The sequence below is a fragment of the Urechidicola vernalis genome, from assembly GCF_031846385.1.
GTDB classification, from domain to species: domain Bacteria; phylum Bacteroidota; class Bacteroidia; order Flavobacteriales; family Flavobacteriaceae; genus Urechidicola; species Urechidicola vernalis.
This window is the reverse complement of the sequence record NZ_JAVRHV010000001.1, coordinates 576,715-634,385: the sequence shown is the minus strand read 5'-3', so window position 1 is coordinate 634,385 and position 57,671 is coordinate 576,715. Positions and strand designations below refer to the sequence as shown.

Annotated in this window: 43 protein-coding genes (2 of these 43 only partly in view); 27 read left to right on the top strand and 16 right to left on the bottom strand. The window is 32.3% G+C overall.

What is annotated here, in order from left to right:
* From RM519_RS02745 to tpx, 4 genes are all read right to left on the bottom strand, one after another.
* Positions 1–1,295, bottom strand: partial view of an LptF/LptG family permease gene (locus tag RM519_RS02745; protein ID WP_311591991.1) — the 5' portion only. The gene continues 145 nt to the left of window position 1, outside the view; the window shows 1,295 of its 1,440 coding nt (coding positions 1–1,295); its start codon is at positions 1,293–1,295; the stop codon falls past the left edge of the window.
* Positions 1,296–1,301: 6 nt separating this feature from the next.
* Complete coding sequence (gene lolA1, locus RM519_RS02740) at positions 1,302–1,940, bottom strand: outer membrane lipoprotein periplasmic chaperone LolA1 (protein ID WP_311591989.1); 639 nt, start codon at positions 1,938–1,940, stop codon at positions 1,302–1,304.
* Position 1,941: 1 nt separating this feature from the next.
* Entirely contained in the window at positions 1,942–4,389 is a 2,448-nt protein-coding gene (locus RM519_RS02735; protein WP_311591988.1) for an FtsK/SpoIIIE family DNA translocase, read from the bottom strand.
* A 155-nt stretch (positions 4,390–4,544) separates the two neighbouring features.
* Entirely contained in the window at positions 4,545–5,045 is a 501-nt protein-coding gene (gene tpx, locus RM519_RS02730; protein WP_311591987.1) for a thiol peroxidase, read from the bottom strand.
* A 234-nt stretch (positions 5,046–5,279) separates the two neighbouring features.
* Between tpx and RM519_RS02725 the strand changes: the two genes are divergently transcribed.
* From RM519_RS02725 to RM519_RS02700, 6 genes are all read left to right on the top strand, one after another.
* The gene (locus RM519_RS02725) at positions 5,280–5,834 is read left to right on the top strand and encodes a hypothetical protein (protein ID WP_311591986.1); all 555 of its coding nucleotides are present in this window, start codon (positions 5,280–5,282) and stop codon (positions 5,832–5,834) included.
* Between the two features lie 622 nt (positions 5,835–6,456).
* Positions 6,457–6,594, top strand: a complete 138-nt coding sequence (locus tag RM519_RS02720) for a hypothetical protein (protein ID WP_311591985.1) — start codon at positions 6,457–6,459, stop codon at positions 6,592–6,594.
* A 206-nt stretch (positions 6,595–6,800) separates the two neighbouring features.
* Positions 6,801–6,962 carry a hypothetical protein gene (locus RM519_RS02715; RefSeq protein ID WP_311591983.1) on the top strand — a complete coding sequence of 54 codons (162 nt, stop codon included), beginning with the start codon at positions 6,801–6,803 and terminating at the stop codon, positions 6,960–6,962.
* Between the two features lie 5 nt (positions 6,963–6,967).
* Complete coding sequence (locus RM519_RS02710; protein WP_311592553.1) at positions 6,968–7,252, top strand: Hsp20/alpha crystallin family protein; 285 nt, start codon at positions 6,968–6,970, stop codon at positions 7,250–7,252.
* A 126-nt stretch (positions 7,253–7,378) separates the two neighbouring features.
* Complete coding sequence (locus RM519_RS02705) at positions 7,379–7,750, top strand: hypothetical protein (protein WP_311591981.1); 372 nt, start codon at positions 7,379–7,381, stop codon at positions 7,748–7,750.
* Positions 7,751–7,825: 75 nt separating this feature from the next.
* Positions 7,826–8,422 carry a WG repeat-containing protein gene (locus RM519_RS02700; RefSeq protein WP_311591980.1) on the top strand — a complete coding sequence of 199 codons (597 nt, stop codon included), beginning with the start codon at positions 7,826–7,828 and terminating at the stop codon, positions 8,420–8,422.
* Positions 8,423–8,857: 435 nt separating this feature from the next.
* Here RM519_RS02700 and aqpZ read toward each other — a convergent pair whose 3' ends face one another.
* Positions 8,858–9,559 carry an aquaporin Z gene (aqpZ, locus tag RM519_RS02695; RefSeq protein ID WP_311591979.1) on the bottom strand — a complete coding sequence of 234 codons (702 nt, stop codon included), beginning with the start codon at positions 9,557–9,559 and terminating at the stop codon, positions 8,858–8,860.
* A 165-nt stretch (positions 9,560–9,724) separates the two neighbouring features.
* Between aqpZ and glmM the strand changes: the two genes are divergently transcribed.
* A complete protein-coding gene (gene glmM / locus RM519_RS02690; protein WP_311591978.1) occupies positions 9,725–11,113 on the top strand; it encodes a phosphoglucosamine mutase in 1,389 nt (462 codons plus the stop codon).
* Positions 11,113–11,964 (top strand): hypothetical protein, encoded by an 852-nt coding sequence (locus tag RM519_RS02685; RefSeq protein WP_311591977.1) that lies wholly within the window; start codon positions 11,113–11,115, stop codon positions 11,962–11,964. The genes glmM and RM519_RS02685 overlap by 1 nt, the downstream gene beginning before the upstream one ends.
* Before the next feature lie 380 nt (positions 11,965–12,344).
* Here RM519_RS02685 and RM519_RS02680 read toward each other — a convergent pair whose 3' ends face one another.
* The 10 genes from RM519_RS02680 to gcvT form a co-directional block, all read right to left on the bottom strand.
* Positions 12,345–12,767 (bottom strand): hypothetical protein, encoded by a 423-nt coding sequence (locus RM519_RS02680; RefSeq protein WP_311591976.1) that lies wholly within the window; start codon positions 12,765–12,767, stop codon positions 12,345–12,347.
* A 12-nt stretch (positions 12,768–12,779) separates the two neighbouring features.
* Entirely contained in the window at positions 12,780–13,421 is a 642-nt protein-coding gene (locus RM519_RS02675) for a DinB family protein (RefSeq protein WP_311591975.1), read from the bottom strand.
* Positions 13,422–13,540: 119 nt separating this feature from the next.
* Positions 13,541–14,452 carry a class I SAM-dependent methyltransferase gene (locus tag RM519_RS02670; protein ID WP_311591974.1) on the bottom strand — a complete coding sequence of 304 codons (912 nt, stop codon included), beginning with the start codon at positions 14,450–14,452 and terminating at the stop codon, positions 13,541–13,543.
* Between the two features lie 531 nt (positions 14,453–14,983).
* Positions 14,984–15,559 (bottom strand): hypothetical protein, encoded by a 576-nt coding sequence (locus RM519_RS02665; protein ID WP_311591973.1) that lies wholly within the window; start codon positions 15,557–15,559, stop codon positions 14,984–14,986.
* Between the two features lie 165 nt (positions 15,560–15,724).
* A complete protein-coding gene (locus RM519_RS02660; RefSeq protein WP_311591972.1) occupies positions 15,725–17,020 on the bottom strand; it encodes an amidohydrolase family protein in 1,296 nt (431 codons plus the stop codon).
* A gap of 161 nt (positions 17,021–17,181) precedes the next feature.
* On the bottom strand, positions 17,182–18,102 hold the full coding sequence (locus tag RM519_RS02655; RefSeq protein ID WP_311591971.1) for an alpha/beta hydrolase family protein: 921 nt from the start codon (positions 18,100–18,102) through the stop codon (positions 17,182–17,184).
* An 8-nt stretch (positions 18,103–18,110) separates the two neighbouring features.
* The gene (locus tag RM519_RS02650; RefSeq protein ID WP_311591969.1) at positions 18,111–18,596 is read right to left on the bottom strand and encodes a GyrI-like domain-containing protein; all 486 of its coding nucleotides are present in this window, start codon (positions 18,594–18,596) and stop codon (positions 18,111–18,113) included.
* Complete coding sequence (locus tag RM519_RS02645) at positions 18,593–20,134, bottom strand: hypothetical protein (protein WP_311591968.1); 1,542 nt, start codon at positions 20,132–20,134, stop codon at positions 18,593–18,595. The genes RM519_RS02650 and RM519_RS02645 overlap by 4 nt, the downstream gene beginning before the upstream one ends.
* 11 nt (positions 20,135–20,145) lie before the next feature.
* Positions 20,146–20,580 (bottom strand): SRPBCC family protein, encoded by a 435-nt coding sequence (locus RM519_RS02640; RefSeq protein WP_311591967.1) that lies wholly within the window; start codon positions 20,578–20,580, stop codon positions 20,146–20,148.
* A 7-nt stretch (positions 20,581–20,587) separates the two neighbouring features.
* Positions 20,588–21,673, bottom strand: a complete 1,086-nt coding sequence (gene gcvT / locus RM519_RS02635) for a glycine cleavage system aminomethyltransferase GcvT (RefSeq protein ID WP_311591966.1) — start codon at positions 21,671–21,673, stop codon at positions 20,588–20,590.
* A 187-nt stretch (positions 21,674–21,860) separates the two neighbouring features.
* Here gcvT and RM519_RS02630 point away from each other — a divergent pair, with 187 nt between their 5' ends.
* From RM519_RS02630 to RM519_RS02590, 9 genes are all read left to right on the top strand, one after another.
* Positions 21,861–23,318: an aminopeptidase P family protein gene (locus RM519_RS02630; protein WP_311591965.1), complete on the top strand. Its 1,458-nt coding sequence runs from the start codon at positions 21,861–21,863 to the stop codon at positions 23,316–23,318.
* 110 nt (positions 23,319–23,428) lie between these two features.
* On the top strand, positions 23,429–24,874 hold the full coding sequence (locus tag RM519_RS02625) for a Xaa-Pro peptidase family protein (RefSeq protein ID WP_311591964.1): 1,446 nt from the start codon (positions 23,429–23,431) through the stop codon (positions 24,872–24,874).
* Positions 24,875–25,089: 215 nt separating this feature from the next.
* Complete coding sequence (locus RM519_RS02620) at positions 25,090–25,491, top strand: hypothetical protein (protein WP_311591962.1); 402 nt, start codon at positions 25,090–25,092, stop codon at positions 25,489–25,491.
* 17 nt (positions 25,492–25,508) lie between these two features.
* Complete coding sequence (locus RM519_RS02615; RefSeq protein ID WP_311591961.1) at positions 25,509–26,351, top strand: ATP cone domain-containing protein; 843 nt, start codon at positions 25,509–25,511, stop codon at positions 26,349–26,351.
* 9 nt (positions 26,352–26,360) lie between these two features.
* A complete protein-coding gene (locus RM519_RS02610) occupies positions 26,361–27,734 on the top strand; it encodes an MBL fold metallo-hydrolase RNA specificity domain-containing protein (protein ID WP_311591959.1) in 1,374 nt (457 codons plus the stop codon).
* A 231-nt stretch (positions 27,735–27,965) separates the two neighbouring features.
* Positions 27,966–28,616: a hypothetical protein gene (locus tag RM519_RS02605; protein WP_311591957.1), complete on the top strand. Its 651-nt coding sequence runs from the start codon at positions 27,966–27,968 to the stop codon at positions 28,614–28,616.
* A gap of 616 nt (positions 28,617–29,232) precedes the next feature.
* Entirely contained in the window at positions 29,233–32,487 is a 3,255-nt protein-coding gene (locus tag RM519_RS02600; RefSeq protein WP_311591956.1) for a S41 family peptidase, read from the top strand.
* A gap of 229 nt (positions 32,488–32,716) precedes the next feature.
* A complete protein-coding gene (locus RM519_RS02595) occupies positions 32,717–34,951 on the top strand; it encodes a S9 family peptidase (RefSeq protein ID WP_311591955.1) in 2,235 nt (744 codons plus the stop codon).
* A 21-nt stretch (positions 34,952–34,972) separates the two neighbouring features.
* On the top strand, positions 34,973–36,526 hold the full coding sequence (locus RM519_RS02590; RefSeq protein WP_311591953.1) for an L-serine ammonia-lyase, iron-sulfur-dependent, subunit alpha: 1,554 nt from the start codon (positions 34,973–34,975) through the stop codon (positions 36,524–36,526).
* Positions 36,527–36,554: 28 nt separating this feature from the next.
* On the opposite strand, the gene RM519_RS02585 is transcribed toward RM519_RS02590, so the two are convergent.
* A complete protein-coding gene (locus tag RM519_RS02585; protein WP_311591952.1) occupies positions 36,555–36,818 on the bottom strand; it encodes a hypothetical protein in 264 nt (87 codons plus the stop codon).
* Positions 36,819–38,015: 1,197 nt separating this feature from the next.
* Between RM519_RS02585 and RM519_RS02580 the strand changes: the two genes are divergently transcribed.
* From RM519_RS02580 to RM519_RS02535, 10 genes are all read left to right on the top strand, one after another.
* Positions 38,016–38,927 carry a metallophosphoesterase gene (locus RM519_RS02580; RefSeq protein ID WP_311591951.1) on the top strand — a complete coding sequence of 304 codons (912 nt, stop codon included), beginning with the start codon at positions 38,016–38,018 and terminating at the stop codon, positions 38,925–38,927.
* Between the two features lie 82 nt (positions 38,928–39,009).
* Positions 39,010–43,641: a protein NO VEIN domain-containing protein gene (locus RM519_RS02575; protein ID WP_311591950.1), complete on the top strand. Its 4,632-nt coding sequence runs from the start codon at positions 39,010–39,012 to the stop codon at positions 43,639–43,641.
* A gap of 79 nt (positions 43,642–43,720) precedes the next feature.
* Positions 43,721–45,202, top strand: a complete 1,482-nt coding sequence (locus tag RM519_RS02570) for a type I restriction-modification system subunit M (protein ID WP_311591949.1) — start codon at positions 43,721–43,723, stop codon at positions 45,200–45,202.
* Positions 45,202–47,283 carry a GmrSD restriction endonuclease domain-containing protein gene (locus RM519_RS02565; protein WP_311591948.1) on the top strand — a complete coding sequence of 694 codons (2,082 nt, stop codon included), beginning with the start codon at positions 45,202–45,204 and terminating at the stop codon, positions 47,281–47,283. The genes RM519_RS02570 and RM519_RS02565 overlap by 1 nt, the downstream gene beginning before the upstream one ends.
* 1 nt (position 47,284) lies before the next feature.
* On the top strand, positions 47,285–48,739 hold the full coding sequence (locus tag RM519_RS02560) for a type I restriction-modification system subunit M (RefSeq protein WP_311591947.1): 1,455 nt from the start codon (positions 47,285–47,287) through the stop codon (positions 48,737–48,739).
* Positions 48,736–49,884, top strand: coding sequence for a restriction endonuclease subunit S (locus RM519_RS02555; RefSeq protein ID WP_311591945.1), 1,149 nt, complete (start codon positions 48,736–48,738; stop codon positions 49,882–49,884). Before RM519_RS02560 ends, RM519_RS02555 begins: the two co-directional genes overlap by 4 nt.
* Positions 49,885–49,904: 20 nt before the next feature.
* Positions 49,905–50,240 carry a hypothetical protein gene (locus RM519_RS02550; protein WP_311591944.1) on the top strand — a complete coding sequence of 112 codons (336 nt, stop codon included), beginning with the start codon at positions 49,905–49,907 and terminating at the stop codon, positions 50,238–50,240.
* A gap of 9 nt (positions 50,241–50,249) precedes the next feature.
* Positions 50,250–51,062, top strand: coding sequence for a GIY-YIG nuclease family protein (locus RM519_RS02545; protein ID WP_311591943.1), 813 nt, complete (start codon positions 50,250–50,252; stop codon positions 51,060–51,062).
* Between the two features lie 21 nt (positions 51,063–51,083).
* Entirely contained in the window at positions 51,084–55,316 is a 4,233-nt protein-coding gene (locus RM519_RS02540) for a DEAD/DEAH box helicase (protein WP_311591942.1), read from the top strand.
* Positions 55,313–57,671 carry the 5' portion of a UvrD-helicase domain-containing protein gene (locus RM519_RS02535; RefSeq protein WP_311591941.1) on the top strand. It continues 1,493 nt past the right edge of the window, so only the first 2,359 of its 3,852 coding nucleotides appear in the window; its start codon is at positions 55,313–55,315; its stop codon lies off the right edge, out of view. The genes RM519_RS02540 and RM519_RS02535 overlap by 4 nt, the downstream gene beginning before the upstream one ends.

The following is a 57,671-nucleotide window of genomic DNA, read 5'->3' as shown; positions in this document are numbered from 1 at the left end:
CCAATTCTAGATGTTATTGCACTTTCTTCGGCTAAATTTTTACCCAAGGAAGAGATAAAGAAATAGACGACAAAAATAATGATTGCCATAACCATGGGCAAACCAAAACCTCCTTTTCTAATAATTGAACCTAAAGGTGCTCCGATAAAAAATAATACCAAACAAGCAAATGAAAATGCAATTCTGTTGTGGTATTCGTGATCGTATAGATTTAATATTTTTCTTTTAATTTTAAAGCGTTGATTGTCATTTTCAAAATTCTTAATATTATTTTGAACATTCTCATTTGCATTTCTAACAATAATAGCCTGATTTCTTAAATCAAAATTATCCAATAATTCATCTTTATAATTTGAGCGATTTATTGAATCTGCAAAAGGTTTTAATGAACTTGCTCTAATTAGAATAAAAAAGTTTTTTGCACGGTCATCAATATATTCATCGTAAGCAGTTTTAGAAGAATCAGCAAAAATAACCAATTGCTTTAGGCTCAACATTTGGTGCTGTGTCTGAGAAATTGTATCGTTTAGATTTTCGTTACTAAAAGCGGATACATCGACATTAATAGAATACGTACTTGACGTAGATTTTGAAAAGGGCATTTTTTGTCGTTTCTCTCTCTTGTCTCGTCTTGTGGCATGATCTTCCCACCGGTTTACATCAAACAGTTTAAAGGTCATGTATTTACTACCTTCTTCGGTCACAATTTCACCATATGCGGCCGTTGTCGTAATGGACTTACCTAATTTACCATTTAAATCGGCAATCTGAACATTCCGCAATAAATTTTGTTCTTCTCCGTATTTTTCGTCAAACTTAATGACATAACCAGGGATTTCAGTATTGAATACTCCAGGAATCAGAGCCAATGCAGGTTGCTTCTTTTTCATGTTTAAAAACATGTTTTTTTGCTTTAACACAGCATGTGGATATACATTGTTTAAAAACAAAAAATTAATTCCACTTAACAAAATAGCAACAACCATTACAGGTGTAATAAATCTTCTCAGAGAAATCCCTGCACTTTTTATGGCTGCAAATTCATAGTTCTCAGCAAAATCGCCTAAAGACATGATGGAAGAAAGAAGAATTCCTATTGGCATAGCCATCGGAACTACAGTAAGTGATAAATAGCCAATGAATTTTAAAATAAAACCAACACTAATACCTTTTCCCGAGATTTCATCGAACCCTACCCAAATTGCCTGCATTACAAGTACAAACAAAATGACAAAGAAAGTAGCAAAGAAGGGCTTTAAAAAGCTCTTAATGATATAGATATCAAGTTTTTTCAAAAATGCTTATTTAGTTTCAGTTATATAATAACCTTCCTTTTCAAATTTAGCGCGGTCAAAGGTAAAGATTTGTTCTGAAACAGTTTGATTAGTTAACAGTTTTGTAACAGTAATAGTGGTTACGGTATCATCTAATCCGGTTTGAATTACTTTGTATAAGTGATTTGTTTTTTTATCAACACCAACATGTACATATTTCAATTCAACTTCACTATTCATAGGAGTTAGTTTTACGAATTGAATCGTACCTCCGTTAACCTTTTGTACGATATCCATTTCATAGGTAAAACCATCTTCGTAAAACGATAAAATATTTGAAGGTGTTATAATTTCGTCATTGTTTGTTCTAGGTTTGGAAATCGCTATTTCTTGATCTTCATGAATAATATCATACATTAATGCTCCATCAAATAAACGTTCTAAACCCATATAATTAAATCGGTATAAGTCACCTTGCATCGTAACATCTCCTGTGGTTTCTTGATGTAAATTTGCTGCTTGGTTGTCTAGTTTATGTGTAAATTCAATATAAATATTGTCGTACGCCTGGGTGGTTTCTGCTACTTTGTTTAATAGTGCTTTTGCCTCTTGACTATAGGTATTTGCAACACAACTTAAAAAAAGGATAAGTAGTATGTTTTTCATTTTAACTGTTTTTTTCGTGTTCTAATAATTGATTCAACGCCAGTTCATCAGGAATTAATACTTGTCTCGCTTTACTTCCTTCAAAAGGTCCAACAATTCCCGCAGCTTCTAATTGATCTATAATTCTTCCGGCTCTATTGTATCCCAATTTTAATTTCCGTTGTAATAAAGACGCCGATCCTTGTTGTGCAGTGATAATAACCAATGCCGCATCTTTAAATAAAGTATCTCTGTCTGAAATATCTATATCAAGACTTGTGCCACCCTCTTCACCAACATATTCTGGTAATAAATGAGCATCAGGATAGGCTCTTTGTGAACCGATAAAATCCGTAATTTTTTCAACTTCAGGAGTGTCTACAAAGGCACATTGTATACGTACCAATTCATTTCCGCCCGAATATAACATATCTCCCTTACCAATTAATTGATCTGCCCCAGAGCCATCTAAAATGGTTCTAGAATCTATTTTAGAAGTTACTCTAAATGCAATACGTGCAGGAAAATTGGCTTTAATAATACCTGTAATAACATTTACCGAAGGTCGTTGAGTAGCCACAATTAGGTGAATACCAATAGCCCTTGCTAACTGTGCCAGTCGGGCAATAGGCGTTTCTACTTCTTTACCGGCGGTCATAATTAAATCTGCAAACTCATCAATAACCAAAACTATATACGGCAAAAATTGATGTCCGTTTTCAGGATTTAGTTTACGTGCTTTAAACTTGGTGTTGTATTCTTTAATATTACGAACCATGGCCGATTTTAATAAATCATACCTTGCATCCATTTCTATACATAAAGAATTTAGGGTGTTTACAACCTTTGTAGTATCAGTAATAATAGCTTCTTCGGAATCTGGCAACTTAGCCAAATAATGACGTTCTATCTTGTTGAATAGTGTTAATTCAACCTTTTTAGGATCTACCAATACAAATTTAACTTCAGCAGGATGTTTTTTATACAACAGTGAAGTTAACACCACGTTTAATCCAACTGATTTACCTTGTCCAGTTGCACCGGCCATTAGTAAATGCGGCATCTTTGCCAAATCCACGATAAAACTTTCGTTAGAAATAGTCTTTCCTAGGGCTATTGGCAACTCCATTTGCGCTTTTTGGAACTTGCTAGATGCAATCATAGATTTCATAGAAACCATGGTTGCGTTTTTATTTGGTACTTCAATACCAATGGTTCCTTTACCCGGAATTGGTGCTATAATACGAATTCCTAATGCCGATAATGACAAAGCGATATCATCTTCTAAATTTTTAATTTTAGAAATACGTACACCAGCATCTGGCACAATTTCGTACAATGTTACTGTAGGCCCTACGGTAGCTTTAATTTTTGCAATACCAATTTTGTAATTGCTAAGCGTTTCTACAATCCTATTTTTATTGGCTTCTAATTCTTCTTGGTCAACAGCAATACTCTCGTTGAATTCTCTTAAAAGATTTAATGTTGGGAATTTGAAGTTCCCCAACTCAAGTGTAGGATCAAACTCTCCAAAATCTTCAACTATTTTATCAGCTAAATTTTCCGTTTCACTTTTCTCCTCTACAATTTTTTCGACATCAATGCTAACTTCATCAACCACAGGTTCTTCTTCCTTAATTTCAATGGCAAGCGTTAAATCTTCTTCCTCTTTTTGCTCCTTTTCACTGTCTTTTCCTAAATAATTGCTAATGGTAGGTTGTAAATTTTCGACTGATAATTCAAAATCAGATTTCTTTTCCTGCTCATTCTTATCAATTTTCTCGCTTGGAGTTGGTTCTGACAAGTCTTTTACAATAGGAACTTCATCATCAACTTTAGCAGGCTCTTCATCTTTAGTTTCTTCAGTTGCTCTTTCTTTTGTTTTAAACAATTGTGCAAAATGATTTGCATTCAATTTAAATCGAATGGCTAAGTATGCTAGGAATGTAAATATTAATAAAAGTAAAATTCCAGTTTTGCCTAAAAATTGTTCTAAGTATATGTTCAATTCATATCCAACAACTCCTGATAGTAGAGAGGCATCTGAAGTGAAAAAACCAAATAGAATGGCAAACCAAATCATGCCTAAAATACCCCACCCCCAAGGCTTTCTTAATTTTGCAAAACTTACTTGTATTAAAAGATAAAACCCAGTTAAAAATAAAAGAATTGGCAAGATGAATGCCGCAATTCCGAAACCTTTATACATAAAAAACTCGCTAAGAGAATTACCAACTTTGCCCAATAGGTTTTCAACTTTTGCTGTTCTATTAGAAAACTCGGTGATTTCACTTTGGTCAATTTGCCAACTGAATAAAAAAGAAGCAAACGCAACAAACAAGAAAATAGCAAAAACGACAAAAAACAACCCTAAGATTGTTTGTGTTTGACGGTTGGCGAAAAATGCTTTCAGTTTCTGAAAACGAGGTTTTTTTTCTTTGGTTTTAGTTGGTTTTTTTTTCTTTGCCATTCAATTAGATATTACTACAAAAGTATTGAAATATAAAAAGGTTTTTACTTTTTAGAAAATTATTTTTAAAGTCTAAAAATTTAACAAACATTGATTGAAAATATTGTTGTAACCTTCAATTTAAGTCAAATTATAAACGCATTAATTTCTCAGGGTTATGACAATAACTTTAAAACGGCTTCGTAGTCTGGTTCATCAGGAATATTAGGTACTTGCTCGTTATAAAGTACGGTTCCATTTTCGTCTATAACAACAATACACCTAGAAAGTAATTCAGCAATAGGGCCATCTATAACCTTTAATCCATAATCTTTACCAAATTTACCAGAAACAAAATCTGATAACATTACTACATTTTCTATGCCTTCAGCACCACAAAAACGTCCCTGTGCAAAAGGTAAATCACGTGAAATGCAAAGAATTTTTGTGTTTTCTAAATTACTCGCTTTTTCATTGAATTTTCGAACGGATGCCGCACAAGTTCCGGTGTCGATACTTGGAAAAATATTTAGGACCAATTTAGAACCTGAAAAATCAGCCAATGTTTTACGTGATAAATCTCCAGCTACCAATTCAAAATTAGGTGCTTTCGTGCCTGTTTCAGGTAAGTTTCCAGAAGTATGTATTGTTAATTCGTTTAAATTTATAGTTGCCATGTTAATTGTTTTTAATGTATAAACTCAAAAGTACGATAAATTCCGGTTTTAGCGTAGTTTAATTTTTAGTAGAAATAATGCCTTTTAATTTTATGAATCTCGGCCTGGCTAGTAATGTATTGGTAATAATACTGTTATGTTTTCAGAAGTTTTTTTAACTTATTTTTAAGAACTAACTTAGAAACATTGGGTCTTTAATTGCGTCTTTCATAGGAATAAAACCAATTAAAAATTATGAAAAATTACAATCAATTATTAAAGTCAATGGCTGTTGTATGCTTAGGACTTTTTCTTGTGCAATGTTCTGATGATGAGCCATCTAGTCAACCAATTCCAACATTTAACGAATCTGATTTATCTACAATTCATTTAGATAGCCAGTCTTCTTGGCGTATTGTTGAGGTGTATAAGAGGTATAATGATCCAAATTACGATTTAGAAATTACAACCGATTGTGTTACTGATGATGTATACACTTTTTCTGCGGATACGGAGTCCGTAACAATTGATTTTGGTGAAGCACTTTGTTTTGAAGATGAAGATGATGGTATTTTTACTGCTGATCATGAATTTTTTGAGAGCAACCTTACCATAATGGATGCCTCAAGGGGAAATACCATTTATTTACATTTTGCAAGAGGATATATTAATGAAGATCGAACTGCGCAAGCGTCAACCTTTACTTATTATTCCTTAGCGGAGTTATCTGAAAACAGAATGGTATTTCAAAAAGGAGGTGAGTTTATAGGAAACTATCATGAAGCGCTTATTTTTGAGCGTATAGAATAAAAATATCTTAAATTAAAAAGCCCGATACCATTGTATCGGGTTTTTTTGTTGTTAAACGGTTGTCTTAGTTGTTATTCCATTATGATAATTATCCGGAGGATATGAAGTACCTCAAAGTTAATAAATAAGAAATGAATAAACAGGAGGAGATTTTTCGGCTTCGCGTAGGCTAAAACTTTAGCGACACTCGTACGCTCAAAATGACAAAAGACTTTTTGTTGAATGGTAGATGATAATTCTTAAATGCATTTCAAATGTTTAGAAAGTAAAGAGGCTGGTATCAAAGAAATGAAATTAATTCACCATCATTGACTAAACGATTCTTTAATAACCAGCCAACTCTACTCAACTAATCAATTGTTAACAGCTAAAGTTGCGCTGTTGTGTCCAAGTTATACGTTTGCTGTTTTTAAAGTTTGTAAAATAACTAAACTTCTTAGCGGCTGTTGGTGTATTGTATGTAGTTTTCATATTTGTAAGTTTTATTGTTTTCTTTAAACTAATCTATTCAATAGACGTCTGTTAGTAAACAATGTTTCACAGAAGGAGTGGCTTTAACGAAACCTTAACAGATGCCGAATCAGTGCGATAAAACCTTTTTAGCACTTAAAAAGACCAACACATGAAACGGCCTAGGAAATACAAAGATTACTACGATTATTATAAAAACAGAACTTCTTTCCCTGATGCATCTACAGGTATCTTCTTTATTGCCATTTGTGTTGTGGCCTACTTTGTTTATAAATGGTTTTTTGTTTGAGGGTTTTGATTGGCGGAAACGAAGGAGGGTGAACTGTAATAAGTATCTGAAAAGCAAATGAAAGCAAGGATGCGCTAATTTTACAATAATTGAACAGTTAAAACCCTGACTAAAGAAAGTCTAAAACATGATAAAAGTCATAGTTTAAATAGTTTTATATCAGTATATTACAGATGTAAATTTAGTTTAACTTAAAACCGTTTATTATGACACTTTCAAAAACAAATAACCGCAATAGGTTATTTCCTTGGACACTTAGTGGAATTCAAAGTTTTTTAAGTTCAGAGGATTTCTTTAACGATGATTATTTTACAACAGATCATTTAGTACCGGCTATGAATGTTAAAGAAAATGAAACCAACTTCTAAATTGAATTTGCGCACCAGGATATTCAAAAGAGGAATTTAAAATTTCAATAGAAAACAATGTACTAAATGTACAAGGAGAAAAAACATCAGAAAAAGAAGAGGCTGAAGAAAACTTTACTAGAAAGGAGTTTAGTTTCAACTCTTTTAATAGGGCTTTAAAATTGCCAACTTCTGTAAATACAGACGCTTTACCCACAGCCAATTATTCCAACGGTATACTAAAGTTGTTAGTGTTAAAGCATACCGATTTGGCTAAAAAGCAACAAAAACAATTTATAGAAATTGAATAATACAATTTTAAGGAACTATTAAGATGAATGGGCGGTGCTTGGAGAGGAATACTTTATTACCGCTCATTTATTATTTAGAATTAACAATCTGTAAAGGTTGATACTAGTCTAAAATCCAATACTGTTATGAATACTCAATTATTAGAAAGTACTTTTTATAAAAACATAAGTAAGCTCTTTTATGCTTTTATGGCTATCGATAAACATGTTCGTAGAGAAGAGTACAGGGCTTGTATGCATCAGTTAAAGGAAACTTGGCCAGAAAAAGAAGGTGCGGTGAGCATAGAACAACAACTAAAGAAGTTGATTGTAAACAAGGAAAATGCCATGCATTGCTTTCTAAATTTTGAATCTTATTATAAAAGTCATCATTTTTTGTTTTCTATAGAATTCAAAAAAAGTATCAAAAATACCGCTGGTATTATAGCATCAGCTTTCGGATCAAAAAACAAGTCAGAACTAATACTACTCGCAAAATTGCAGTTGCTAATGAAGTAGTAGTTCAAGTCACTTTAGTTTTTGATTGCTAGTTGAATACTCAATTTATTATAAAACAAACTAAAAACTAATGTCATGAAAAATTTTAAAATAATTGTAGTCATCTTTCTAATTCCATTGTTTTGTTTTTCTCAGGACCTAACAGACATCGATTTTGTATCTCCCTTCCATGATGGTTACGCCGCAGTTAAAAAAGGAGATCAATGGGCGTTTATAAATGAAAAAGGAGCCATTGTAATAGACTTTAGAGACGATTTGGTGCCTGAAAAACACAACGATGTATGTTACCCTGTTTTAAAGAATGATCTTTTTTTAATACAGCGGAACGAGAATAACCTAACTTATTTTGGCTTTGCTGATGTGCAAGGTAAAACAGTAATTGCACCTAAATTTTTAAAAGCAAAAAGTTTTGAATTTAACAACAGCATTGCTCTGCTGCTTATAAAGCAAAATCTAGGATATAACAAATTGTTAGACAAGCCAATGGTTAGTTATAAATACAGAGAAGTGTTAATTGATAAGTCTGGAGAAATTGTAGATTATTTAAGTCCGTTGTATCCGTTTTCTGTAGATGCTTATGCTAAGAAAAGTCCAGAAATTAAATCTAAAATAGTTTCTAAAGATATTGTTGCCGTAGCACAAGACAATACTTTTAGCCTGAGAAAATATTAAACTTATCTTCTGTGCTGTAATTAAATTCACAGTTTAAACCGTCATTATAGTGCATAATTTGATACGCCTTAAATAGTGGTTTTCCGTAATCTAAAAACAAACAGAAGTTGCAGTTTGCCTCACGGAAAACCGTGAAGCTAAAAAATCATGGAAAACCGTTAGAATTAAAATGAGTGGAAAGTGTTAATTTTATAGTGTGCTTTTGAAGCGCAAAGATTTAGGATTAATCAAATACATAATACAACCAATCAATTAACCAATTTGTTGAGTTTCTATTTGTAATTTCCGTGTACTTACAAAATTTACATTTTGTAAGTACACGGTTTTTTAATTACCCTTAAGCAAAAAAAATACAAATGAAATAATCTTTTTTTATTTCATAAAAAAAACTCCTAAGTTCTACTTAGGAGTTTTCTGATTTATATAAAATGTTTTCTATTTATTTGGTGCCATAAATTTATAAACCACACCAGCCAAAACAGCACCAACAATTGGCGCTACCCAGAACAGCCATAATTGTCCCATAGCATTCGCTTCTGCAAAAATTGCAACTGCCGTACTTCTAGCAGGGTTTACAGAGGTATTGGTAACAGGAATACTTATTAAATGAATTAGGGTTAAAGCCAAGCCAATCGCCATTCCTCCAAAACCAGGAGCAGCATTTTTATGTGTTGCACCCAATATCACAATTAAGAACATAAATGTCATAACAATTTCAGTAACCAAAGCACCAACCATTCCGTAATTAACACCGTAAACATCGGCATCGTAAAAGTTGGTTGCAAAAGCCCCAGGATTTGAGCCAACACCCGCAAAAGAAGGAGAACTACTAACAATTAGATACAAGATTCCAGCACCAACGGCACCACCTAAAACTTGTGCCCCTATATAAGGAATCAGGTCCTTTTTATCAAAGCGACCTCCTGCCCATAATCCTAAGGATACGGCTGGATTAAAATGCCCTCCAGAGATATGTCCTAAAGCATAAGCCCCTGTTAAAACAGTTAGACCAAAGGCTAAAGAAACGCCTACAAGTCCAATACCTACGTTTTCAACGCCAGATGCTAAGACCGCAGCTCCGCAGCCTCCTAATACAAGCCACATTGTTCCAATAAATTCTGCCAGTAATTTTTTCATGTTTTTTTAATTTTAAGTTAGTAAAGTTTCACGACCTATTTTGTTGAATATTAGTTCGTTTTGAACTCTAAATATAGTGAATAATATTTTGTGACTTTGAATGAATATAGTCATAGACTAATTTGGTTTAATAACTTATATTTGCATCCTACAAAAAAAATCAACATGACATTAATAAAATCAATCTCAGGAATTAGAGGAACTATTGGAGGACAAGTAGGAGAAAATTTAACGCCTTTAGATGCGGTAAAGTTTGCTTCGGCATATGGCACTTGGCTTCAAAAAAGAAACGGCGATAAACAAAAATTAACCGTTGTAGTGGGTAGAGATGCTCGTATTTCGGGTAAAATGATTAGTGCTATTGTTTCAAATACCTTGGTTGGTTTGGGAATTGATGTGATAGATTTAGGTTTGTCTACAACCCCTACGGTAGAGGTGGCTGTTCCTTTAGAAAAAGCAAATGGAGGAATTATCCTAACAGCATCTCACAACCCTAAACAATGGAATGCACTAAAGTTATTAAACGAAAAGGGAGAGTTTTTAAATGAAGCAGACGGTAGTGAAATTTTAGAAATTGCCGAGAGTGATGCCTACAGTTTTGCAGAGGTTGATGATTTAGGAATCTATTCTAAAGACAAATCGTATGTAGAAAAACATATAGATGAGGTATTGAAATTAGAATATGTTAATGTAGATGCCATTAAAAATGCGAACTTTAAAGTAGTTGTTGATGCTGTAAATTCTACTGGAGGTATTTTTATCCCAGCTTTATTAGAGCGATTGGGAGTGGAGTGTGTTGAATTGTATTGTGAACCAAATGGACATTTTCCGCACAATCCTGAACCTTTAAAAGAGCATTTAGGAGTTATTTCTGAATTGGTGGTTAAAGAAAAAGCAGATTTTGGAATTGTAGTGGACCCTGATGTAGATCGTTTGGCATTGGTTTGTGAAGATGGTTCTATGTTTGGTGAAGAGTATACATTAGTAGCATGTGCAGATTATGTGTTGTCTAAAAAAGCAGGGAATACGGTTTCTAATTTATCATCTTCTAGAGCATTAAGAGATGTTACTCAAAAGCATGGAGGAACCTACCAAGCAAGTGCAGTAGGAGAGGTGAATGTAGTGCAATTAATGAAAGATACCAACGCTATAATTGGTGGAGAAGGAAATGGCGGAATCATTTACCCAGCCTCTCATTACGGAAGAGATTCATTGGTTGGAGTAGCGCTGTTTTTATCGCATTTGGCGACATGTGGAATGTCATGTTTGGAATTACGCCAAAGTTACCCGAGTTACTTTATGAGTAAAAATAAAATTCAATTAACACCACAGATTGATGTTGATAAGATTCTAGAAACAATGGCAGTGAACTATCAAAATGAAGATGTATCTACCATTGATGGCGTGAAAATTAATTTTGAAAAGGAATGGGTACATTTAAGAAAATCGAACACAGAACCTATCATTAGAATATATACAGAAAGTACATCTCAGGCTAATGCAGATGCATTAGCAGAACGTATTATTTCGGAAATTAAAAATATCATTGCTTAATGAAAAAAGCGTTTGTGCTTTTCGTTTTGTTGCTATCAATACCATTGATTGCTCAAGAAAAAGAAAAACCCGAAAGAAAAGGGAATAAAGGACAACTTTATATTTCTTGGGGTTGGAATAGAGCGCATTTCAGCGATTCTGACATTCACTTTAAGGGAGATAACTATGACTTTGTTTTAAGAAGTGTTGAAGGCAATGATCGCCTAACACCATTTAAATATGAAGACTATTTTCAAATTGATAGAATTACCATACCACAAACCAATTTTAGATTGGGTTATTTCTTTCACGATAACTATACCGTTTCCATTGGTATAGATCACATGAAGTATGTAATGAAAGGTTACCAATACGCTCCCATAGACGGAACGATAAACGCCGGAACTGAATTTGACGGTGTTTATACCGGAGAAGAAATTAGGCTAACAGAGGACTTCTTAACTTTTGAACATACAGATGGATTGAATTACGTAAACGTTGAGGTGAATAGATTTGACAACTTAAATACACTGCTGAACTTTGACACTGATTTTATGGACGTGAATCTAACCGAAGGATTAGGAGCAGGTATTATTTACCCTAAAACAAATGCCACCTTATTTGGAGGTGAGCGTTATGATGACTTTAATGTGGCGGGCTATGGCTTTAGTGCAAAGGTGGGGGTAAACCTAACTTTTTGGGACCATTTCTTTATTCAGTCAGATTATAAAGTAGGCTATATTGATATGCCAAACATTATGATTTCTAATGACGAATCTAACGGAGCCTCGCAAAGTTTTGGTTTTTTTCAAGTCAATATCACTTTTGGAGCAAGATTTCAATTGTTTCATAAAGATTCGAAACAAGATTAATTACATCTAATCTGAGTTGACTTTTAGAGAAAAGGAAATACATCTTTTTTATTTTTAACTAAGTATTTTAAGTGCAACCCGCTATAAATCAGTTGATTTTTAGTTTTTTTATGTAGAAAATGATGGTTTTATATTAAAAAAGACAACTCATCTAACTTTTTTAACAGTTCGGTATACAATAGTTTTTGCTGCCGTACTTCTGCAGCATCTTTGTAGTGTAATTAAAAACAATTAAAACTTAAAGACATGAAAACTTCAACTTTACACACACCAACAGAGCAAAGAGAAAATGTATTCTTTTCAAATTTTAAAAACAGTAAAAGAATACAATGGTCAACTTATAGAAACTTTAGCCGCTAGATAAAAACTAAATGTAGGAATTAAATCTCGAAGGTCAACATTTTAGCGACCATCTTTGGGGTCATATCTCTAGAATAACGAACCGAAAGTTTATACAACCATTCCTCAATTTTAGCCTGAATCTCATACCGATCTTGCGAATTAAATTCACTAATTGGTTCCCAATCAATATCATAATTTGGGTTCTTAATAACGAGTGCTAATTTAAAAGCACCAGAAGCAGTTGCTTCTGGCGTCCAACCCAAATCAATAAGTAAAGTGGTCTCTGGTATATAATGCGCACCACCTTTTAGATCTAATCGCTGTATTTGCAATAGACTTTCTTTATAAGCGTCCCAATTTTCGATGCTTCCATTTTCATTAATTTCGGCAGGTTCATCTACAAACTGGTTGTAGGTTATAGCCCATCCAGAAGGGATTTTTAAGGAGATTAAATTTTCCAATATGCGAATAGTTTAAGCAGGTAATCTACTTTTTATAAATTTAAATTGACCGTTATGGTTTGATTCGTGTTCGCAAACATGAAACCATTTACAATAGTTATTTGTAGGGCCCCAAGGCCAACTTTTATCTACAGTCAAAAGCCAGTCATCATCCCGTTTTGCCAATTCTTTTAAGGTATGTTCTCTAACTTTGGTAAGTTTCTCTAAGTAAAATTCGTAGGAGTTTCCTTTAATCTTAGCACGGGCCTTATCTCCCAATCCCATTGCCGTACTAAATTCCTTATCATCTTTAGCCGGCCAATCACCCCATTTTTTTCCTTCAAACGTATGTATTTGATAAAAACGTTCTGTGGCTGCTAAATGATAGAGCATAGCACCCACCGAGTTTGCTTTGTCATCAACAAGGTAATCAAGGTCTTTTGTACTCATATTTTTAACCGGATTCAACATGACCATACGCATCCAATTCAGCATAGAAACCAACGTTCCAATTTGTGGTGTAAAGCCATCCTTGGGTCCTACAATGTTAATTTCATCTGGATTGGTAAATGGGCTAGCCGCCATCATTTGTGAACCTGTAAATAAGGTACCGGCACCCAAAGTTAGCAAAGATGATTTCTTTAAGAAGTCTCTTCGGTCTAATTCATTTTTCATAGTGTTTGGTTTTTAAAAAGTTAGATGAACCGAAGTTATGAAAAAGAATATGAATAGATGTTAAATTAATGTTGAAGCGTAATAAGGAATTTTACTTTTCAGTTATAACATTTTTTTGGCTATGAATTATTACGTTTGGCCACTACAAAATGTTCAAGTTTGAAAATATGATTTTCTGGAATGGTTCTACCAATTGGCGTGAAATACTTAGCATTTAAATCTGCTAAGGTTTTATTTTCTGTTAGCGTAAATCCATACTGAGAGAGTAGTTCTTCAATTTCTTCAGCCGAATACAATGAAATCCATGGTTCACCAGATTTGGTCGCTAATTTCTGTATCAATGCTGCTTTTTTCTCAGCCTTTGCGTATCCTTGGCCAAAACAAGCCTTAGGATCTTCATTAAAGAGTTTATTTACGTAAGACATAAAAAAGATTGCACTCGTATTTTGAGTTAATTCAGCCAGTTCTTTTAAAGTAGAATCAACGGCTTCTTTAGGAATATATTGAGAAACGCCTTCAAGTGTAAACACAGTTGGTTTATTTTGATCAAACCCAGCATTTAAAAGTTGTTCTTTGATTGATTGGTGATTAAAATCTATACTCACATACGTCACGTTTTCTAAATTAGGCACGTCATTCAAAAGTTTAGAGCGTTTCCTTTCTTGAACTTCAGGCTGATCCACTTCGAATATTTTTAAATCAGATGGTAAATTAAGCCGATGTGCTCTTGAGTCGTAACCTGCACCTAGAATTACATATTGTTCTATTTGGTCGACAGCATTTTTTTCAATGAGATCATCTATAAATCGTGTTCTCGAAATGAGATGTTCATGAAAACCAGGTGCCATTTTTTGAGTCAGCCAAACACTTAATTTATACCCCATGAGTTTAATGATACTTTCGCCAAGTACAAATTTATGGGCATAAGGATCATAGATTACACGTTTTCCCGGCTTGGCAAGTGATTCAATCAATCGCTGTTTTGCAACGCCTTGTGCAGTACCATCTTTTCTAAATATAGAATTGCTCATTTTTGTGATTGGTTTCTAAGTAGTGCTATATGTTTGTAAATAGTGCGCGTAATGTCCAGTAAATTGTTATTCTCCAATATATAATTTAACTTTTCATGAACATGCTTAAATCCGTTTTTAAAAGAAACTTCCGATCGTAATAATTGTACAAAGAGTTAATGATAAAATACTAATTACTAATAAAAAACTTCTATGATTTTTTATTGAATATTTTATTCCGATGATTAAAAAAACAATTTGTGCAATTAGAAAGGGTATTGTTAAGAGTTCTCTTAAAACTCCAATGATGACAAAGTTTATTTTGTAAAAATCAATCAACCAAATCAGCATAAAATAAGATACAATTACAAAAATAACAATGCTCAGATTTCTATTTGTTATTAATTTGTTCATTTTACTTAAGCTCGTTCTACATTGTTGACCTGATTGTATAAGATTAGTGACGTGTTTTAATTACTAAGGTTAACAAATAAATCACAGTTGGAAAGCCCGTGAGGACTTTCATAAATATGCTAATACAAGCATTTGTTTTTAAACGTTGTTAGCACTTCTTTTTCTGTTTAATACTTTAATTCCAAGTGTTAATAAGATTATTATTAATGCAATAAAAAATATACTTGTTGAAATGCTTTTTATAACTGAAAATAAATTAGTTGAATAAACTACCGTTTCTTTCAATTCTGGATAGTTTTTAAGCAATGTGATAATTCCGATATTTTCCAAATAATCTGCAATTCCGGCTATTACCGGTATTATACAGAGATAAATATATGGGGAATATAATTTGTTCAATTTTTTTAAGAAATATCCCAAAAGCAAACAGTAAGAAAGTCCGAATAGTAGTGGGTAAATCATATCCACAGGTATTTGGTTGGTCAGATATGTCAAACGTCCATTTTCTCCAAGAGAAGTGAATAATTCACTTACATAATTCAAATCATATCCTGTGGGCATCATATCCAATAATTTCATTTCGTTAGAGAATGCCATTGTTTTTGGAATTGTAACAGTCAGCATAAAGGTGTAAACAAGATTGGTCACGATAAAAAGTCCTAAAACCTTTTTTCCTGAAATATTCTTTTCTATGAATTTTGTTAATCGTTTCATTTTTTCTCGTATAACTGCTAACGTATAAATAAACACACCTGTGTGTTTATTTATCTTATATGCTTACCATTTTTATAACAAGCATACCAAATTTACAATGTTTTCAGAGCTTTATTGAAAACATGGCAGTATACTTATTAACAGGGTTGAGAAAGTTATTTCGGTTTAATACGGATTGTAAAGTTTACCTTTTTTAACAACCATAAACACAGATTCAATACTTTCTATGTTTTCTATTGGGTTTGAATGCAATAAAAGTAAATTAGCATTTTTACCTGTTTCGATACTACCTTCTGATTCTAAAATACCAGTAGCCATTGCAGAATGTTTTGTTGCAGAGATGATGGCATCAATTGGTTTGAATTCGCATTTATTCACTAATAATTTCATTTCGTGTTGTACAAACGTTTTTTGGTCAGAATCGCTTCCTGCTGCTATTAATACTCCATTATTATAAGCTTGATTTATAATTCGTTTTGCTAATTCATATCTCCAAGTTAATCTAGGACTATCTTTGTAGTTTTCATAAACAGTCATTGTTGCATCTAACACAACGTTGTTTACAATCATAAGTTTATACAGTTCAGAAAATTCTAATTGTTCAAATTCGTTATCCCAATATTGCGTATTTCTTGTTTCGTTTTCAGGAATTTCCCATTTGGCTATTAATTCCTTTCTAGATTCAAAGTATTCGTATAACAACATATCTACATGAGATATAGAAATAACTCCTGAAGAAATAATTTCTGAGGGTTTGGTAGGGCTTAAGGCAGCATGCGCCCAAACATTCATTTTTTGCTTTTTGGCTTCTTTTACAATTTTTTTAATCTCTTGCTTTGATAAATTGGCATATAGTTTTATTCCTGCTGCTCCCGTTCCTTTTGCTTGTGCAACGTCTAATGTTAAATTTGATGAATTATCAATGGATTTCATATAGGGCATTTTTCCACTAATACCACCTTGTGCAGTAGCAATAGTTCTAAGATCTGAAAAGAATTCTGGACCAGCCATTAAAGAAGAGTAGTAAATATTAGGACCATCAATATCTCCCACAAGTGTATTCCTTGCTAGGCTGGATAATGCTCTGGTGTCACCAGCCATATCTCTTACAGAAGTGATTCCTGTTAAAAGCATTTCTTTAAGTACTTGTTCTGCATTATCTCTTCTTTCTACGGTTGGGTTTGTAGCAAAATGCACATGGGCATCTATTAGACCGGGTAATACATATTTATCTTTTAAAATAATAGAATGGGTGCTATCATTTTCTATGTAATTCTTAGTTGGTAAAATAGCAGCTATCTTATTGTAGTGTATTACAATTGTTTGATTCTTTATTATTTGTTTGGTGTTTACATCAATTATATTCAAATGGTGTAATGCAATGTTGTCAAATTTAAATTGTGCGTAAGTATTAATTGCAGAAAAAACTACAAGTACAATTGTTAGGAACGTATTTTTCATAGATTTTAGATTGTGCTTTTTTTGATAATTAATTTTCTGTACTATAAGACGAATTTAATAACATAATAAGGATATAATAAGTTTTGTATCAGTTACTTGTCAACAAAAAAATGTTACTTTTATGGTTCTTTGTGGCAAATACATATAGTATTGGCATAATTCTAATCTTGCAACATCCAGTTTATCAATTCTTCTTTTTCTATAATAGACCAACTATGTGGGTGTCGGTGGCCATTTGCTCGGTAACCTTTGTTTTTAGTTGCAATATAATTCACATCTTTAAAGCCTTTTTGCTGTAAACTTTTTGCTAGTGCTTTTATGTAAAAGGCATTGGTTTGCTCTGGTTCGGCCATGCGCTGTTCTTTCCACCATTTAAAATCGGGTTCTGTATACAGTCTAATTTTGGTGTTTTTTAAATGGCTAAGGTTTTTAGTGTTGTTGGTTTCATGGGTGTAAACGGCATAGTTTTCATAAGGAGCAATTCCGTTTTTTGGTTCACCCATTTTAGCACTTAAGGTGTTTATAATCCAGTTGCTTTCTTGTACGGAAACATCAGAGAAATTATTTGCTATATTTTTTTCTGAGGTTCTATATAGTTCTAACAAATCAATGGGGGAGTCCACTAGAAAAACTCCTTTTGGGTCTATGTGATATTGTTTCATCGAAACAATATAATCACTCAACAGAACACTAACCAAACCACCACTAGAAAAACCACCTACGTACAGGTTTTCCTTATTTAAATTATGTTGTTTTATGGTGCCTTGTAGCATTTGTGCTAAATAGGTTTTGTCTGTTGTCTCTAGCCATAACTTTTGGCTGTAGTTCATAAGTAGCACACTAATCTTGTTCTTTTGTGCAATTTTCAGAATGTTAAATTCGCGCTCGATAGCTTCCGGGTTTTCGCCAAAACCTCCAAAAAGAATTAGTAATCCTTTTGAGTTTTCTTCAATTTTTTGAAGGGTGTAGTTTTCTGTTTTAACCGTTTGAGTTGTCGTTTTAGTTTCGGCTTTAACTTTTGTGTCTCGTTTACACGAAATCAGAATGCCTAAAAGCCCAATTAAAAATATTTTTTTAAGCATTTTCAAACTTATTTTGCTTTAATAGGTATCCAAACCTGTTCTTCAGAAGCAGGGTCATTAGGTTTGTAGTTTTGACCCAACAATTCAAAATGTGCTCTATGATCTAATTGATAGTTTGAATTTGGTAGCCATTCTGCAAAAATATAATTGTTCAAAGCTATAAACTCAGGGATAGATCCGATTAAATCAAAAACAGCATACAGGCCACCACTAAGTACAAACGGTTTGTATCCTTTAGGAATGTTATCTTGGTTTGTAACTTCTGTTAGCGCCCATTTTGTAAAAGGCGTAGTAGGTAAAAAAGATTGTGGATCTAGCAATTGGTCATAAAGTTGTAATGAATACAAATCATTGCCAACAGCATTTTCAATAATACTACGTTGCATTTGAAAACTGCGCCATAATTCGTAGGTTTTGTTTTCTGCCAGTGTCATCCGAACCGATTTACCAAGCATCCGTTTTGGCTGCAGTTCAATAATGTTAGGTTGTATCATTTTGTTGGAACAGAAACAATAACTGTTTCTGATGGTTTAAGGGTTATTTCTACTAAAGATAATGCTTTACCATTATGCACCCGTTGTTTGGTATTTACGGTCTTGTCGTTCACCATTAAAACTTTATGATTGCCATAAAATTGTACTTCACAAGTTAAAGGGTTTAATCCACTTAAATGTTTAATAGTCGATTTTTTTTGTCCAATATGCGAAATATTAACTACAGAATTCCCTAGGCTTAAGTTAGAAACACCTAAATTGTTTACTGATTTTGGTAAGTGAGAAAGGGTAGTAATTGTGTTTTGTTGTGGTAGTGGCGTAATACCAAGCATATCAACAATCAAATTTCTTATAAGTACATAAGAAACTTCTGGATAGTCACCATTTCTTCCAGTTGCTTTTTGATAGGTATGCTCTTGCTTTAAATTATTCATAATATGCAGCATCCATTTATAACCCAATTCGTTTTGATGGTGCTTAAAATAGAGCTCAGGGATGTAACTTAGTGCTTCAATGTTTTCGGGAATATCATCTTTACTCTCCAACCGCTCATTAATATAAGCAAGGTATTCCTTGGTTCTCGGAGAATTGGCATCTGTTATTTCCTTCATAGGCATAAACCAAGAATTCTCTTTTCCCCAACCATCTGCGTTTGTACCATCGACCAAATACCCACGATTGTAAGATTTGCTGTTTTTAACACCCCAATCTGTATTGAAATAGAATTTCAGTTCTTCCGCTTTTTTTATGAATTCTTGATAAAGTTGTAATTCGCCCCTTAATTTTGCCATTTCTGCATAAGCTACAAATGCTTGGTATTGACTGGCAATGGCATCTCCGGCTTCTATCAAAGGTAAATCTCGTTGTTCATTAAAAGATGCAGCGCCTGCAAATATTCCTTTTCCAGTTCCTTCTGCTACACCGTTAGGTAATTTTTTATCGTGTATTGTAATAAAATCTGTGACCGATTTGGTGTAATAATTCCAAAGTATAGGGTCATTTAAGTAACGCGTATCTCGTGTCCATAAATAAAGTTGGTATGCTTTTTCTACCAGTTCAAATGTGGCAGGAACCTCCCTCACAAAATTGTCAACAGTTTTAAAATCCAATTTGTAAATAGAGCCATCAAAGTTTAAAGCCCATGCAGGAAACCATTTCTGTTTTGCATTAGCAGAAGCAGCAAAAGTTTTTAGCATAGAAAAATTTTCATCGTGCAATCCTAAAAAATAGGCCCCTTCAATTTGATGACAAAAATCTCGAGAGTAATAGGCCGTTCTGCCAGGGTAACCTGCCCAATAACTAGGGATGTAAGCAACGGTATCTGTGGCTTCACCATTTTCCCAAACTTCAATTGGTCCTGTTTTTCCGGTTTGAACATAAAAGGCAGCTTTCTCTTTTGCCCAATTAAAGACAACTTCCAAGTCCTTGTTTGATGATTTTAAGGTTAACTCAAAATCCTTAGAGTCTTGAGTGTAAACTGCCATCGAAACAATTAAAAATACAATTAATAGTCCTTTTCTGTAGATGGATGCTAGCATTGTTAAAATAATTAGGGATTTGTTTTTTGAAGGTAGTTCTTCAAACTTTCTTTGATCAAGTAATTCCAGCCCTGCACACCGCTTTCTCTTTTAAACTCAGGGATATTAGCAGTAAAGGGTTTAATGGTCGAATGTGTTACAGTAAGTTTGGTTACATCGTTTAATTGGTGCAACTCAAAACAAACTTCAGAATCACCTTCATATTCGGTGTAATGCCAATTGTATCTAATTTTTTGAAGTGGAATTACTTCTTCGATTGTCCAAACATGGGTAAACTTTCGCTCCTCATTTTTTACAACGAATTCTGTTCGGAAACCAACAATTGGTTCAAAATGGTTTATAGAAGCAAAAAACCATTGTCGCATTTCATTGGCATTTGTAATGGCATTCCAAAGTTTTTGTTTGGAAGCATTGATCTTTGCCGATACAACAATGGGTTCTTGCATAAAGTTATTATCCTTTGTAAAAAGGAAGTCTTACTATAGTAGCAGGAATCGCTTTTTTACGAACCTGAATATAAATTTTAGAATCTCTTTTTGAATGTTCCTTTGTTACATAACCAAGTCCAATTCCTTTCTTTAGACTAGGACTCATAGTACCAGAAGTTACCACGCCAATTTCATTTCCTTCGGCATCTACAATAGCATAATCCTGACGTGGAATACCACGTTCATCTAATTCAAATGCCACTAATCTGCGTGTAACGCCCGCTTCTTTTTGAGCTTTTAAGCCTTCTGAGTTTACAAAGTCTTTGGTGAATTTGGTAATCCATCCCAAGCCAGCCTCAATTGGAGAAGTAGTGTCGTTGATGTCATTTCCGTATAAGCAATAACCCATCTCTAGGCGTAAAGTATCTCTAGCGGCCAAACCAATTGGTTGGATGCCAAAATCTGCACCTGCCTCAAATACCTTATCCCACACTTGTTGCACCTGATCATTCTTACAATAAATTTCGAATCCACCAGACCCAGTATAGCCCGTTGCAGAAATAATAACATGTTCTAAACCTGCAAAATCACCTATCTTGAACTTGTAAAATGGAATTTCACTTAGATTTACAGAAGTAATCGATTGCATCGCTTCTATAGCCTTAGGACCTTGAATGGCTAACAATGAATATTCATCTGATAAATCTTTCATCTCTGCACCAATGTCTTCATTATATTTAGAAATCCAGTTCCAATCTTTTTCTATGTTAGATGCGTTTACAACAAGCAAATACGTTTCTTCTTTTATTCTATAGCAAATTAAATCATCTACGATACCTCCAGTTTCATTTGGGAAACAAGAGTATTGCGCATCTCCAAGTGCCAACTTAGAAGCATCATTAGAAGTAACTTTTTGAATTAATGCCAAGGCATTTGGACCTTCAATTAAGAATTCACCCATATGTGAAACATCAAAAACGCCGACCCCGTTTCTCACGGTTTCGTGTTCTATGTTTATACCTTCGTATTGTACAGGCATATTATAGCCCGCAAAAGGAACAATTTTAGCCCCTAAAGATTCGTGTAATGTAGTTAAAGCAGTATTTTTCATCAAAAAATATTTTTGCGCTAATTTACGAAATTTATGCCCTTATTAATAAGACGAAATTGATAAATTTTTATCCAATGCTAATGCTATCTTATAATAATATGATTGCATATATTAAAGCCTAAAAATGCTTAATTTTTCAATTTTGGTTTTACTATATTTGGGACTTCAAATATTAAAACACCATAATATGAACATCAAAAGTTTCTTAACCACTATGTTGTGTTTAACCGTTTTTTTAGGTTTTTCACAAAAAGATTTACCAACAGATTATTTAAAGTCCGACTTTCATAAAGATAGACGAGAGCAACTGCGTAAATCTATGCCAGAGAATTCGGTGGCAGTATTTTTTGCAAATCCAATTAGAAACAGAGCAAATGATGTAGATCATGTTTATCATCAAGATCCTAATTTTTATTATTTAACAGGATACAGAGAAGCAAATTCGGTTTTATTGATTTTTTCTGAAGAACAAACTTCTGATGACGGCACCTTTAATGAATTGATATATGTTCAAAAAAGAGATCCAAGAACGGAACAATGGGAAGGAATACGATTAGGAACAGAAGGAGTTGGAAGCCAATTAGGCTTTGCCAATGCATATAATGGTGAAGATTTTAAAGATATTCCAGTGGATTTTTCAACCTTTGACAAGGTGATGTTTACAGATTTTAAGAACGATGTGAGAGATAACAAAAGAGATGACGCTGATTTATATAGTCTAATAGAACAATTTAAAACAAAGGCTTCTTACCAAGCAACTCCGGCAATAGTACCTGCTGACGAGAAAATTGTTGAAGTTGAAACAAATATTGATGTAAGAGGATTAAGAACTTTAATGGCTAGTTTAAGAGAGATCAAGACGGAAGAAGAATTGGTATTATTAAAGAAAGCTTGTGAAATTTCTGCAGTTGGACAAATGGAAGTGATGAAAGCGATGAATTCAAGTTTGTCAGAAAGAGAAATTCAAGGTATTCATGAATATGTTTATAGAAAATACAACTCAGAGTTTCAGGGATATCCTTCTATTGTAGGTGTTGGGAATAACGGTTGTGTATTGCATTATGTAGAAAACACAAAAATGAGTGCAGGTAAAGATTTAGTTCTTATGGATTTAGGTGCAGAATACCATGGCTATACAGCAGATGTGACACGTACAATCCCCGCTAACGGAAAGTTTAACAAAGAACAACGTGCTATTTATGATTTGGTGTACGCTGCACAAGAAGCAGGAATTGAAGGTACTGTAGTTGGAGCAACAACTCGTGAAATTGATGCATTGGGTAGAAAAATTATCAACGAAGGATTGTTAGCGTTAGGGATTATTGATTCTGTATCACAAGGTCGTAAGTATTTTCCTCATGGAACTTCTCATCACATTGGGTTAGATGTACATGATTTAAGTAAATATGGCCCTTTAGAAGAGAATATGATTATAACTGTCGAACCTGGAATTTATATTCCAGAAGGAAGTGACTGTGATCCAAAGTGGTGGGGTATAGCTGTAAGAATTGAAGATTGTATCTTAATAACCAAAGATGGGCCAATTAACTTTTCAGGTATGGCACCAAGACATGCTGATGAAATTGAAGATTTGATGAAAGAAGAAAGTATTTTAAATGCATTTAGTTTGCCAAAACTAGATTAATTAGAGACAATATATAAGTTTAAAAAACTCCTTGAGAAATCAAGGAGTTTTTTATTTAATGATTTTTAAAGGAAAGAATTATATTTACATAATAACCAAACAATTATAAAATGAAAATTTTAAATATGACTTTTTGCTGTATGGCAATACTTCTTAGTTATAACGGTCATGCACAAGAAAAACACTATTATCAAACTGATTTTTCCATTGAAGAATTTAATAATAGAAGGACTCAAATTTTTGATCATATTGGAAAAAACGGTATTGCTTTAATTCAAGGGGCAAGAAGTGTTGACGGTTTTGAAGCATTTCGTCAAACAAATACTTTTTATTATTTAAGTGGTGTGGAAAGTGGACACGCTTATTTATTGCTAAATGGTAAAACTAAAACTACTACCATTTATTTACCTCATAGAGATGAAGGAAGAGAAGGTGGACAAGGTAAGATTTTATCGGCTGAAGATGCCCCTTTGATAAAGGAACTGACAGGTATAGATAACGTGAAGCCGATTGAAAAATTATCATCAGAATTGTTGCGAACTGGTTTGATAAAAGATGATATTCCTAAATTATATACTCCGTTAGCTCCAGCAGAAACAGGTAATGATAGTAGAGATGAACTATTGTATGGGCAAGCAAGAGCGCATTCCGACCCTTGGGACGGTCAAAAAACGCGTGAAGCACACTTTAAAGAATTGATAAATGAACGCTATCCGCAATTTACTGTAAAAGATCTTTCTCCAAAATTAGATGCGATGCGGTTGATTAAATCAGAGGCTGAAATTGAAGTAATTCGAAAAGCGACACATATTTCTGGGATGTCTATTATTGAAGCGATGAAATCAACAAAGGCTGGAGTTTATGAGTATGAGCTTGGTGCTGCTGCGAAATATGTGTTTTTTATGCACGGGGCACAAGGTGATGCATATCCGGCCATTATTGGAACTGGAACCAATGCCTTTATGGGACACTATTTTAGAAAAACGGATAAACTTAAAGATGGAGAATTGGTGTTGATGGATTATGCCCCAGATTATCATTATTATACAAGTGATGTTACTAGAATTTGGCCAGTAAATGGCAAGTTTAATAAATGGCAAACTGAATTATACGATTACATTATCGCCTATAGAGATGCTCTTTTTAAATACGTTAAGCCGGGTGTAACGTCGAATGAGGTTTTGGATAAAGCAGCAAATGAGATGAGAATATATTTAAAGGGAAAAACGTTTTCCAACCCTAACCATTTAAAGGCTGTTGAAAAAGGAATTGAATTTAGAGGTCATTTTCAACACCCGGTAGGAATGGGCGTGCATGATGTTGGCAGAGTGCGAGGAGTAACTTTACAAAAAGGAATGGTGTTCACAATAGACCCAATGATTTGGATTCCAGAAGAGCGCTTGTATGTGCGAATTGAAGACGTTGCTGTAGTTACTGAAACGGGAGTTGAAAATTTGAGTTCTTTTGTTCCTTCAAGCATTGAGGAGATAGAGAAAACAATTAAAGAGGAAGGGTTGACTGAATTTAGACCAGCTAAAAAGTTACCGTTAAAATAAATGAATCAATTTGTTATTAAATTTGTGAATATACTATCGGACTCTGGTTTAAAATAGTTTCTTCTCTAAATTGTGTTGCTCTTTTCAGGAAAATGGAGTTAATAATTTGATAACATGACAATTGTCATGAAGTTTAAATTTGTTAATGTGTAAATTTAAGAAGTAATTTCTAATTAAAATTTCATCTATTAATGTAAACTTTAAATTTAATTATTATGAAAAATACAGGAATCTGGTTAGATAAAAACGAAGCCATAGTTATTTTTTTAGAAGGGGGTAAAGAGGAGATATTCTCAATTCCATCAAATCTAGAACATTTTCATATTCAAGGAGGTTCTGGTACTCGTTTTAAGGGTGGGCCACAAGATGTTGTTCAAGATAGTAAGTACATGCAAAGGGAGACCCATCAATTAAATATTTTTTTTAAAAATATAATTGAGAATGTAAAGGATTCTAATGCTATTGTGCTATTTGGTCCTGCTCAGGTTAAAGAAAAATTCAATAAAGAATTAGAAAAGCACTATCCAAGTTGTTTTAATATCCTAAAGGGTGTTTACACAACTGATAGTATGACTGATAATCAGTTAAAGGCATGGGTTAGGAAATTTTATAGTTAAAGCGGTGAATTTTAAGTATGAAAAATTATTCTATTGATATCATAAAATCATCTGGATTAAAAGACCCGTTTTCCGAAGAAAAGTTAAAAAAATCTCTAAAGATAATTGGTGTAGATTCTAATTTAGTTGAGCAAATTCTGCTCAAAGTAAAGAATGAACTTTATGAAGGAATTTCGACCAAAGAAATTTACAATAGGGCTTTTAGTTTGCTAAAAAAAGAAAAAGGACATTTAGCATCAAAATATAAGTTGAAAAAAGCAATTTATGAGTTGGGACCAACAGGTTTTCCCTTTGAACGGTTTATAAGTGCCATTTTAAAATATTCGGGTTACTCCACAGAGGTCGGAAAAATTTTTGAAGGAAAATGTATTTCACATGAAGTAGATGTTGTTGCAAAAAAGAATAATAAAGTTACAACTGTTGAATGTAAATTTCATAGTGAACAGGGACTAAAATGCAACGTTAAAGTTCCTTTGTATATTAATTCGAGATATAAGGATATAGTCCGAAATTGGGGTAAATATTTAAAAGTTATTGGTGATTTAGAGAGCTGCTGGGTGGTAACAAATACCAGGTTTACAAAAGATGCTGTTCAATACGCAAACTGTGTTGGATTGTATTTATTAAGTTGGGATTATCCAGAGAATGATTCTTTAAAAGATAGAATTAATAGACTGGGATTATACCCAATAACGGTTTCTACATTGTTAACCGAAGAAGAGAAGGAATTCTTGTTAAGTAGAGATATTGTTTTATGCAGAGACTTAATTAATGATGCTTTTTATTTGGATAAATGCGGAATTTCAAAGGCTAGAAAAGAAAAAATTTTTAATGAGATTCAAAGAATATGTAAGTGTTAAATAAATTGAATGACAAAAACGATAAATATTCATTTTTTAGGCGCTGCAGAGGTAGTTACTGGCTCAAAATATTTAGTCGATACTCCAGAAAAAAATATTTTGATCGATTGCGGAATGTTTCAAGGTTCAAAAGAGTTACGCGAACTCAATTGGCTTGAACTACCAATAGATGTATCCGCTATTGATATTGTTATGCTAACACATGGACATTTGGATCATGTAGGTTTTTTACCAAGACTACTATATCAAGGGTTTAAGGGGGTAATTATTGGAACAGCACCTACACTTGCTATCACGGAAATTGTTTTAATGGATAGTGGAAAAATCCATGAAGAAGAGGCTAGCAAAGCGAATAAAGAAAATTATTCAAAACATAAACCGGCATTGCCATTTTACACAATCAAAGATGTAAAAAAAACAATTGAATACTTTCAAGTAATAAATGAAAGCGTATGGGTCGAGTTATCCAATAATATCTCATGTAGATTTAAATACAATGGACACATCCTTGGATCTACATTTATTGAATTAGATATTTACGGTAAACGATTCGTTTTTTCTGGAGATTTAGGTCGCAGCCATGATTATTTATTGTCTCCACCTAAGAAACCAAAATGGGCAGACTATTTATTTTTAGAAAGCACCTATGGAAATAAAAATCATAGTCATGAGGATATTGAGTCAGTTCTATCGAATTTGATAGAAGAAACACTCATGAAAAAGGGGAATTTAATTATACCAAGTTTTGCTGTAGAACGACTTCAAACTCTAATATACCTATTGTGGAAATTGTTTAAAGAAAATAAAATTCCTGACATTCCAATCTATATTGATAGCCCCATGGGTAATAATGTTCTTGAGGTTTTTAAAGATTTCCCTGAATGGCATAACTTGACTAGTTCGGAATACAATGCCATGAGGAACCATTCAAATATTGTTCAGTCATATAAAGAAACTTGGGAGGTAGTTGACAATCCAGCTTCAAAAATTATTGTAGCGGGGAGTGGAATGATTACTGGAGGTAGGGTTTTGACTTATTTACAGTATTTACTTAATAAACCATCTACCACCGTTTTATTAGTTGGCTACCAGGCCGAAGGAACGAGAGGAAGAAAACTTCTCGAAGGTGTTGATAAATTAAAAATATATGGTAGATATTATCCAGTCTTGGCTTCAGTAAAGAATGTGGAAAGTTTATCCGCTCATGCGGATATGAATGAACTATTGAAATGGTCTAATTCAATTATTAATGCGCCAGAAAAGGTTTTTTTAGTGCATGGTGAACCAGAGGCTTCATTTGAACTTATGAAGGTTATGAAACAAAAATTTCAATGGAATATTCACTTGCCAAAACTATTTGAAGTTGTACAGATAAATATCTAAAAACTGACATTTGTCATTATTTAATTGGTATTATGTCGATAACTTAGAACGGTGCTATATTAAAATTAACAATCTTAGAAAACAAAGAATTAAATTCTAAAAACAAAAATTTTGTTGACTTAGAATCATTGAATTAAGACTTTAATTAATATCTTAAGTATCATTTTATTTGACAGAGGTTAAATTCAATTATTGTTCAAATTTACGTTCTGTTTTAAAACCTATAAAAAAATGAAAACATTTTATTTAATAGCAATAGTTATTCTTATGGCAAGTTGTAATTCTACCCAATTAATGGATTATTGGAAGAATCCTGATATAGAAGTTTTTGAAACAAGTAAAATATTAATTGTAGGAATCACTCCGAATAATAGTGCAAGAAAGTTATTTGAGAAGAGATTGGTCTCGGAGTATAATTCTCGAGATATCGAAGCTGTAATGAGTATTGATCTATTTAAGAAATCTTTTACAACTTCTGAACAATCAGAAAGTGATCTTTTGGAGATAGAAGAGAAATTACTTAATCAAGGATTTGACGCCGTTTTGATTACTAAAATTATTGGCAGCGAAGATAGGGAGGCCTACTATAAATCGTTTAATGATGAACTGAAAATGAATAACAGTTTTAAGGATGATATCTTTGAAAGTCAACACATTTATCAAAATAAGGAGTATTATGAATTATATAAAGTATATAATGCTGAAACATCACTTTACTGCATTTGTTCAGAAAGGACACGAGATCTAATTTGGAAGGGTTATATTGATATTATCGATCCTAAAAGTGTTAAAAGGACTACTGATGATTATGTAAAGCAAATAATGTTTGTCTTAGAAGATCTTCAATTAATAAATAAAAAAATAAGCGATTTTCAATTGTAAAGATTTAATTCGGAGAGATCTTTAGGTCAAACAGGGTTTGATAATGTTTTGAATAAAACTTCGAAATTTAAATGTAATAAATGATTTCAGATTAAATTGGAACCGATTACCTTTATTGTTTTGAATCAGAATTGCGGACTGATAATGAACTGCAGACCTCCGGGTTATGAATTTTCAAAAAATTTCATAATAAATTGATAATCAATTACTTAAATCGTTTCAAAACCCCAAATTCGTATTCAAAAACGTATTCATTCCTATCCGAATAATACGCTAGTTTGATTTCTGATTGTACTTAATTTCAGTTTACAAATTAGTAAGAAATTAGATGTTTTACAAGAAAATCATCTTATATAATTTTATACCATTATATAGAAGAATATTGTGATTAGGTTTATTCTTATTTAATTTATATTTTTGATTGACAACGAAGTAGAAAAATTGCTAATCCAGACTTTACAGTAATCTTCATTCAATACTTCAACTATTTCTGGAATTCTCTAATCATTGAATTTCCATTTATCTACCCCTATATAGCGCATAATGCGTTGATTATTATATTCATTATTCTCAACTATGAGATGTTATGTTGAATTAAATTCTAAAATAAATAATTATGAAAAAAATTAGTACCCTAATCTTATTCTTTTTGACTGTAGTTGCTACAGCTCAAATAAACGCGAAATTGGTTCGCCATGTAACGGTATCAGATTCACAAATTGCATTTGTTCACGGAGGGGATATATGGATAATGCCTATTGAGGGTGGTCAGGCACTTCAATTAACACATTCACAGGGAGAAGAATCATTCCCAAAATTTTCTCCAGATGGTTCAGAGTTGGCATTTTCAGCAAGTTATAATGGGAATTTAGATGTTTACGTAATGCCTAGTAAAGGAGGAGTTCCATTGCGTTTAACCTATGGTTCGCATCCGGATAGAATGGTAGATTGGCATCCAAATGGAGAACAAATATTATTTGCTTCTAGAAGAGAGGCAGGTACTCCAAGAGTAAATCAATTTTATTCCATTTCGAAGGAGGGAGGCATGCCACAGCGATTAAATGTGCCTTACGGCGAATTGGCGAGTTATTCTGATGATGGAAAGCAACTGGCATACATTACAAAGATTACAGAGAATTACCCCTTTAAAAGATATAGAGGAGGATTAACTTCCGACGTTATTATTTATGATTTGGAAAACGATTCTGCTGAAAACATTACAAACAATTTAGCAAATGATGGAAAACCTAATTGGGTAGGAAATAAAATTTATTTTTTGTCTGATCGTGATGATTTGATGAGAAGAAATATATGGGCATATGATGTATCCGATAAATCAATAAAGCCAATTACTTCATTTAAAGATTTTGATATCACTTATGTTTCAGCCAGCAAGAAAAATTTAGTTTTTGAAGCAGGTGGTACGTTGTATTTACTGGATGTTAATTCAGAGAAGTATAAAGAAATAAATGTTTTCGTAGCCAATGATTTATCTAAAGAAATACCTGTTTTAAAAGATGTAAGTAAACAGATTTCAAACATGTCTGCTGCGCCTGGAGGTAAAAGAATAGTATTTGAAGCAAGAGGAGAGTTGTTTGATGTGCCCGTGAAAGACGGATATATTGCTAATTTAACGAATTCCAGTGGGGCATTTGACCGGAATCCTTCTTGGTCGCCAAATGGAGAAAAAGTTGCTTATTGGAGCGATTCTTCTGGTGAAAATGAAATTCATATGTATGACGTTAAGAGTCGGGTTTCGTCTAAAATGACCTCTATTGAATCTGGTTTTGGATATAGATTGCATTGGTCTCCGAATAATGAAAAAATTAGTTTTATAGATGAAAAAAACGATATTCAAATATTAGATGTAGGTTCAAAAACTCTAGAGAAAATAGACAATGTTTATCTAAATGTTGGGCATGGTAGCCGTTTTGGATTTACCATAAGTTGGTCTCCAGATTCTAAATGGATTGCATACAATAAAACGATAAAAAATATTAATGAAGCCATATTTATCTATAGTCTTACCGATAAAAAAGTTCATAAAGTTACTAGTGGGTATTATGCTGATTACGATCCCGTATTTAGTACGGACGGTAAATATTTATATTATTTAACCGATAGAACTTATAATGCTGCTTATAGTGGTTTGGGAGACGGTACTTGGATTTATCCAAACAATACAAATATTGCAGCACTAAGTTTAACAAAAGATGTTGCTTATCCGTTACATGCAAAAAATGATGAGGTTAAAATAAAACCGGATAAGAAAGAAGAGGAAAAAGGAAGCGATAAAGAAGCATCAAAAATTGAAGTAAAAATTGACTTTGAAGAAATTGAAAGTAGAATTGCGATATTACCCGTTAAACCAGGTAACTATGGTGCTGTATTAGCGTTTAAAGGAAAGATTGGTTATTATAAATTTCCCAACACAGGTGATAGTAATGCCAAACCTATGTTAGGTTATTACGATCTTAAGGAAAGAGAAGAAAAGAAAATATTGGATAATGTACAAGCCATGTCTCTTTCGGCCGATGGAAAGTTGTTACTGGTTAGAAGTGCTGGTAAATATGGTGTAATTAAGCCAGAGCCAGATCAAAAGATAAAAGAACCAATTCCAACTAATGGGCTTAAAATGAATTATAACGCTAAACAAGAATGGCATCAAATATTTAATGATACTTGGCGAAGATATCGTGATTTCTTTTATGATGAGAATTTGCAACAAGTGGATTGGGATGCGTTAAAAATAAGATATGGTTCTCTTATAAATGACGCAAGAACTCGTTGGGATGTAACGAACCTTCAATCAAATTTAAGTGCAGAACTAAGTGCTGGCCATACCTATACTTTTGGTGGAGATAACGAACAGGTTCAGCGTGTTAATAGTGGATTTTTAGGAATTGACTGGGAATTGTCAAATGGAAAATATGGTATTAAGAGAATTGTAAAACCAGCTTTATGGGATACCGAAGTTCGCTCTCCGTTCGATAGACCGGGAATGAAAGTAGTTGCAGGGAATTATATTTTAAGTGTAAATGGAGTTGATTTAGACATTACTAAAGACCCTTATGCAGCATTCGAGGGCTTATCTGGTAAAACAGTAACCTTATCAATTAGTAGTACAGGAGATGAAGCCGATGCTAAAGATATTGTTGTTAAATGTTTAAGTGGTGGACAAGAAGCCACTTTGAGGTATCATGAGTGGTTAGAGCAGAATAGAAAAATGATAGATAAATTGTCTGATGGTAAATTAGGATATGTTTATATGTCTAATACTGGCGGTCAGGGACAGTTAGAACTGGTTAAGATGTTTTATGGTCAATTGGATAAAGAAGGATTTGTAATAGATGAGAGATTTAACGGAGGAGGCCAGTTGGCAGACCGCTTTTTAGAATTGCTGAAGCGACCTGTAATTTACAATTTATACTGGCGTCATGGAGCGCATCAAACACATCCTATAAAAACAAATACAGGACCGATGGGGATGCTTATAAATGGTTGGGCAGGATCTGGAGGAGATGCGCTGCCTTGGGCATTTAGAGAAATGAACGGAGGACCTATTGTAGGAGAACGTACCTTAGGTATTCTTGTTGGGCCTGCAACAGGGCATAGTTTAATAGATGGCGGCGGTATTACTGTTCCAGGTGCTAGACTATATTTAAATAATGGCTCTTGGTTTGCTGAAGGCGAAGGTGTACAACCTGATTTTAAAGTTTGGGATGACCCGAATATGTTATTAAAAGGCCGTGATCCACAAATGGAGAAGGTAGTTGAAGAGGTTTTAAAACTAATTACGGACAACCCAGTTGAAGGAACACCTCCTCCCAAGTTAGAGGACAGGACAGCCAAAGGAATGAATAAAAACTAAGAAAGTTAACCGAATAATTAAATTGATAATAAAATACATGATTTAGATAATTTCCGTCAGCAAACCTTTTAGGTTTTCATTTCATTATTCTATATTTTTGAGAAGCACCAAAGTGGAAGAGTAATTTACCAAGCTTTATTCAACAACTTTTCTGCCAAATTGAATGCTTTCGTTTCTAATATTGAGTTTAGAAAGTATAAAATAATCAATTCTAAAAATCAACTTAATAATGAGCAATAGAAATCTTCTTGAGAGTCCACTATTTTTAATTTCCATGATTTTATTTGTATCCTTTTCTGGATGGTCACAGGGAAAACTGAATTTAGATGACATTTTTAAAAATGGAACCTATAGCCAAAAAGGATATGGTCCCGTGCGTTGGATGAAAAACAACAAGGGGTATTCAACACTTGAAAAGAATAAGGAAGTTGGAGGTGTGGATATTGTGCGTTATGAGGCAAAATCAGGTGATAGATCTATTCTTGTTTCTGCTCAAAGTTTGATTCCTAGTGGAGAGACTAGTCCATTAATTATTAAGAACTACGAATGGTCGATTGATAATTCTAAATTATTAATTTTTACAAATACTCGTAAAGTTTGGCGTTACCATACACGTGGTGACTATTGGGTGCTTGATATGGAATCTGGTAAATTAACACAATTAGGAAAAAGTGTTGCGCGTGCAACAATGATGTTCGCAAAATTCTCACCTGATGCAACACGTGTTGGATATGTGTCTAAAAACAACATATATGTTGAAAGTATTGAGTCAGGAGAAATTACACAACTGACATTTGATGGAGATGAAAATATAATTAACGGAACGTTTGACTGGGTGTATGAAGAAGAATTATCATGTAGAGACGGATTTAGATGGAGCCCTGATGGTTCTAAAATTGCCTATTGGCAATCTGATACAAAGGAAATAGGAACCTTTTATTTAATTAACAATGTAGATTCTCTTTATTCCAAACCAATTCCGCTGCCATATCCTAAAGTAGGTACAGATAATTCCTTAGTAAAGGTTGGTGTTGTAAAAGCGAGTGGTGGAGATACGAAGTGGTTTGATGTTCCCGGAGATCCTCGAAACAATTATTTGGCAAGAATGGACTTCATTCCAAATTCAAATGAAGTTATGATTCAACAACTTAATAGAAGACAAAACCAAAATACTGTTTGGATGGGGAATACCAGCACTATGGGTTTGACGAACATTTTTACCGATAAAGATGATGCATGGTTGAATATACATGATAATATAATGTGGTTAGAGAATGAACAATATTTTACTTGGACCAGTGAGAAGGACGGATGGTTGCATTTGTATAAGGTTTCACGCGATGGTAAAGAATTTAGTTCTATAACAAAAGGAGAGATAGACGTAGTAAAAATTAATTGCATCGATCCTAAAGGTGGATATGTGTATTATATTGCTTCACCTAAAAATTTCACACAGCGATATTTATACAGAAGTAAAATAGATGGCAGTTCTGATCCTGAGAGAGTGAGTCCAGAAAATCAATCAGGTCAACATGCATATCAGATATCATCGGATGCTAAATATGCTATTCATACCTATCAAAACTCAAGAACACCGAGTAAAATTGATTTAATCAATCTTCAAAAACACAAGTCAATTAGAATGTTGGAAGATAATAAGGCATTATCGGATAAAGTTGCTGGTTTAGGCTTGACACCAAAGGAGTTTTTAAAACTCGATATTGGCGATGTTGTTTTAGATGCTTGGATGATAAAACCATCAAATTTTGATGCTGAAAAGAAATATCCAATTGTATTTTATTTATACGGAGAACCTGCTGGGTCAACGGTACAAGATGCTTGGCAAGGAGGAGATCTATGGCATCAATATTTAGCACAAGAAGGTTATGTGGTTGTTAGTATAGATAACAGAGGAACACGTACACCAAGAGGTAGAGATTGGAGAAAATCAATATATGGACAAATAGGAATATTGGCAGCACATGATCAAGCAGCAGCAGCAAAAGTGTTGTTTAATAAATACAACTTTATAGATACCGACAAAGTTGGTATTTGGGGTTGGAGTGGTGGTGGACAAATGACCATGAATTGTTTGTTCAGATACCCAGAAATATACAAGTCTGGCTTGGCTGTAGCGTTTGTTGCAGATCAAAGGCTTTATGATAATATTTATCAGGAGCGCTATATGGGATTATTAGAAGATAATGAAGCGAATTATATAGAAGGATCCCCAATAACACATGCAAAAAAGTTACAAGGCGACTTGATGATTATTCATGGTACTGGTGATGATAATGTGCATTATCAAAGTTTTGAAAGATTGACCAACGAACTTATTAAACACAATAAAATGTTTGATATGATGTCTTACCCAATGCGTGCACATGGTATTCGAGAAAGAGAAAATACCTCAAGGCATTTAAGAGAGACCATGTTTAGATATTGGGAAAAAGTACTGAAATAGAAATGAATTAAAAACAGCAATATGAGTCTTCCAAGTATTTTTAATGATGTTTTAGGTCCCGTAATGCGTGGACCATCGAGTTCGCATAGTGCAGCAGCGCTCCGAATTGGTAGATTGGTTCGACAACTAATGGATAATAATATTAAGAATTTGTTGGTGGAATATGACCCTAACGGTTCTTTAGTTACTACTCATAAAAGCCAAGGAACAGATATGGGGATTGCTGGTGGATTTCTAGGTTGGGATCCTACAGATGAACGCTTAATGGATTATGAGCAGCATATAGAAGATGCAGGGATTGAAATTGAAGTGCGTTATGTAAGTTATGGAGCAACACATGCAAACACCTACAAACTTGCTATTAGCAATGAACTTGAAGAGCATCAAATGACGGCCTTATCAACAGGAGGCGGAATGATTGAGGTTGTTAAAATAGATGGAGCCGATGTAACAATGTTTGGCGATTTTTATGAAGTATTGGTATATGTGGATGCAGATTTCAGTTCAGAAGGTGTTAAAATATTAAATGATTCAAAGTTTTATAATGGAAACAAACCATTTTATAAATTAAAAAGTACAGAGAAATTTGCATCAAATTTTATTGCTGAATTAAAATCGACTGAAGGAGTAATTACGGTTAAGGTTTTAGATCCAGTGCTTCCGATTTTAGGAGTAGAAGCTAATATGCCATTTACCACTTGTGAAGAAATGGAAGCATATAATGAGATTCACGATTTAAGTTTATGGCAATTAGCATTAAGATATGAGGCTTCTAGAAGTGGATTTTCAGAAGAGCATTTGTATAAGATGATGCTTAATCTGGTTGATATTTTTAAAAATGCAGTCTCCATTGGAATTGAAGGGACGAGTTATGACGACCGGATATTACCAAGTCAAGCTCCTGGATTTCAAAATAAAATTAAGTCAGGTGGTCTTTTAGGTAATCCATTAACCAATGAAATAATTTTAGCGACCACCGCCATGATGGAGGTTAAGAGTAGTATGGGTATCATTGTTGCCGCTCCTACTGCAGGTTCTTGCGGAACCTTACCAGGAACTGTAATTGGTGCTGCAAGAGTGATGAATTATAGCGATGATGAAATTGTAAAAGCATTGTTTGCTGCTGGTATTATAGGTGTGTTTATAGCTAAAGGATCTACGTTCGCTGCTGAAGAGGCTGGTTGTATGGCAGAAACAGGCTCTGCCGGGAGTATGGCTGCCGCTGCATTGGTAACCTTTGCGAAAGGTAGTTTAAATCAAGCAGTTGGTGCTGCGTCAATTGCATTGCAAAATGCGCTAGGCATAATCTGCGATCCAATAGGAAATAGGGTAGAGGCTCCTTGTTTAGGGAAAAATGTAATGGCAGCTAGTAATGCATTGTCAAGTGCTAATATGGCGCTGGCAGATTACAAGCATCTTATTCCATTTGATGAGGTTGTTGAAGCGATGAATAAGGTTGGAAAAGCCATGCCACATCAACATTGTTGTACTGGACTTGGAGGTTTGGCCATGACACCAACAGCACAAAAAATCGAAAATGAATTAGTGAAAGGACATGTTAAAATTAGTTGCTAGTTTATAAAACTTAAATAGAATAAAAAATTTAGTTGAGTTTAAACATTTCTTTGAGTAATCTTTCCGGTGGTAAATTACCAGTAAAGTCAGAAAGTTTCATACTATGTTTAAAAATTAAAGTATCATATCGGTAATATTTTTCAGTACCCTTGTATGTTTCCTTTGCTTTATTCATTCCGTTGATAACCCCTTCAATAAAAACTATATTCATTAGTCTTTGAAACTGATTTTTTGACAAGTTTAGAGTGCCATTTTCCTTGGTTATTAATCCAAAATATTTAGAGTATTGCATAAGGCAAAATTAAGTTGTTTATCCTTTAATGGTTGCCTATGATTTTAGCATTATGAATAAAAAAAAGCCCAATAGTTAACTATCAGGCTTTTTCCATTATTATAATATAGGTTCTCAACAACTAAAGTTTCGTTGTTCTGTCCAAGTAATTCTTTTACTGTTTTTAAAGTTTGTAAAATAACTAAACTTTCTTGCTGCTGTTGGTGTATTGTATACTGATTTCATAACTAAATATTTTATTTGTTGTTTTTATTTGATACTTAATAGACGACACCAATTATTAAATGTTTCATGTTAATAGAGGCTTTAACTAAACATTAACAAGTACTTAGTATTTGATTAACGTTTAAATATGTGGATTACTCACGGTTTTCCGTGAAGTGTAAAAATCACGGAAAACCGTGATTTTTTTATCAGAAAATTTTAATAATTTGAAGATTTTGAAACTTGTAATAGATTAAATTTAAGTAAGTGATAAAAGTCATGAATAAAAAATGGCAAAAGTTGTTTTTTTATGCCACATAAATAATTTAAATTGAACCGACAGCAATAGAACTCTTTCCGTTGATTTTGACTTGTATTGTTATTGAAAGTGACGATAAACCCTTAGCGTTAGGTTATTCAGATGTGTTCTGATTTAACAAACTTTGAATTAATTAGATAAGAAATATATCATCAATGTTGATGATATCCAATAGTTAGGCACAATAAGAAATTAAAGAGATATGACAAAAAAAGAGAACTTTAACAATAATTTTCAAAAAGAGTTGATAAAGTTAGAAATGAAATGAGGATAGAAGCTGGATTAGGACCATTAAAAAGCTTTTAATAAATACTGTACCTAACCGTTTTAAGTATTTTGAACAACCAATAAAATTCATAGAAACATATGACACTTTTGAACTTTATCAAGAATTTGAAGTACTAGAATTTAACTTTCAAGCAAGCAATTTTGAAATTTAAATAGTGGAGAATTAGTCAAAAAAAGAAATTATGCAAGTAGATTATGACACTTACAAGACTCAAGACTTTAATTGTGCAAAATGTAGTTGGCAGGGAATAGGAGAAAAATTGGAGCATGGCGACTTTAGTGAAGACCATATCATTGGTGATTTAGAATGCCCAAAGTGCGATAACATTATTGCTTTTTGGCAGGGAAAACTCTTAAATAAATGATTTATAAAATAACATTAGATTATGATTGATATAATTGGAGACATCCATGGGCACGCTGACAAATTAGAAGAGTTGCTTCTGAAGTTGCATTATAAAAAAAGGGAGGGTGTTTATTCCCATCATAACAGAAAAGTTTTATTCGTTGGTGATTATATTGACAGAGGGCCTAAAATTAGGGAAACACTTAATATTGTTAAATCAATGGTTAAGAGTGAGAATGCAATTGCTTTAATGGGGAATCATGAATACAATGCTCTGTGTTTCCATCTCCATGATATTAGAGGAGGACAACTTCGAAAACATTCAATTAAAAATATTGTTCAACATTACGAAACTCTCAAACAATTTCAGAATAGACAAAAAGAATATGAAGAGTATTTGGATTGGTTCAAAACGCTACCTCTTTATATTGAGACTGACTCATTCAAGGCTGTTCATGCTTGTTGGGATAATAATAATATAGAATATCTAAAAAAGACATTGGTAAATGACCGATTAACAGATGAACTTATTTATCAATCCGTGAAAGAAGGAACTGAATTGAATGTAGCAATTGAAGAAACCCTAAAGGGTAAAGAATTGAGCATGCCAAATGGACTTTATTTTACTGACAAAGATGGTACAAGAAGAAATGAAATACGACTAAAATGGTGGGAAGATCCTTCAAAAATGACCTATAAGTCAATAAGCGTTTTGCCCATTGAAAATTTACCTGAACAACCGATTGAATTATCTGAATTAAAATCTCTTAACTTTTACCGTGATGATGACAAGAAAGTGTTTTTCGGGCATTATTGGTTAAAAGGTGAGCCATCCCTATACAAAGACAATATCTGCTGCCTAGACTATAGTGTTGCTAAACATGGAAAGCTTGTAGCATACCAACTTAATGGAGAAAAATTTTTGGATAAAAAAAATTTAGTATATGTTTAGAAGAATCATTTAGCGTCATATAACAGAGGCGTACATATGATAATGATTCTTAAGTGGTAGAAACAAAAATCAGAACTAATAAATGAACCTTAAAAAAACCGCAAACAAACTATTTGAAGATTCTAAACGAACACCCATTAGAGGCTTAAGTGCAATTGCGGAAGCTGAAAAATATTTACAACAAGCATATGAAGGACGATACTTTTTTGAACTGATACAAAATGTACGAGATGCTAATAAAGAGATAAATCAAGATGGTGAAATCTATATTGAATTAAAGGAAAACGTACTCTCTATATCTAACACGGGCGCAGAATTTAGTGCAAAAGGAATAGAGGGAATTACGACAATTGGAGAAAGCACAAAGCAAAGTCAAGAGTATATAGGGTTTAAAGGAATCGGTTTTAAATCAATTCAAGAGATATCTCAATCTCCATGTATCCAAACCAAATATGGTTCAATTTACTTTGACAGAAAATTAACTCTTAAAAAATACAATGGAACAAATTTGAAAGAAGAAAAAACACCTCTTTTTTATTTTCCTCACTTTAAGGATCAAAAACTTTCAAATTCAGAAATTAAAAATAACATTGTAACTAAAATTAAACTACCTCTAAAAGAAAATATTTCTGAAAATCAAATTATTGAAGCGTTTTCCGAAATTCGTCCTAAACAACTAATTCTTTTAGGAAATATTAGATTATTGCATTTTAAATCATTAACTAAATTTTCGTTATCTAAGAACTTAAAGAAACATATAATTGAGGTAAGAGAAAATGAATTACTCATCAATAAATACAAATATTTTTCTCCAAATAAAAAAATAACTATTCCAGAAGAAATTCTTTCATCTTTAGAAGGAAAAGAAAAAGAGATTTTTGAAAGCAATTCTGAAATTGATATAAATATTGTTTTGGAACTTACTGAGAGTAATCGTATAAAGATAATTGATGAGGCTAAACTGTACCTTTATTATCCTTTACAAATTAGTTCTGGTTTTAGGTTTATAATTCACAGTTATTTTATTGTGAACCCTGAACGAACTGCTTTGAGAGACTCAAAACTTAATGATTTTCTACTTTCTTCCATTGGTCATTTTATTGCTACAGAGGTGCTTAGGAAACTAAAGAAAACTAGGAGTAATACAACAAGTATTTTTTGTTTCAAGCGGAATGAGGATGCAAAAATTAATCATTTATATAATTCGTTAGTTTATGAATTAAAAAATCAAAAATTTATTTATGATAATCGAAACAAAAAATATTTTAGACCAGACGATGTTATCGTTGCAGATGGCTTTGATAAAGGGCTTTTTCCTAACGGAATTCTAGGTGGAAAGCAATTAATATTTACTGATGATAACGAAGTTATAGAATGGCTTCGAAATGAGTTTGCAGTTAAATATTTAACTTTTCAAGATATTTCTAATGAAATAGAAAGAGAATGTAAGAGACAAGCGAAATTGAAAAATATTAATTTTTTTCAAAATCTATATAATTATGTAAGTGCTCACGAAGGGTTAAATATAATAGGAAAGAAAGTTTTGCTTACATCTAACTGGAGATTAGTATCAAGTGAAGAATATGTATTTTATGGTGGTGGAAAAAGAAAGCCTCTCAAATTGTCATTAAGCATAAAAAAGCAAATTCATTTTATTCATAAAGAAATAATAATTAGAGATTTTAGAGAAGGAAGAAGCCGGACAGGAATAGCTGAATTCAATACTTATGAACTTGTAAGAAGACTTTTGGGCCTTTTTGATAAAGTTCATGTACCAAATTCGGATTTGCTAAATGCTCTTTATAACTTATATCCATTTGATTCTAAATCTGAACTAGAAATTAAAGAGAAAATTATTTTGCCGATTAAAAATAGCAAAGATTGGTTATCTCCTCTTTTTAATCCAATATATTTTGAAACCAATAATTTATTAAAATTATATCCAGACGGAAAATTTATCGATTCCGAAAAATTAAAATGGGAAGGAACTAAAAGTAGTCAAGTTTGTAAGCAAGATTTTTTAAAAACCTTTGGTGTATGGGAAATACCTGCAATATACATTTCAGAAACGGAATTAGTAAAATCAAATGGAAATAGAGAGAAATTGTTAGTTAATTTATCAGGATTAGTTTCTCGCCCTTTTTATATAAAGAATGATAGAGTATTAGATTTACCAATTAAATATAATCACTGGTTTACGAATTCAGTTCTTAATAATTGGAGTATTTATAATTCTTTTATTACTTCAAGTATAATTCCAGATCTAAAATACTTCAACAATCAAAGTTATACACGTAACACAAATGGTCAACAATCAATATTATTGAGTGGATTTATTGAAAGTTTGAGGGAAGAAAGTTGGATTGTTTTTAGCGGTGAAGAATCTTCTTTTCAAATAGTTAAAATTATAGGTATAAACTTACTTGATTACAGCCAGGGGCACAATCAAGTAATTGGTCGTTTTATAAAATTATTTCCCATTAATTATTATAATAATAAAGATTTTATAAAAGCGATAGGTTTACTTCATTTTGATGGAGATTCAATTGATGATTTTATCCAGATATTAGATTTCATTCATAAAAAATATGAAACTAATATTCCAGAAGAGAAAGATTTTATAAATTTCTACAATAGAGTTCTAGGAAAGTTAGTCGATTTTTATTTTATAAATAATCAAACTGATAGTGTTAGCGATTTAGAGAATGAATACTTTTTAAGTATTGATGAAACAACTAAGGTACGATATTGGAAAAAGGCAAAACAGGTTTATTATATTGATGACAAAGCAAATTACGATATACTTCCAATTGCTATTAAAGAAAAAGTTCAGCCTCATTTTACAAAAAGAGATAAAAATACATTCGGAAAAATTGCGGCGAGAATTGGAAGACGATTTTCAAATTCTATTAATAAAGAATTAATAGAGTCTGAAATAACTCAAACAAGTACATTATTAAATTATTTGGAATATTTACCGGAGTGCTTGGCAATTTTAGAATCTTCCTTAGACTCAAATATTGATGGATTTTTCGAGAAAATTGCTCAAATTCGTATTTTTGTTTGTAGTAAACTGGAGATTAAAATTTTAGTTGATGGCAGTCCACAGGAACTTATTATTCCTGTAGATCATTTTGTTGATTTAGATTCAAATTTAGATATTCACCTATCAAAATCTTATAGTTCAAGTAAGAATAAGCAAATTGCTGAAGTGTTGAATGAGTTGTTTGTAAACCTACTCAGTAGAGATTTGTTACGATTTAAACCTGAAATTTTTAGATTCCTTAATTCTTCTGAAAAAAATGAATTTCTGGATGACTATGAGATATTTGAAGAGCGAATTGAAGAAATTAGAAATAAATTAAATACTTCATTTTTAACACCAAGTCAGAAGTTTTGGAAATCAATTCTTTATGCAAAAGAGATTAATGACATCAAAAACATCTTCAACGGAAAATATATTAATTTTCAAATTCTTTCTAAATCTCTTAAAATTGAAATGAACTTAATTGACAAAATTCAATCTGAATTTAATTTTCATGATACGAGTGACCAAGGAAATATTATTTTACTCACAAAATTATTAAATGATATATCATTACTCTTTAAAATATTAAATGAAAACATCTTTCCAAAGATTGATTTCAGAGATTATTATCAAAAAAGATTAAGAAAACAAAAAAACAATTTTGAAAATAAGTTTGACTCTATTTTGCACAATTACTTATCAAAAAAGGATGTGGAATCACAATCAAAATATCAGGACTATTTAGATAATTATAAACTATATTTGGATTTAAGCATACCTATTGATTCAATCAACTTAGATATTGAAAAACTGTTGATCGAAAAGCTAAATCATTTTTATTTTTTGAACCTTAGTGAGAATGACTTAGTTGAAAATCAATCAAATTTTAATTCTATAAAACTCTATAACAAAAATTTTAGTGCGCTTAAATCAAAGTTAACTTCTATTCGGTATTCTAAAGAAAATCTTGAAATATTTTTAGAATCTAATAAAAATAGAAGTTTATTATATTTTAGTAATAACAAGTATCTTATTACCAGTTTTGTTGATTGGCTAAAAGAAAATGAAGAAAAACATAAGCCTGAATCGGAAGAAGAATTGACGGATTTTTTAAATCAATACTCATCAATTGATAATAGCAATATAGAAATAATATCTACGAATCAAACTGAAGTAAAAAATTCAAGCAAAAAAAATGAAAATAACGGAAAAAGCGGCGATAGATTCGATGGTGGAGCCAGTGTTAACGATAAAAAGCAAATTGGTTTAATCGCTGAGTTGATTGTATTTGAAAAATTAAACGCTAGTTACAGAAATGTCATTTGGTCCTCAAAATACGCCAGTAAAATCCCTAAAACACATGTCGGATACAATCCTGAAGGGCATGATGGATTGGGTTATGATATCGAATATCTTGACTCTGAAGGGAATAAATATTATGTTGAAGTTAAAGGGAGGTCCGATAATTCTGAATCTTTTGAAATTTCAAAAAATGAAATTAATAAAGCGCTTAAAGAAGGTGAGTTTTATAAAATAATTTTTGTATCACAAACAATGAATAATGGCAAAAGACGAATTAGAGACTTAGGTAATTTATTTCTTCTTGAAAATGGAGAAGATTTTTTTTCGAATAGAAAATTTACAGCTATTTACAAAAATTTCGAAATTAGGTTTCAAGAAGTATAATTAATTATAAAAATCTCGAGTTTATCAGAGTCTATGTTTTAGCAGTTAACTATCTTTAAAACTTCCAAATTTATTAAAAATGACCAAACCAAAAATAAACTTATCACAATTAGAACAGTACTTGTCAAAAGCGGCATGGATCTTAAAAGGACCTGTGGATGCTTCTGATTTTAAAGTATATATTTTTCCTTTGCTTTTCTTCAAAAGAATATCTGATGTCTATGATGAAGAGTACAGAAACGCATTAGACGAATCTGATGGAGATGAAGAATATGCAACTTTACCAGAATTTCATCGCTTCGAAATACCAGAAGATTGCCATTGGAAAGATGTTAGAGAAACAACAACCAATGTTGGATTGGCAATTGAAACGGCATTACGTGGAATTGAACAAGCCAACCAAGAATTTTTATATGGCATTTTTGGCGATGCGCAATGGAGTAATAAAAACAAACTTTCAGATCGATTATTGATTGATTTAATTGAGCATTTTTCGCAATACGATTTATGCAATAGCAACGTAGATTCCGACCTTTTAGGTAATTCTTATGAATACCTCATCAAGCACTTTGCAGATTTAACCAATAAAAAAGCGGGTGAGTTTTATACTCCTCGTTCCGTAGTACATTTATTAGGCTTAATCTTAGATCCGCATGAAGGAGAAACCATTTATGATCCTGCTTGTGGAACAGGGGGTATGTTATTAGAATGTGTTGATCATTTAAAAGATAACAAAGAAGATTATAGAACGCTTAAACTTTTCGGACAAGAAAAGAACTTGACGTCTAGTTCTATTGCCAGAATGAACATGTTCTTGCATGGAATAGAAGACTTTCAAATTCATAGAGGTGACACATTGAGAGATCCAGCCTTCTTTGAAGCAGATGGATTAAAAACTTTTGATTGTGTAATTGCCAACCCTCCTTTCTCATTAAAAGAATGGGGAGCAGAAAATTGGGCCAATGACCCCTTTGGAAGAAATATAGCAGGAGTACCACCGAAAGGAAATGGAGATATGGCCTGGGTACAACACATGATTAAATCTATGAATAGTACAGGTCGAATGACGGTTGTATTACCTCATGGAGCACTATTTAGAAAGGGTGCTGAGGGAAAAATTAGAAAGGCATTATTAGAACAAGATATGCTAGAGGCTGTAATTGGTTTGGGACCAAATATTTTCTATGGTACGCAATTGGCGGCATGTGTAATGGTGTTCAAACAAAACAAAGAATCCGCTAAAAAAGGCAAGGTATTATTTATTGACGCTTCCGATCAAGTACGTGTTGGAAGAGCACAAAATTTCTTAGAACCTGATCATGTAAATCAAATTTTCGACTGGTTCCAAGGTTATGAAGATATTGAGAATTATGTAAAAGTCGCTTCTAAGACTGACTTAGAAGAAAACGATTACAATCTCAACATTCCGTTGTATGTAGAAAAAATTATTGAAGATAATTTACCCTCAGTAGAAGAAGCCCTAGCCGATTTAAAGACTGCATGGAATGAGAGTTTAAAGGCGGAAAAAGAATTTAATAGAATATTAAAAGAGTTTATCTAATGGAAAAGAAAATATCAGAAATTTTACATTCAATTGATAATGGAGAATACAAAATACCTGAATTTCAAAGAGGATTTGTTTGGAATAGTAAGCAGGTAAAAGGTTTTTTTAACTCTTTATATTTGGGATATCCATCAGGTTCATTTTTAATATGGAAAACTAAAGATCCTTCTAAAATTAGAGGGACTATGACTGATACAAATTCTGTTTTTCATCAGTTAATATTAGATGGTCAACAACGATTAACAACAATTTACACCATTTTTAGAGGAGAAACACCTGATTGGTATGAAGGTGTTTCGTTGAGAACAGATTTATATTTTAATCTTGAAAGTGAAGAATTTGAGTATTTCATGCAGAAAAAGATGAGTAATAATCCAGAATGGATTAATGTTTCTGACTTTTTAAGTAAAGGTGGAGTGAGTACCTTTATCAATCATATTCAAACACTTGATGATGATGCTAAAAATTACTATTTAAGTAAGATTGTTACACTGAATAAATTAGGAGCCATTCAAGATTATGGTTACTACATTAAGGAAATTACCATTTCTGAATTAGATAAAGTTGTTGAGATCTTTAATTTAGTAAACAAAACGGGTACAACACTAAATGAGTCCGATTTAGCATTAGCAATTATAACCTCGAATTGGCCGGAAGCAAAAGATAAATTTAGAGAAGCATCTGAAGAATTTTCAAAATATAATTATGACTTTAGTTTTAGAAATTACACTCGTTTAATAAACATTTTTACTACAGAACGTGGCTTATATTCGGATGAAATAGGGAAAGTAACACCTGAAAAATTTGAAGAAGAATGGAAAGAGATTAAAAAAATCCTTTCTTATTTAATGAATATTTTAAGAGATAAAGCATTTATAGATTCTTCAGACAGTTTTGGATCTTTATATGTTTATTACGTATTAGGATATTATTTAAAAAAGAATGGTGGTCAATTTAAATCAGAAGAAGAAGCTAACAAAGCAATTTATTGGATGTACACTGCACTGCTTTGGGGTAGATTTAGTGGCTCATCAGAATCTTTTTTAGAAAAAGATATGAATGCCATCAAAAAGCATAATACTATTGATGCGTTAATTGAAGAAATGCACTTATTTAGGGGCACAAATTTATATTTAAGACCAGAGGATCTAACCATGCAGGGTGTTAGAAGTAGAATTTATAATTTATTCTATAGTTCTGTAAGAGCGCAAAATGCAAAAGACTGGACCAACCCCGTTATGAGTCTTTATTCAAAAAGCGTAGGTTATAATAACAAGTTGGAAAGACATCATATTTTCCCAAAAGCTTTTTTGTATAAAAAATATAATTCAAGTAGTTCTATTCATAAAGCCATGGTTAATGAAATATCGAACATTGCTTTTATTACTCAAAAATCTAATATAAAAATATTAGATGGAGATCCTTCAGAATACCTACCAAGTATTGATCCTGAACAATTAAGAAAACAATTTGTACCAACAGATGCTTCACTGTACACTTTGGATAATTATGAATTGTTTCTTGAGCGTAGAAGAAAAAAATTAACTGATGGTATTAACAAATTTTTAAAATCTTTTTATGAAGATTTTTCTAAGGATGTTAAAAACCAAGATCTTCAACATTATGATGAAGAAATAGAAAAAATTGAAATATTACTGCGTAACATTATCTCAGATCGTCTTGAATTAGCCAGTGAACTAGATGCCTATCAAGAGTTGGTACCTGACCATATTAAAGTTAAGGTTAATGGAAGAATTAAGAATTGGCTAGGAAAGAACCCAGGGGAAGATAAAAACCAGTTCCATGATCTAAGAAGGCGAATGGATTTTTTAGATATGCAGGAATATAAAGATGTTATAGTATCTAAACCAGCATATCCATCATTTCAAGAAATATTTGGTAGTAAGGGCACCCTAGAAGTGCGCTTCAATCAAATAGCTGAATTAAGAAATTCTATAAGACACAGTAGAGATGTAACTGATGCTACTATTAAAGATGGAGAAGCAGCCATTTTATGGTTTACTTCTATTGTTAGACCATATATGAAAAAAGTTGAATTATTAGACGATAACGAATAACATGACCCAAAAAGAATTAGAAAAATATCTCTGGGGAGCAGCAACCCAATTACGTGGAACTATCGATGCAGGAGATTATAAGCAATATATATTTCCACTCATGTTCTTTAAGCGCATTTGTGATGTGTACGATGAAGAATTTGAAAATGCCTTAGCAGAGAGTGATAATGATGTAGAATACGCTGCATTTGCAGAGCACCATCACTTTCAAGTACCTGAAGGAGCGCATTGGAATGACGTAAGAGAAACCACCGTAAATGTAGGTGTAGCATTACAAGATGCCATGAGAGCCATTGAAAAAGCGAACCCAGATACCTTATACGGAATCTTTGGCGATGCTTCTTGGACCAACAAAAACCGATTGAGTGATGAAACGCTTATTAATCTGATTGAGCATTACTCACAACACAAATTAAGTTTAAGCAATATTCCGGATGATAAACTTGGAAACGCTTATGAATACTTAATTAAAGAATTTGCAGATGATAGCGGACATACAGCAGCTGAGTTCTATACCAATAGAACTGTAGTTACTCTGATGACTAAAATAATGGACCCACAACCAGGAGAATCTGTGTACGACCCTACTTGTGGTTCTGGCGGTTTGTTGTTGAACTGTGCCTTGCATTTAAAGGATGAAGGCAAAGAATATAGAACGCTTAAATTATACGGACAAGAAATTAACCTCATTACTTCTGCCATAGCACGTATGAACATGTTTATGCACGGTATAGAGGAGTTTAGTATTGTACGTGGTGATACCTTAGCGCAACCAGCATTTTTACATAATGATGCATTAAAGAAGTTCAATATTATTTTGGCCAACCCACCATACTCTATTAAGGCGTGGGACCAGAAAGCATTTACCAACGACCCATACGGCCGTAACCTTTGGGGAGTACCACCTCAAGGATGTGCTGATTATGCGTTTCAACAACATATCCAAAAGAGTTTAAATACTAATAATGGACGCTCATGTGTTCTATGGCCGTATGGAGTGCTATTTAGGGATTCTGAGCGAGAAATGCGTAAAAAGATGATTGAAGAGGATTTGGTAGAAGGTGTTATTGCCTTGGGTAAAAACCTTTTCTACAACTCAATTATGGAGTCTTGTCTTTTAATAACGAATAATAACAAAAGAGAAGATAGAAAAGGAAAAGTCATTTTTATTGATGCTAGGGAGGAATTGAAAAGAGAAAAAACGATTAGTTATTTGATGCCAGAGCATATCTCGAAAATTCATAATGCTTACGAAATTTTTGAAACAAAAGAGCATTTCACTTATTTGGCCGATATTGATGAAATACTTAAAAAAGATGCAAGCCTTAACATACCTCTTTATGTTAAAAGTGCGAATCAAGAGATAATACTTGAACCCTCTGAAGCCTATTCACAATGGACTGCTTCTAGCAAGGAATTAAAAGAATCTATGAACCAATTATTTAATATTCTATGAGTGAAGTAATGGACAATAAAATAACAGAAATTATAGATGGTAAGATTGATAGATCTAAATGGATTAAGTGGAAATTTTCTGATCTTGTTGAGAATATTGTAGAAAAGGTTGTTCCGAAAGACTCTGGACTAGATCATTATATTGGATTAAAGCATTTAGATACAGGTTCATTAAAGATTCGAAGGTATGGTGAAACAGAATCGCTAATTGGTAATAAACTAAAAATTTACAAAGGTGATTTAATTTTTGCCAAACGTAATTCATATTTAAAAAGAGTAGCTATTGCTGATTTCGATGCAGTTGCATCAGCTCATTCCTTGGTATTACGACCAAAATCTGAAAATGTTAACCAAGACTTTCTACCATTCTTTATGATGTCTGAAAAATTTTGGCAAAGAGCTATTGAAATTTCCGTTGGTTCACTTTCACCTACTATAAATTGGAAAGTTCTAGCGAAACAAGAATTCCTCCTCCCACCCAAAGACCAACAAGCCCAACTGGCCAAATTACTTTGGGCTATGGATGAGGTGATTGAGAGGGAGAAAGAGGTTTTGTCCTTTGAGGAACAATTGTTCTTATCATACTCCAAATCAATTTTTTCCGAAGGAGTTGGAAATCAATTGGAATTAAAAAACATTGGTGATTTAATTATGGGCCAGTCTCCAAAGGGTAGCACTTATAATGAAAATGGAGTGGGAATGCCTTTTTTACAGGGTAATGCAGAATTTGGAGCAAAAAATCCAACCCATATTAAATATACAACAGCGCCTGGAAAAGTTGTTAAAAAGGATACAATCCTAATCTCAGTGCGTGCTCCTGTTGGTGACTTAAACATTGCTGATAGAGAATATTGTATTGGACGTGGGCTAGCTGGGATTTATATAGAAAATGAAGATTTGAGGAATTACTTTTTTAATTTCTTAAAATATGCCCGACTTGAATTAGAAAAAAACAGTACTGGTTCAACATTTAAAGCAATAAATAAAGATACATTGTCAACCTTAAAGTGTATAATTCCTCAAGATGCCGAATTGAAAGATAATTCTAACAAACTCAATTCTATTCTTAATGCGACTGAACTACTTTCGAAAAAAATAATCAGTTCAAAATCTCTTCAAAAAAGTTTAATCAATCAAGTTTTTTAGGTATGGATAAAAAGGAACTTATGAAATACATTAACCAACAATACAAGGCTGGTTTGCGTGTGAGTAATACTGCTTATTCAAAAATAAACAAATCCAAAGAGGTGTGGTGGTTTAATGTTTCAGTACATAAATTTACAGAAGACGTGCATTTATTACTCAATGACAACAACCAAGCACTTTGGGTTGTATTACCAAAAGGTTTTACCAAAGGAATGCCGTTTAAAATTAGAGAAGATAAAAATGCTGTGGATCTGGAGATTTCATCTAATAAAACATTTATGTATTTGAAAGATGTGAAATCTGGTGGCTCCAATTTTAGTTTTAAACCTTATATCAAAGAAAAAATTTCATTCTAAAATAGAAACATGACCTTACACGGAGCAATTACACAAATATTATTAAATACTAAAGTAGCCATGTCTCCCTCGGGAATTGCTAATGAATTAAACAAAATAAAATTGTATTCAAAAAAAGATGGTTCGGCAATAAAAAGTAGTCAGATAGGTGCTCGTGTAAAAAATTACCCTCATCTTTTTAAAAAAGAAGGAACATTAATATCCCTAAAGAGCAAAACTGGAGTTCAGAAAATAAATGCTCAAATTCAACAAAAGAAGACCAGTATAGATTCAATTGATCAGAACACTAACTTATTAGTTAAAGTGCTGATGAATGAGAAAAATTTTAAACAAGCCAGTATAATAGAAAATAGCGTACCAGATTCACCCGGTTTGTATTGTATTAGAATTTCAAATCCTGGAACGCTTGTAGATTCATTTAGTAAGGTTCTTAAAGAAAGAGATCATAACATAGTTTATATAGGAATAGCATCTAAAAGTTTAAAAAAACGATTTTTAGGACAAGAATTACGTGCAAAAGGACACGGAACATTTTTTAGAAGTCTAGGCGCTGTATTAGGCTATACTCCCGAAAAAGGTTCATTAATTGGTAAAAGGAATCAAAATAATTATACGTTTTCACAAAAGAACGAAGCTAAAATTATTCATTGGATCAATGATAATTTAATTGTCAATTGGGTTGCTACTGACAATGAAATAAACAGTATTGAAAGTGGATTAATTAGAGAGTATTTACCCCTTCTAAATATTGCTGGTAATCCAGGAGCATTACTCGAATTATCTAAACTAAGGAATAACTGTAAAACGATTGCAAGAGGTTAAAATGATTAAATAATAAACTAAATGAATTTCCAAGACTTAAGGAGAACATATAATATTGATTTAAATCAATTAGGTACTATTCTTAAAAAGCATAGAATTAAACTTAATATTCAAGAATTAAGTGATATACCTAAAAATTGGATTGATGCGATTAACCTAGAGTTGAATAAAGAAATTGATGAAGTAAAAACTAAAAAATCACCAATTTCAAACAAAAGTGGGAATGGTAAAGAAATTAAAACTCAATACAAAAAACTTGAAGGCCCAAAACTGGCGAACACCATAGACCTTAAACAATTTGAGAAACCAAATAAAAAAAAGAATACAGCAAAAAAATCGAATACAGAATCTCATAGTAATAATAAACTAAACGAATATTTTTATGGGTATGTCAAGTTTATTGGTAGTGATGAGAGACATGCCTATGTAAAGAGAATTAATGATTTAAATACGATATCAGAAATAAATCTTAGAGAAAAAGATGTTAATGATTACAAATTATTAGATGATTGTTCAAATATTATTCAGGGGCAAATAATTTTATGTAAAGCCACATCTAAAAAATTTAACAACGCAAAAATAAAATCCAGTCATCTAGAGGGATTAATAATTAGAAATGGGAGTACAAATAAATTTGTTGACTGCAGTTCGTTTAATGAATTAAAGGTAATAAATATTGATGCCGTATTAAGAGGTTTTGAAGTTGAATCTACCCCGGTATCGATAGAACTAAGAATTGTTCGAAATCAGTTTTATTGTTCAAAATATCCAATTACTCCAAATCTTGTCACAATTGAAAAAAAACTAGGACAATTGATAGATCAAATCCTAGTAAAAAATAAACTTACAATTTTTGACAAGGACATCGTTAGAGCATATAGAGAATCATATTCTGAAAAATTTGATTATACTACCACCGGTCTGCTACAATCAGATTTAGAGTCGGAATTATACATTAATGATCTCCGTTTACTACTAATTAAATGGAATGACCTTAACCCAAGAATCATTACGTTGAGAAACCTCAATAATTTAGAAAGGATTCCTGAGTATTTTGATTTATGGCTAGAAGGTCTACTAATATTAGGTTTTTGGGAAGATCATTTAATAGATGCTCTTCTTCAATATGCAATAATTCTTAAAGGTGATTTTGAACATAAATTCCTTTCAAAACTTCTATTAACACATAAAAAGGTAATTCTTGAAGGTTTAACAAAGTTGCATAATGGAAATATCATAATTGATGATATTCGACATTTTGAAACACTAAAAGCAATAGCTTCTTCAATACGAATTAAACAAGAACCTGAATTTGTTCAAAAGTTAAAAACCAAATTATCGGTTAGGTTAAGCTTCGAATTATGGGCTACGGATGGTACAGGAACCTTTGATAAAAAAAATGCAATTAATTCATTTGAGAGTTTCAATATAGACACACAAAAGAAAATATTATCCGAACTGGCTGATGACGATTTATCATCTTTATTACCCCTTAAAAGTGAACTATTAACACCCAGTGTTGAAAAACGTCTTTATAAGTTAATTCTAAAAAATGTTGCCAAAGAACTAAAATGCGTTTGTTTTGATCTGGAAAGTAATGGTGAAGACATTCATGAAATAGGATGGATAAACAATGAAAATAAATGGAAACACTTTCAAGAACAATCCGAAATAAAGGATGGATTACAATTTTTTAATGAACTAACTAAAAATTCAAACAACTTTTTTGTTGGACATAATATTATAGAATGGGATATACCTATTTTAAATAAATTCAACGTGACAATTAATGCTGAATTTGTTTGGGATACACTCTTAGTTGAATGTTTTCTTAGTCCTGAATTTACGAATTATGCTCTTATAACTAAGCATAATGCAAAGGATGATTCAATTGTTACTTTAAATTTATTTCTAAATCAAATTCTAAGAATAATCCATTCAAAAGAAGAAAGTTTAATTCATCTGTTCAATTATTTACCAAATAAAATTGTTTCCCAAATAAAATCTCTTAAGAATAGTTTTAATTTTAGTTGGGATCCATCGAATTACCTTTTGTCTGAAAAGACAGAATATTTTAGACCTCAAACTGGGCTTGATCCTCTTGTAGAGGAATTAAAGGAGAACTTAAGAAGTTCTAAAAATCTAAACAAATTAATTATAGGCTCATCTGGATTTAAAAATGAAATAATAGCTGTTGACAATATAAAGTTTCACGCAATTAGTGAAATAAGTAAACACTTTTATCAACTAGATCGGAACAAGATTCTTGAAATAGACCATTCGAAATTTTTTATTAAGAATATTCTGTTAAATTTTATTGATCATAACACTAATTTAAACCGAAAATCTTTTTGGGGATTACTTCCAACGAATATTAAAATTCAGATTGAAAATAATTACGATGACGTTTTTAACCTCTTTCTTCCTATAGAAGAGATTAATTGGGAGCCTGAAAATGTTTTGTTTTTAACCATACCGGAATTATTAAAATACAATAAACAATTATCTAAACTAAATTCATTAGATGTATTTACAATAGAAAATGATCTCATTTCAATAGAAAATAAAAAGTTGCTTAAAGAAGTCAGCTTGGATTTTCTAATGAACAGTTCTAACACGGAAGATCATTTATGGCTTAAATTTACTGGAGGACAAAGTTTAACTCATATTTCAAAAGAACAGTGTGAATTATTAGAGGTTGAAATTCCCGAAAAATTTAACAATTTCTGGATTAAAAAGGTAACACTAGATAAGTTTCATATTTGGGGTAACTATGACTGGGAAGTATTAATTAACTCCTTTAATGTCGAAAATATAATATCAGTTAACAAAGATTCCATTCCTTTAGAAAGTGACAATACTTTTTTTGCCAAAGTTAGTGCAGTTGAAGAGTTTAAAAGTAGAGTGATTAGATACAACCCTGAGTCACTTTATAGATCTAGATATTGGGTGTTTCAAAAACAATTAATTGATCAATTAATAAACGACGTAAATCCTTCAGTTCTATTTATTCAAAATTTCCAAGAAATAGAGGTCTTAAGAAATTATTTTATTCATTTAGGATATTACATTCCTGACAATTCTATTAGTATCAGTAGAAGGTTAGAATTACTTCATCAAAGTTCGTCCAAGAAGAAACTCATTATTGCACAAAACAATCAATTAGCAACGGTTGCAAAATCCAATTATAAAGGAAGTCTAAAGTTTATTATTGATAGTTTTGATTTGCACGAAAATTATTTTTCTTCAGTTAATTCTCAGTATTTTAAAAAATTAGTTTTTTCTAGAGATAATAATTCGGTTCAAAATGAAGTCGATGAGGAAATAGAGTCGAATAAAAACGAAACTAAAATTCAATCACAGAAATCAATATTAAGCGACTCCTTTTTCCTTTTAAAACTTATAGAACCTAAAGTTTCTCATATTAGAAAAACTATTTTTGAAGAAGATGCCGATCACCAACTTTGGCTATTAGACCCTAGACTTAATGATTACTCCTCTTTACATAAATCATGGAAAACAAATATAGGTCATCTAAAAATTTGGAACGACAATGATGAGTATGAAAAGGCAGTCAAAGAAGCCGATATTCACATACAAAGCACAAAACCTTTTAAAGAAATTCCCTATGATTTAGACACAATAAAAAACATCCTAAAACAAGTATTTCTTGAAGACAAGTATAATTGGAGAGATAACCAAATACCATATCTTGATTTAATTCTAAAAGGTGAAGAAGATCAACTAATAACACTACCAACAGGGGGTGGTAAATCATTACTATTTCAAGCTCCGGCTTTATTTAAAAGTACTTTTACTAATAAGTTAACTATTGTAGTTACGCCACTTAAAGCACTTATGGAGGACCAAGTAGATGCTCTTTGGCAAAAAGGTTTCTTTGGAAGTGTGGAATACTTAAATTCAGATAGAAGTTCAGATATTCAATCAATATATCGAGCAATTGCAGGTGGAGAATTAGCATTACTTTTTGTGACCCCTGAAAGGTTTAGAAGTAGGTCATTTAATAATGCCCTAAACCTTAGAATACAATCTGATGGAGGCTTAGAATATGCCGTATTTGATGAAGCGCACTGTGTTTCTCAATGGGGTCATGAATTTAGACCAGATTATTTTAACTGTGCTAAAAAAATACAGCAAATTAAAACTCTAAGCAGTACTGAATTTCCTCTCTTACTTTTTTCAGCAACGGTTTCAAAAAAAATATTCAATGATTTTAATAATATTTTCTCATGATAAATTGGATAGACAAAGAAAAGGAGTATAATCCTATAAGAGAACATATAAAACTTGGTTTTGAAATAGTAGATGATTCTGAAAAAATGGCAGAATCAATTGCAAATGAATTAAAAGAAAAGAATTTCAATGAAAATAAAAGCAGGGCTTTAATTTTTGTCCGGTCGAGAAATGGTACCGAAGAAGCCGTAATTAATTTAAGTAAACACCTTAAAAATCTTAAATTACCATATGCTGATAAGGTAGATTTTTATCATGCCGGATTGGATGGAACTGAACGAACTGAAAAATATGAAAGTTATAAAAATGGCGAAATAGTAATTCTAATATCGACTAAGGCCTTTGGTATGGGTATGGACATTAAAAACATCCACTTCATATTTCATTTAGGTCCCTCATCGACTTTTGAAGATTTTTTACAAGAAGTTGGAAGGGCTGGAAGGAATGAAAAATCGTATGTAGACGCGGGATATTCAAAAGATAATCCTTTACTTTCTAAATGCCTTATGACTAATGATGATTTTAATAAAATAAAGGATTTACAGCATTCAAATGAAATCACTTGGTCAAATGTAGAAAGTGTTAGAGAAACTGTCCTCAAATATATAGCGCAATTCAGAACCCTGAAGAAAGAATTAGAGAATGCATTTCCTCTACCATTAGATCTTTTAGAACAATATGCAGACTATGATGAGGTAAGAGGCAAGGATACCTATTTTAGAGTTATTTTATATTGGTTAGAAAGGTTAAACAGAATCAAATTAGGCGTATTTACTCCATCTCAACTACCAATAAAAATTTTAAATGAAGATTCTTCTTTTCAAAACATAAAAACAAAACACGACAAGGAACAGGTTAAGAATTTAATTAATTTGTTATTAAAAATTAAAAGAGAAAGGTTTCATGAATCCGAATTAATAATGGCTGATATGCAATTATTAAAAGATTCCTTGAAAATCAAGACAACAACAGAACTTTTCAAATTGCTTTTTGCGGCGCAAAAGTCTAAATTAATAATACTGGATAGAAACATTACTTTAGAACAAAGTATAAATCGTTCACCAGAGTTAAATAAATGGAGGTACGAAGTAAGTTCTCCAAGGATTGATGCAACATTCGAGTTTGCAGATAAAATATTGAGTTCAACTAAACTTGGAAATCAAATTAGTTTGGACAATAAAGAACTAAATGAATATTTAGATGAAGTAATTGACCAGTGCTTTCATCCAGAATTTATTTTTTGGACTGAATTGAAAAAGAACAATAGTATAATATCTAAAGAGGAAATTACTAAAAAACTAATTGATGATTTTAAAAGTACTCGAGCCAAATTTGCTTTTAAACTTATTAATTTTTTGCCTAAAATTAAGCACAAGGCTGTAATAGAATATGAGAATGAAAAAGCGATTGTTACACAATTATTGTATAACGGAAACACCTCGAATTCATCAACAAAAGAATATTTAAATTCATTCAAAACAGATTTAATTGCATTAACACATTGCATTTCTAAAGAGAATGAGAAAAATGACACAAAAACTTTTAACATTGTTGAGTTAATTAACATATTAGGTATTGAGAATAAAGGAGATCAATATTTCCAACAACTTATTTTCATTTCAAAGGGACTTGGGTATTTAAAAGGTGGTGGTGATTTAATCCCTATGGGAATAGAACTCTTTATTTCTGATTTGTCTCAGATTGGAGAAAATTTAGAAATTGATCCAATCGTAAAAAAAGAGTTCGAGGAAAGTTCAAAAATGAAAGAATTAAGACTTCTTGCTTTGAAGTGTTTAAGCAATCTAAACGAAGATGAACATGACGCTTTTATTAAAGAATATTTCAATTGTGAAAGCCTTAAAGATCTTATAAAACTTTTAATAGATCATTTAAGCGAAGACCATCCAGATGTTGCCGCCTATAGAGAGGAAGCGTTGAATGACGCCAAAGCACTTTTAAATGAAAAACAAAGAAAAGTTTATGATGGAAATTTACGAAGGAACCATCAAGTTATTGCGGGACCAGGTACTGGAAAAACACACACGTTAACATTAAGAGTTGCCAGATTAATTCAAGAAGAAAAGATCAATCCAGATAACATTCTCGTATTAGCGTATAACAGGGCCGTTGTAGTTGAACTAAAAGAAAGACTAGGAAAACTGTTTAAAAAACTAGGCTATTCCAAATTAATTAAACGATTAAAAGTTTTCACCTTTCATGGTTTTATAAAGTACAGCCTAGGAACCGAAATTGATGGGCTTGAATTTTCAGAATGGACTCCGAAGTTTATCGAAATAATGACCAATTCCCCTGGTACGATTAGTCAGAAAATTGGAAATATTAAATATGCGTTTG

What these genes read in the sequence shown, in the direction of transcription:
- lolA1 (WP_311591989.1), bottom strand. Translation starts at nt 1,940, where the DNA reads ATGAAAAACATACTACTTATCCTTTTTTTAAGTTGTGTTGCAAATACC.
- RM519_RS02735 (WP_311591988.1), bottom strand. Translation starts at nt 4,389, where the DNA reads ATGGCAAAGAAAAAAAAACCAACTAAAACCAAAGAAAAAAAACCTCGT.
- tpx (WP_311591987.1), bottom strand. Translation starts at nt 5,045, where the DNA reads ATGGCAACTATAAATTTAAACGAATTAACAATACATACTTCTGGAAAC.
- RM519_RS02725 (WP_311591986.1), top strand. Translation starts at nt 5,280, where the DNA reads ATGAAAAATTACAATCAATTATTAAAGTCAATGGCTGTTGTATGCTTA.
- RM519_RS02720 (WP_311591985.1), top strand. Translation starts at nt 6,457, where the DNA reads ATGAAACGGCCTAGGAAATACAAAGATTACTACGATTATTATAAAAAC.
- RM519_RS02715 (WP_311591983.1), top strand. Translation starts at nt 6,801, where the DNA reads ATGACACTTTCAAAAACAAATAACCGCAATAGGTTATTTCCTTGGACA.
- RM519_RS02705 (WP_311591981.1), top strand. Translation starts at nt 7,379, where the DNA reads ATGAATACTCAATTATTAGAAAGTACTTTTTATAAAAACATAAGTAAG.
- RM519_RS02700 (WP_311591980.1), top strand. Translation starts at nt 7,826, where the DNA reads ATGAAAAATTTTAAAATAATTGTAGTCATCTTTCTAATTCCATTGTTT.
- aqpZ (WP_311591979.1), bottom strand. Translation starts at nt 9,559, where the DNA reads ATGAAAAAATTACTGGCAGAATTTATTGGAACAATGTGGCTTGTATTA.
- glmM (WP_311591978.1), top strand. Translation starts at nt 9,725, where the DNA reads ATGACATTAATAAAATCAATCTCAGGAATTAGAGGAACTATTGGAGGA.
- RM519_RS02685 (WP_311591977.1), top strand. Translation starts at nt 11,113, where the DNA reads ATGAAAAAAGCGTTTGTGCTTTTCGTTTTGTTGCTATCAATACCATTG.
- RM519_RS02675 (WP_311591975.1), bottom strand. Translation starts at nt 13,421, where the DNA reads ATGAAAAATGAATTAGACCGAAGAGACTTCTTAAAGAAATCATCTTTG.
- RM519_RS02670 (WP_311591974.1), bottom strand. Translation starts at nt 14,452, where the DNA reads ATGAGCAATTCTATATTTAGAAAAGATGGTACTGCACAAGGCGTTGCA.
- RM519_RS02665 (WP_311591973.1), bottom strand. Translation starts at nt 15,559, where the DNA reads ATGAAACGATTAACAAAATTCATAGAAAAGAATATTTCAGGAAAAAAG.
- RM519_RS02660 (WP_311591972.1), bottom strand. Translation starts at nt 17,020, where the DNA reads ATGAAAAATACGTTCCTAACAATTGTACTTGTAGTTTTTTCTGCAATT.
- RM519_RS02655 (WP_311591971.1), bottom strand. Translation starts at nt 18,102, where the DNA reads ATGCTTAAAAAAATATTTTTAATTGGGCTTTTAGGCATTCTGATTTCG.
- RM519_RS02650 (WP_311591969.1), bottom strand. Translation starts at nt 18,596, where the DNA reads ATGATACAACCTAACATTATTGAACTGCAGCCAAAACGGATGCTTGGT.
- RM519_RS02645 (WP_311591968.1), bottom strand. Translation starts at nt 20,134, where the DNA reads ATGCTAGCATCCATCTACAGAAAAGGACTATTAATTGTATTTTTAATT.
- RM519_RS02640 (WP_311591967.1), bottom strand. Translation starts at nt 20,580, where the DNA reads ATGCAAGAACCCATTGTTGTATCGGCAAAGATCAATGCTTCCAAACAA.
- gcvT (WP_311591966.1), bottom strand. Translation starts at nt 21,673, where the DNA reads ATGAAAAATACTGCTTTAACTACATTACACGAATCTTTAGGGGCTAAA.
- RM519_RS02630 (WP_311591965.1), top strand. Translation starts at nt 21,861, where the DNA reads ATGAACATCAAAAGTTTCTTAACCACTATGTTGTGTTTAACCGTTTTT.
- RM519_RS02625 (WP_311591964.1), top strand. Translation starts at nt 23,429, where the DNA reads ATGAAAATTTTAAATATGACTTTTTGCTGTATGGCAATACTTCTTAGT.
- RM519_RS02620 (WP_311591962.1), top strand. Translation starts at nt 25,090, where the DNA reads ATGAAAAATACAGGAATCTGGTTAGATAAAAACGAAGCCATAGTTATT.
- RM519_RS02615 (WP_311591961.1), top strand. Translation starts at nt 25,509, where the DNA reads ATGAAAAATTATTCTATTGATATCATAAAATCATCTGGATTAAAAGAC.
- RM519_RS02610 (WP_311591959.1), top strand. Translation starts at nt 26,361, where the DNA reads ATGACAAAAACGATAAATATTCATTTTTTAGGCGCTGCAGAGGTAGTT.
- RM519_RS02605 (WP_311591957.1), top strand. Translation starts at nt 27,966, where the DNA reads ATGAAAACATTTTATTTAATAGCAATAGTTATTCTTATGGCAAGTTGT.
- RM519_RS02600 (WP_311591956.1), top strand. Translation starts at nt 29,233, where the DNA reads ATGAAAAAAATTAGTACCCTAATCTTATTCTTTTTGACTGTAGTTGCT.
- RM519_RS02595 (WP_311591955.1), top strand. Translation starts at nt 32,717, where the DNA reads ATGAGCAATAGAAATCTTCTTGAGAGTCCACTATTTTTAATTTCCATG.
- RM519_RS02590 (WP_311591953.1), top strand. Translation starts at nt 34,973, where the DNA reads ATGAGTCTTCCAAGTATTTTTAATGATGTTTTAGGTCCCGTAATGCGT.
- RM519_RS02585 (WP_311591952.1), bottom strand. Translation starts at nt 36,818, where the DNA reads ATGCAATACTCTAAATATTTTGGATTAATAACCAAGGAAAATGGCACT.
- RM519_RS02580 (WP_311591951.1), top strand. Translation starts at nt 38,016, where the DNA reads ATGATTGATATAATTGGAGACATCCATGGGCACGCTGACAAATTAGAA.
- RM519_RS02575 (WP_311591950.1), top strand. Translation starts at nt 39,010, where the DNA reads ATGAACCTTAAAAAAACCGCAAACAAACTATTTGAAGATTCTAAACGA.
- RM519_RS02570 (WP_311591949.1), top strand. Translation starts at nt 43,721, where the DNA reads ATGACCAAACCAAAAATAAACTTATCACAATTAGAACAGTACTTGTCA.
- RM519_RS02565 (WP_311591948.1), top strand. Translation starts at nt 45,202, where the DNA reads ATGGAAAAGAAAATATCAGAAATTTTACATTCAATTGATAATGGAGAA.
- RM519_RS02560 (WP_311591947.1), top strand. Translation starts at nt 47,285, where the DNA reads ATGACCCAAAAAGAATTAGAAAAATATCTCTGGGGAGCAGCAACCCAA.
- RM519_RS02555 (WP_311591945.1), top strand. Translation starts at nt 48,736, where the DNA reads ATGAGTGAAGTAATGGACAATAAAATAACAGAAATTATAGATGGTAAG.
- RM519_RS02550 (WP_311591944.1), top strand. Translation starts at nt 49,905, where the DNA reads ATGAAATACATTAACCAACAATACAAGGCTGGTTTGCGTGTGAGTAAT.
- RM519_RS02545 (WP_311591943.1), top strand. Translation starts at nt 50,250, where the DNA reads ATGACCTTACACGGAGCAATTACACAAATATTATTAAATACTAAAGTA.
- RM519_RS02540 (WP_311591942.1), top strand. Translation starts at nt 51,084, where the DNA reads ATGAATTTCCAAGACTTAAGGAGAACATATAATATTGATTTAAATCAA.